This window comes from Paenibacillus sp. FSL K6-2524 (assembly GCF_038005525.1).
GTDB lineage: Bacteria > Bacillota > Bacilli > Paenibacillales > Paenibacillaceae > Fontibacillus > Fontibacillus anaericanus.
Genome location: NZ_JBBOSP010000001.1, coordinates 869,556 through 915,000, shown reverse-complemented (window position 1 = coordinate 915,000; position 45,445 = coordinate 869,556). Strand labels below are relative to the sequence as shown.

Annotated in this window: 35 protein-coding genes, 1 pseudogene and 1 riboswitch (1 of these 37 running past the window's edge); of the genes and pseudogenes, 10 read left to right on the top strand and 26 right to left on the bottom strand. The window is 39.8% G+C overall.

Annotated elements, in window-relative coordinates; genetic code table 11:
- Positions 1–310 precede the first annotated feature (310 nt).
- The 3 genes from NST85_RS03950 to NST85_RS29255 all read right to left on the bottom strand — a co-directional run bounded on the left by NST85_RS03950 (position 311) and on the right by NST85_RS29255 (position 1,182).
- On the bottom strand, positions 311–532 hold the full coding sequence (locus tag NST85_RS03950; RefSeq protein WP_341188595.1) for a sortase: 222 nt from the start codon (positions 530–532) through the stop codon (positions 311–313).
- A complete protein-coding gene (locus NST85_RS03945; RefSeq protein ID WP_341188594.1) occupies positions 525–1,004 on the bottom strand; it encodes a sortase domain-containing protein in 480 nt (159 codons plus the stop codon). The genes NST85_RS03950 and NST85_RS03945 overlap by 8 nt, the downstream gene beginning before the upstream one ends.
- Positions 1,005–1,071: 67 nt before the next feature.
- Complete coding sequence (locus tag NST85_RS29255) at positions 1,072–1,182, bottom strand: LPXTG cell wall anchor domain-containing protein (protein WP_170220259.1); 111 nt, start codon at positions 1,180–1,182, stop codon at positions 1,072–1,074.
- On the opposite strand from NST85_RS29255, the gene NST85_RS03940 reads away from it, so the two are divergent.
- Entirely contained in the window at positions 1,175–2,182 is a 1,008-nt protein-coding gene (locus NST85_RS03940; RefSeq protein WP_341188593.1) for a hypothetical protein, read from the top strand. The two genes, NST85_RS29255 and NST85_RS03940, sit on opposite strands and share 8 nt — an antisense overlap.
- A gap of 368 nt (positions 2,183–2,550) precedes the next feature.
- Here the strand turns inward: NST85_RS03940 and NST85_RS03935 are convergent, their stop codons facing one another.
- The 3 genes from NST85_RS03935 to NST85_RS03925 all read right to left on the bottom strand — a co-directional run bounded on the left by NST85_RS03935 (position 2,551) and on the right by NST85_RS03925 (position 8,563).
- Complete coding sequence (locus NST85_RS03935) at positions 2,551–2,988, bottom strand: GtrA family protein (RefSeq protein WP_127194007.1); 438 nt, start codon at positions 2,986–2,988, stop codon at positions 2,551–2,553.
- Between the two features lie 74 nt (positions 2,989–3,062).
- Positions 3,063–6,884, bottom strand: coding sequence for a phospholipid carrier-dependent glycosyltransferase (locus tag NST85_RS03930; protein ID WP_127194006.1), 3,822 nt, complete (start codon positions 6,882–6,884; stop codon positions 3,063–3,065).
- Between the two features lie 278 nt (positions 6,885–7,162).
- Positions 7,163–8,563 carry an NCS2 family permease gene (locus NST85_RS03925; RefSeq protein WP_127194005.1) on the bottom strand — a complete coding sequence of 467 codons (1,401 nt, stop codon included), beginning with the start codon at positions 8,561–8,563 and terminating at the stop codon, positions 7,163–7,165.
- A gap of 159 nt (positions 8,564–8,722) precedes the next feature.
- A riboswitch (purine riboswitch) is annotated at positions 8,723–8,823 on the bottom strand.
- 671 nt (positions 8,824–9,494) lie between these two features.
- Here NST85_RS03925 and NST85_RS03920 point away from each other — a divergent pair.
- Positions 9,495–10,928 carry a M14 family metallocarboxypeptidase gene (locus NST85_RS03920; RefSeq protein ID WP_341188592.1) on the top strand — a complete coding sequence of 478 codons (1,434 nt, stop codon included), beginning with the start codon at positions 9,495–9,497 and terminating at the stop codon, positions 10,926–10,928.
- Between the two features lie 145 nt (positions 10,929–11,073).
- On the opposite strand, the pseudogene NST85_RS03915 reads toward NST85_RS03920, so the two are convergent.
- The 5 genes and pseudogenes from NST85_RS03915 to NST85_RS03895 form a co-directional block, all read right to left on the bottom strand.
- Positions 11,074–11,277, bottom strand: a pseudogene (locus NST85_RS03915) (GMP synthase (glutamine-hydrolyzing)); the annotation flags it as partial.
- A 170-nt stretch (positions 11,278–11,447) separates the two neighbouring features.
- A complete protein-coding gene (locus NST85_RS03910) occupies positions 11,448–12,539 on the bottom strand; it encodes an RES domain-containing protein (RefSeq protein ID WP_341188591.1) in 1,092 nt (363 codons plus the stop codon).
- Entirely contained in the window at positions 12,536–13,483 is a 948-nt protein-coding gene (locus NST85_RS03905; RefSeq protein ID WP_341188590.1) for a sce7725 family protein, read from the bottom strand. Before NST85_RS03905 ends, NST85_RS03910 begins: the two co-directional genes overlap by 4 nt.
- Complete coding sequence (locus NST85_RS03900) at positions 13,458–14,321, bottom strand: sce7726 family protein (RefSeq protein WP_341188589.1); 864 nt, start codon at positions 14,319–14,321, stop codon at positions 13,458–13,460. The genes NST85_RS03905 and NST85_RS03900 overlap by 26 nt, the downstream gene beginning before the upstream one ends.
- Before the next feature lie 129 nt (positions 14,322–14,450).
- Positions 14,451–15,101, bottom strand: a complete 651-nt coding sequence (locus NST85_RS03895) for a recombinase family protein (protein WP_341188588.1) — start codon at positions 15,099–15,101, stop codon at positions 14,451–14,453.
- 783 nt (positions 15,102–15,884) lie between these two features.
- On the opposite strand from NST85_RS03895, the gene NST85_RS03890 reads away from it, so the two are divergent.
- The 4 genes from NST85_RS03890 (at position 15,885) to NST85_RS03875 (ending at position 18,278) form a co-directional block, all read left to right on the top strand.
- Positions 15,885–16,457: an NUMOD4 motif-containing HNH endonuclease gene (locus NST85_RS03890; protein WP_341188587.1), complete on the top strand. Its 573-nt coding sequence runs from the start codon at positions 15,885–15,887 to the stop codon at positions 16,455–16,457.
- A 126-nt stretch (positions 16,458–16,583) separates the two neighbouring features.
- Entirely contained in the window at positions 16,584–16,775 is a 192-nt protein-coding gene (locus NST85_RS03885; RefSeq protein WP_341188586.1) for a hypothetical protein, read from the top strand.
- Positions 16,776–16,861: 86 nt separating this feature from the next.
- Complete coding sequence (locus NST85_RS03880; protein WP_341188585.1) at positions 16,862–17,710, top strand: TOTE conflict system archaeo-eukaryotic primase domain-containing protein; 849 nt, start codon at positions 16,862–16,864, stop codon at positions 17,708–17,710.
- A 13-nt stretch (positions 17,711–17,723) separates the two neighbouring features.
- Positions 17,724–18,278 (top strand): hypothetical protein, encoded by a 555-nt coding sequence (locus NST85_RS03875; protein ID WP_341188584.1) that lies wholly within the window; start codon positions 17,724–17,726, stop codon positions 18,276–18,278.
- A 635-nt stretch (positions 18,279–18,913) separates the two neighbouring features.
- Here NST85_RS03875 and NST85_RS03870 read toward each other — a convergent pair.
- The gene (locus tag NST85_RS03870) at positions 18,914–19,525 is read right to left on the bottom strand and encodes a hypothetical protein (protein ID WP_341188583.1); all 612 of its coding nucleotides are present in this window, start codon (positions 19,523–19,525) and stop codon (positions 18,914–18,916) included.
- A gap of 296 nt (positions 19,526–19,821) precedes the next feature.
- On the opposite strand from NST85_RS03870, the gene NST85_RS03865 reads away from it, so the two are divergent.
- Positions 19,822–21,081, top strand: a complete 1,260-nt coding sequence (locus tag NST85_RS03865) for a hypothetical protein (RefSeq protein ID WP_341188582.1) — start codon at positions 19,822–19,824, stop codon at positions 21,079–21,081.
- A 283-nt stretch (positions 21,082–21,364) separates the two neighbouring features.
- Here the strand turns inward: NST85_RS03865 and NST85_RS03860 are convergent, their stop codons facing one another.
- The 6 genes from NST85_RS03860 to NST85_RS03835 form a co-directional block, all read right to left on the bottom strand.
- The gene (locus NST85_RS03860; RefSeq protein WP_341188581.1) at positions 21,365–22,294 is read right to left on the bottom strand and encodes a tyrosine-type recombinase/integrase; all 930 of its coding nucleotides are present in this window, start codon (positions 22,292–22,294) and stop codon (positions 21,365–21,367) included.
- Positions 22,295–22,451: 157 nt separating this feature from the next.
- Complete coding sequence (guaA, locus tag NST85_RS03855) at positions 22,452–23,990, bottom strand: glutamine-hydrolyzing GMP synthase (protein ID WP_127193983.1); 1,539 nt, start codon at positions 23,988–23,990, stop codon at positions 22,452–22,454.
- A gap of 78 nt (positions 23,991–24,068) precedes the next feature.
- A complete protein-coding gene (locus tag NST85_RS03850; RefSeq protein WP_341188580.1) occupies positions 24,069–26,381 on the bottom strand; it encodes a DUF4129 domain-containing transglutaminase family protein in 2,313 nt (770 codons plus the stop codon).
- Positions 26,368–27,654: a DUF58 domain-containing protein gene (locus NST85_RS03845; protein WP_341188579.1), complete on the bottom strand. Its 1,287-nt coding sequence runs from the start codon at positions 27,652–27,654 to the stop codon at positions 26,368–26,370. The genes NST85_RS03850 and NST85_RS03845 overlap by 14 nt, the downstream gene beginning before the upstream one ends.
- Entirely contained in the window at positions 27,651–28,619 is a 969-nt protein-coding gene (locus NST85_RS03840; RefSeq protein ID WP_127193980.1) for an AAA family ATPase, read from the bottom strand. The genes NST85_RS03845 and NST85_RS03840 overlap by 4 nt, the downstream gene beginning before the upstream one ends.
- A gap of 103 nt (positions 28,620–28,722) precedes the next feature.
- Entirely contained in the window at positions 28,723–30,033 is a 1,311-nt protein-coding gene (locus tag NST85_RS03835; RefSeq protein ID WP_341188578.1) for a polysaccharide deacetylase, read from the bottom strand.
- Between the two features lie 114 nt (positions 30,034–30,147).
- Here NST85_RS03835 and NST85_RS03830 point away from each other — a divergent pair, with 114 nt between their 5' ends.
- Positions 30,148–30,807: a DedA family protein gene (locus NST85_RS03830; RefSeq protein ID WP_341191065.1), complete on the top strand. Its 660-nt coding sequence runs from the start codon at positions 30,148–30,150 to the stop codon at positions 30,805–30,807.
- Between the two features lie 11 nt (positions 30,808–30,818).
- On the opposite strand, the gene bcp is transcribed toward NST85_RS03830, so the two are convergent.
- Positions 30,819–31,295 carry a thioredoxin-dependent thiol peroxidase gene (gene bcp, locus NST85_RS03825; protein WP_341188577.1) on the bottom strand — a complete coding sequence of 159 codons (477 nt, stop codon included), beginning with the start codon at positions 31,293–31,295 and terminating at the stop codon, positions 30,819–30,821.
- 132 nt (positions 31,296–31,427) lie between these two features.
- Here bcp and NST85_RS03820 point away from each other — a divergent pair, with 132 nt between their 5' ends.
- On the top strand, positions 31,428–32,483 hold the full coding sequence (locus NST85_RS03820; RefSeq protein ID WP_341188576.1) for an LCP family protein: 1,056 nt from the start codon (positions 31,428–31,430) through the stop codon (positions 32,481–32,483).
- A 71-nt stretch (positions 32,484–32,554) separates the two neighbouring features.
- On the top strand, positions 32,555–33,868 hold the full coding sequence (locus tag NST85_RS03815) for a glutamate-1-semialdehyde 2,1-aminomutase (protein WP_341188575.1): 1,314 nt from the start codon (positions 32,555–32,557) through the stop codon (positions 33,866–33,868).
- A gap of 113 nt (positions 33,869–33,981) precedes the next feature.
- On the opposite strand, the gene NST85_RS03810 is transcribed toward NST85_RS03815, so the two are convergent.
- The 7 genes from NST85_RS03810 to NST85_RS03780 all read right to left on the bottom strand — a co-directional run.
- Positions 33,982–34,881, bottom strand: coding sequence for a GNAT family N-acetyltransferase (locus NST85_RS03810; protein ID WP_341188574.1), 900 nt, complete (start codon positions 34,879–34,881; stop codon positions 33,982–33,984).
- A 125-nt stretch (positions 34,882–35,006) separates the two neighbouring features.
- Positions 35,007–39,935, bottom strand: coding sequence for an endo-beta-N-acetylglucosaminidase (locus tag NST85_RS03805; RefSeq protein ID WP_341188573.1), 4,929 nt, complete (start codon positions 39,933–39,935; stop codon positions 35,007–35,009).
- A gap of 406 nt (positions 39,936–40,341) precedes the next feature.
- Positions 40,342–41,799 carry an ABC transporter substrate-binding protein gene (locus NST85_RS03800; protein ID WP_341188572.1) on the bottom strand — a complete coding sequence of 486 codons (1,458 nt, stop codon included), beginning with the start codon at positions 41,797–41,799 and terminating at the stop codon, positions 40,342–40,344.
- A gap of 121 nt (positions 41,800–41,920) precedes the next feature.
- Entirely contained in the window at positions 41,921–42,787 is an 867-nt protein-coding gene (locus tag NST85_RS03795; RefSeq protein ID WP_341188571.1) for a carbohydrate ABC transporter permease, read from the bottom strand.
- 1 nt (position 42,788) lies between these two features.
- Positions 42,789–43,724, bottom strand: coding sequence for a carbohydrate ABC transporter permease (locus tag NST85_RS03790; protein WP_341188570.1), 936 nt, complete (start codon positions 43,722–43,724; stop codon positions 42,789–42,791).
- 94 nt (positions 43,725–43,818) lie between these two features.
- Entirely contained in the window at positions 43,819–45,150 is a 1,332-nt protein-coding gene (locus NST85_RS03785; protein ID WP_341188569.1) for a response regulator transcription factor, read from the bottom strand.
- Positions 45,151–45,170: 20 nt separating this feature from the next.
- Positions 45,171–45,445, bottom strand: the final stretch of a protein-coding gene (locus NST85_RS03780) for a sensor histidine kinase (RefSeq protein WP_341188568.1). The gene runs 1,534 nt beyond the window's last position; the window shows 275 of its 1,809 coding nt (coding positions 1,535–1,809); the start codon falls outside the window, past its right edge; its stop codon occupies positions 45,171–45,173.

Sequence of the window (45,445 nt, the reverse complement as noted above, 5' to 3'; positions counted from 1 at the left end):
TTATAATATAGCATCTTTTCTAGGCCTGTGCAAGCATAATCAGATCTTTTTTCATTGCCAAATATATACTGCCATCTTCCTTGTTGGTAAGTTAATAGGACTTCAAACCATGATTCTTGAATATGCAATCCTACTTTTTTATCAGCTCTAATGAAGGAAAAATTATCCCTATTACTACTTCTCCTTTAGATACCTCTCGCTAATTTCAGCAAATAAAGGTTTCTATTTCTTGTGCTCGTATGTCAACTACGATAAATTATATGAATCAAGATAGCAGAGTTCAAACAGTAGATTAGATAATACCCCGTAATCATTCCACTATCTTAGCTTGAACAATTAATCGATGCGTTGGATTCACAAGAGGATCGCAAGTAATTAAAGTGAGAATCTTGTCCTTTTTATTGCGATTTAACACAGATACATCTGTTGGTTTTACTCGGGATATTTTATATACAATATAATTAAATGATGTTTTCCCCATCTCAATTACAATTTCATCTCCAACCTCTACTTCATTTAAACGATTAAACAACCTCCTTCTTATGTGCTCTATGAGCGGAAATCGCCGCATTACCTATTTCACCAAGTTTCGTTGTCTCAACCATGTGCGTGGTTGCACGACTCATATTCTCTTTAGTAGCCCCCTCAAGCACGGGTAACTTCAGGTCTATTTTGGGTATCTTAATAATTGCGATAGGTGCGGATTCTTTTTTAGCGGCCGTCTTCACCTCACCTTGACTATCTATGTTCTCACTATTAACTTCTTCTGTCTCTACTTCTGCTTCTGGCTGCTGATCTAAAATTCTAGATACTCTTTCATAACTAATTTGAGTTTGCTCATTAATAGAATCATCCATATCATTAGTTTGGTTGATTTCGTAACTCAGTTCCGCGGTCTCCAACAGTTTTTGTCCCTGTGCTTCCAGGTACCACTCATTAGCCTTAGGAAATACCATTATAGAAACACCAATAAGAATGATTAAATATGATACTAACTTTTTCATAAAAAAATATCCCCCAACTAGATAAAAGAAGTAAAGAGGTGCCCCTCTTCACTTCTTTTTCACTAAATTAATTATGTTTGCGAGTTTTCTTGAGGATAAAACCAATTGCAATCGTAATAAGCCCTATCAAATAGAATGGAAGTGTACTGGACTCCCCTGTCTTAGGTAAGGTGCTCACACCCGGAGTTTCATCCGAGCTTACCACAACAGGCCCTTTTGGTTGCGGATCTTCATCCTTCACTATCACATCTGGTGTTGGTGTTGGTGTTGGTGTTGGTGTTGGTGTTGGTGTTGGTGTTGGTGTTGGTGTTGGTGTTGGTGTTGGTGTTGGTGTTGGTGTTGGTGTTGGTGTTGGTGTTGGTGTTGGTGTTGGTGTTGGTGTTGGTGTTGGTGTTGGTGTTGGGTTTGGTGTTGGATTCGGCGTTGGGTTCGGTGTTGGGTTTGGTGTTGGATTCGGCGTTGGATTCGGTGTTGGATTCGGTGTTGGATTTGGTGTTGGATTCGGTGTTGGGTTCGGACTTGGGTTCGGACTTGGGTTCGGTGACGGATCTGGACTTGGTGATGGATCCGGTGTTGGACTTGGTGACGGATCCGGCGTTGGACTTGGTGATGGATCCGGTGTTGGGCTTGGTGTTGGCTCCGGTGTTGGGCTTGGTGATGGATCCGGCGTTGGACTTGGTGTTGGATCCGGTGTTGGGCTTGGTGTTGGCTCCGGTGTTGGGCTTGGTGATGGCTCCGGCGTTGGGCTTGGTGTTGGCTCCGGTGTTGGACTTGGTGTTGGGCTTGGTGTTGGGCTTGGTGTTGGGCTTGGTGTTGGGCTTGGTGTTGGTGTCGGTGGGCAATCCGATGGTGTTGGTGTTGGTGTTGGTGTTGGTGTTGGTGTTGGTGTTGGTGTTGGTGTTGGTGTTGGTGTTGGTGTTGGTGTTGGTGTTGGTGTTGGTGTTGGTGGGCAATCCGACGGTGTTGGTGTTGGCGTCGGTGTTGGCGTCGGTGTCGGTGTCGGTGATGGTGATGGTTTCGTCGAAGGCCCATGTGATGGTTTTGTCGAGGGACCGTGTGATGGTTTCGTCGATGGACCATGCGACGGTTTCACTGATGGTGATGGCTTCACCGATGGTGATGGTTTCGGCCAACCTCCACCTCCAGTAGTTGTTAGAACTTCAGCCTCAACTGATTGATTCTCAGTTATAATTTCCGCCTCTGCTGCTTTGACTGAAACCGTGCTAATTCGGAATGTTGTACCCAGCATTAACACTCCGATCAACATAAATATTAATGCATTCCTTCGTTTATTCATCATAATAAATCCCTCCTAAAACTATAGTTATCTGACTATTCCGAAAAAAAGAACTTTGATAACCTAATTTAGGAATTAATATTATTTGATAAATAAAACTAAAGAGAGTTTCTAGAATTCATTCTCATGTTCCGCTAACTCAAAAAGACCACCACAATAAAACTCATGGCAGTCGAATGATTATTATACACACAGGGTGATTAGTGAACTCCAGATTTTGCTTCCTAAGTTATTACAATAAAATCTTTACTACATTTCCTTCACATGCTCATGCTTCTCGGATTTAAATACCCATCTTCTAGAAGCAAAAAAGTTAATACACACTGTAAAACAGGTAATAATCACTTTTGCCCAAATAGGGTGAAGACCCACTTGTTGAATGAGAAGATGCAGGATAGGTAGCGAGCATCCTAGCACTACCAAATTAATGACTATAAATTTCGTGAACTGCGCTAGGTCAAACCCACTTCGCCGCTGGCCTTCATCATGTTTAAAAGTTAGATGCTTATTCATAAAATAGCTATTTACAGTGCCTGCAACATACGAAATACTTTGAGCTCCCAGGGCAAAAAATCCGAGCGATAACAATAAAGTAAATATCAAAAAATCAATTCCGGTATTTACCAGTCCAACTAAGTTGAATCTTACAAATTGTTCAAACGGCTTTCTAAGCGATTTAACAGACATAAGTTTCTACTTTCCCCTTCAGTATGCCATCCGTAAAAAGGGACAACACCTTCTAATTCACCGCATTCTATAATCTAAAATACCCATGTTGAGAACCAGCGCAAAATGTGATCAACATAGCCTTGTTTAACAACCATTCCAGATAGCACAGGGTAGAACATGATAAATAGGAGTGCCGCTAAGGTAACATACACATACCGAATGTATTTTATTGGCCCAATTTTAGACTCAAGTAATTTCATCATGTATACAATACTTAAAATCATAAAAGGTACCATCGCAAAGTAATGATACAAAAATGTAGATCTCGGAACTAGCACCCAAGGTACATATTGCGAAAGAAATCCGATCCAAATAACATAAACGTGAGTATCCTTGCGCTTTATTGAGAACCAAATCGTCAGGATCATGGCGAAAATCCCAGTCCACCAGATCAGAGGGTTCCCCATCGTTACTATACTTGAGACTAGTCCTTGATCTACTTGATCACCAGCGCTATAGAACCATACAGGTCTTTTCATAAACGGCCATTCCCACCACGAAGAAGCGAAGGGATGTGTTGCTAAAAGCTGACTGTGATAATCAAACATATGCGTCTGGGCATCCACTAGACCTTTAAATATAAATCCATCTTGAGAAGCCCTTAATGAAGGAACAAACGACAAGCTATAAATTATTAACGGGATTATGATAAAGAACCCGATGCATGATGCCAATGTAATTATAGTGTTACGTCTAAACGAACGCGCTGCATAAGCATACACTCGCTCAGTCTCCTGATCTAGATCGCCTTGTGCTAGCGCATTTCGCGCAGCTACAGACTGACGGTAACGCTCATACAATGACATGCCTAACATTATTGCGAGCCCAACACCACCGTATAACACGATCCATTTCGATGCAACTCCGATTCCAAAGAATAAACCGGATAAGAACAAAGGAACAAGCGTTTTCCTGAGCGGGAGTAAGTAAAAGTTTTGGGATACATATCGATGCATGAAATAAAACATGAGCATAATGAAAAAGACGCCATACACATCAATTGTGGCAATTCTAGTTAACGTAAAATGCATGAAATCCAGAGCAAATAACAATGAAGCAGTGATCGCATACTCTCTTTTACCAAATATCCGTAATGATAAGGCATAAATAATCGGCAACATTCCTGCACCAAAAAGAGTACCAACAATTCTCCATCCAAAAGGATTTACTCCGAACAACTTAATTCCTAAAGCGATTAGAAGTTTACCAAGAGGAGGGTGTGTATTCTCATAGGGCTCCAACCCATTTAAGTGTTCGTAAGCGGTACGAGCATGATAAATTTCATCAAAATAAGTACTGTTTAAATAACTCCGTTTGTAAGAAACTGCTGCGGGTTCATCAAATAAGTTAGCCGGTGTCCCCTGAATAGACTCTACAGTGTTATCATCGTTTATCTCTTTAATCTCGACAGGTACTGATTTGCCCTTTTCAAAAAATGCCACCTCATGCACCATAAATCCAGGTGATTCCACTGTCAGTTTAGCATAACGTGCACTCACATCCACAGGAATGATGTCCCATTCGAATACTTTCCCCGATGGGTCTATCTCTTGTTCCTGAGACCATTGACCCTGAGAATCACCAAACTCAATCTTGTATTTACCCGACCCGACTCCACCAAAAATATTAACTTGGTCCAGTGTTTTCGTAGCGCCAAAATCAACATAAACGCTATCTCCAGCCGCACGTGGTTCCCATACCGTCTGAGGATCCTTTAATGACCCCAAATTATATAGGGCAAGAACCGTATACAAAATGGTTATTGCTCCTATCCAGATCCAATCTTTTCGGCGCAAGAACTTAGGACCACGATTCCTCCCAAGTTTAGTGCCGGCATTAACTACCAGCTTTGTTAAAAGCTTCTTCTGTTTCCCCTGCTGTTCATACTCTGTCACAGGTTGTAACGGTTTCCTTCCCCCACAATAGTAGATGTCATGTCCCACATAGAGCATGTAAGCCAATAAGCCCAAGTTCGCGATAGAGCATAACATAACGATACCGTCTGTAGGTGGGCTCTGAGTACTAGCCACATAAGCCAGGAATACATAAGCAACATTAACAAAATGAGTCAAACTAAGTCCAAAGTATATGAAGAGAAGTCGTCTATCTTTACTCTGAATAAAACTGAACAAACTAAGAATTAGTGCTGGAAACATATAACGCTCGTGCATTTTGGGGCCAAGTACGAACACGACTGAAATGAGTACTAGTCCGATAAAATAAGACGCTAGCCCCTTCTTTCCCTCTTTACTCATAAAGTAATATACAGCTAATGCGGTTGCTACCACGATAAAAATAGATCCCCAAGTCTGATAAGAAAGAAATAACCATTTCTGTTCAATGGGTAGCCAATTGCCACCACTTAGAGCAAATAAATTAAAAGCATTAATTGTAGCATAGGGGTACGAAGATAATGTCGTCTTGTAGAGATTCAGTATTCCTGCTAACCCCCCATTTCTCCAAAAGAAAGGAAGGGCGAGTAATCCAAACGCTGCAAGACCATAGCCTGCACTATACAAAACCCGTTTCCATTCACGCCGATATAAAAATGTTAGTAGAAGTATGGGTGTGAAAATCAGTGTTTGCGGTTTAATTAAAACAGAAATAGCAAACCATACAGCTGATCGTTCCATTCGTCCTTCCGTGTTGTTAATAATAGCTAGTAGTAAGAACAAAACGAAGAATCCATCCATCTGGCCCCAAGCGGCCGAATTAATCAGAGTACTCGGATTAAACACATACAGTAGCATCAATCCCAGAGCAATGCCCTTTCCGAATCTCTTCAGCCCCGCTTGATAGATAATAACTCCTACAGCTAAGTCAGCAAGTATAGCTGGTAGCTTAAAGAGAAGTCTTGTAGTTGCAGAAGTCGCTTCAAGATCAAAGACTGATTTAATAGCACCAAGCACATACAAGACAATCATATAACCAGGAGGATAATCAGCGAAAACACCATCCTGATAAAAGTTACCTAATCCTTGCTCGGTTAAACGATCAGACCAACTCATAAATGTATATAAATCTCCGGTATAACCCGGTATCGCCAATGCAAGCCAGATCCGAACGATCAGGGCAAACAATAGCGCTAGCAATAACCACTTCTTGTAATCTGGTTTCAATATTTCATTCCACTGTCTCCTGAGCACCTTGTTGTATAAGAGAGCAAACAACAAACTGAATAAAACGGAGATCCCTAGCACAGGAATCATTGAGATAGGCTTATTAATTAACTGTTCTTCTTCCGCTTGCTGTGGATTCTCAGGTATGATCATCGAAATCACAGCCACATCTTGCCCTGGCTTGTCTACTTCCTCCATCGTTATGTCATCGAACAGTGCTTTGCCGGTTACAAGTGTCCCATATGTACCAATTCCCGCGCCAATAGTCACTTCTTGCTGTTCCGGACCGGTTTGTCCGTAGAATGAAATTTCCTCCCAAACACCACTAGGGGTTATTAATTGGGGGTACTCTCCCATAACACCTAATACAAATAGATTGGCTCCCACTGTCGCAGTACTCTCCATCTGAACAACCTTAACCCAACCCGATATTTTATAATAAGTATTCTCTTTTACAGACATACTCTGAACCCATTTAGCATGATTAGGCTGCAGATTCTCGATGCTCGATGCTGTGTTACCCGAATGAACGTCGTCGTTCTCCAAAGACAGTAAACTGGCATTTTCATCACTTACCCATACATCCTGACTCCAAAATTCTGGCACTCCCGATTGGTTTTGTTCAAACCCACTATTTTGCATTAAGTTCGGCGCGGCCATAACACGGATTGGAATCAAAATAACTAGACATAGGATTACTACAATAGAAGCAACGTATTTTTTTGACTTTAACATGTATCCTCTTCACCCCAGACAATGATAAGTATCGGTCAAGTATTATGCTGATAGTTACTAAGATATGATGGATACGAAGTAAAGAGTATTCATTTACTATATTTATATGGAACAAAATAACTATAAATAGGAACATTACCATTAATCTAATGTAAGAAATGATATCGGTCAATCCTATATATACAAAAAAAACCTGCAAATCCGTATGACGGACCTACAGGCTTTCCTAGTAGACATTGATGTAATAAATTTATGATTTTACTGTTAGTCTCGAAATATTAACCTTCGCTACCAAAGAATACATAACGGAGAATAACCAGTACGAACAAGACCCACATTAACCAATGAATATCATATTTCTTTTTGCCAAAAATGTTAGCAACAAATGCTAGTACAACATAGAACACGATACCGAAGGAAATGCCGTTTGCGATGTTATAAGTGAAAGGCATCATAGCGATCGTCAAGAACGCTGGAATAGCTACAACCATGTCTTGGAAATCGATCTCTTTAACGGACTGCATCATCAACACGCCGACAATAATCAGTGCAGCAGCAGTAGCAGATCCTGGAATCAGAGCAGCTACTGGAGCTAGGAACAATGCTAACAAGAAACACGCACCGGTTGTTACAGCTGTGAGACCTGTACGTCCACCTTCAGCTACACCAGCAGCACTTTCTACATATGCTGTAGTAGTGGAAGTTCCCAACATAGCACCACCTGTAACAGCAATTGCATCAACAAACATAGCTTTACCAACGCGTTTTTTACCCTCTACAGGGTCTTTCATAATTCCGGCACGGGTTGCAGTACCAACTAATGTACCGAATGTATCAAATAACTCTACGAATGTAAAAGTGGCAATAGCAGATATGATACCTGTATGAAGAATTCCATCCCAGTCAAACGACATAAAGTTGATTTGTGTGAAATCAGGTACCCATGGAGTTTGCGCATTGGAGAGCGAATTAAAATCAACAACGCCCATCAACATAGCAACAACAGTCGTGCCCAAGATTCCGAACAAAATCGCTCCACGAACGTTAAGCACCATTAGGATACCAATCAACAATAGGCCGACAATCCCGAGTTGAACGTTTGTATCCGTCAAGCTCCCCAAATGGATAACTGTTTCGTAAGAAAGAACATTTGTAAATGTATGAGCAGCAATATCATTGCCCGATTCAACACCAATAGTCATCAATCCACTGTTCTTAAGACCAATAATCGAAATGAACATCCCGATCCCTACGGTGATTGCATGTTTAAGTGAGTCAGGAATAGCATCGAGTAACATTTGTCTTACCCGTGTAATTGTAAGTAGGATAAAAATTAAACCGGAAATAAATACAGCGGTCAGACCCATTTCCCAAGTAAAGGGAGTATCTGATGTCGCCGACGACAGAATAACGGAAGCAAAATAAGCATTCAGTCCCATACCCGGTGCAAGCGCTACTGGAAAGTTGATGAAAAGCCCCATAGCGATAGTGAAGATACCAGCAGAAAGAGCAGTAGCCAAGAATACAGAATACCAACCCATATCAATCGCACCAAATGCAGTTAGCGTATTCGGATTGACTGTTAGGATGTAAGCCATGGCCATAAACGTTGTAAGACCTGCCATAATCTCCGTGCGTACCGTCGTACCATTCTGTTTTAGTTTAAAGAAGCGATCCATGATTAAAATACTCCCCCTTATAATGAGTCGGAAACGACAAAAAGCCCGGGTATACTGAAACTCCCCCGGCTCACGATGAATAAAAAGATGCGTGATAAAATACGATGCATCTGGACCGGCACTAATTTCCGTTGCCTAAGAGCCCAACACATGATGCTTGTTCACGCTTCTTCCTTTCGTAGCCAGATCATTTACGGTGATCTCGTAGAGACATCCGGGCCTATTCCCGGAATTATACGAAAAGCATTAAGTTGTAATTTGTCGAATATTCCCGATATAAGCCTTACTGTGAAGACTTATTACATGGTTTATTCTAGGTGGGATTAATAGACTTGTCAACAGAAAAGCGAATGTTATTTTATAAAAAAACTAATAATGTTCGTGATTTGTCATTTAATTAGAGTTTGCTCCTCCTGATCTCCCCTGAAAAGCCCCAATTAATATTAAAACCCCGCTATTATGTTAACGTCTCTATTATTTTAATATTTAAAGTATCTAGAAAATCATTCCCTTTGTAAGAGGCTGTCCCATAAGTTAATGCACTGCTTCTTTTTTATTATCATTAAATCTCCACAATGTTTTTTTAGCGCAGGCAAAAATTAAGCCAATATATAAATGGAGGCAGCTCCCTGTCTCATCTCTACTCGCAATAGCTTAAAATCTCATTCTACTTTTACTGAAGGGGATGCCCAAAAACCATCATGATGGTAACCGGGTATCTGTTACGCAATAAGCATCCAATTCTAGTAAATTAGACTCATGTAATTACCAGTAAATGGATTGACTGTATAGGTATATTATCTTATACTCGCAACAAATCACTAGACTTTTAACTTAATAACAGATGAATGGGAGATGTGTACTATTGATTAAGTCACCAGTTCCAAAGACTACTACATTTAAAAGTGTTCTATTCCTCTTATGTTTGTTTATGGTAGTCTCTTTTTTTAAAGTACCACAATCCGCTAAGGCGTCTACATCTACATCTATAGTAAATTCTAACCAAATCTATTCTTATTCAATCATGCAGAGAGACATTATGAAACTCGCAGCTGCCTATCCTGATCTAATATCTTATGAAACAATAGGACAGACGAAATATGACCGGGAGTTATGGGCTATCAAATTAGGCCGAGGTGAATCCGTGCTATTTCTTAATGGATCACATCACGCCAGAGAATGGATAACTACGCCTCTTTTAATGAAAATGATCGATACATATACTGCTGCCTATTATAACAACACAGAAATCTCGAAATATAACATACGCGAATTACTAGATCACGTAAGCATTTGGTTCGTTCCAATGGTTAATCCGGATGGTGTAACCCTATCACAGCAAGGAACTGCCGGTCTATCAGCAAGTCTGGCGAACACCTTAAAAAAATATAATGGTAATAGCACTAACTTTAATCGCTGGAAAGCCAATATGCAGGGAATCGATCTAAATCGCCAATACCCAGCCCAATGGAACACTATTAAAAATGCCCAAGCGTATCCTTGGTATCAAAATTATAAAGGTACTCAGGCGGCTCAAGCTCTAGAAGTACAAAGTATGATGGACTTTACATACAAGATCGACCCTGAACTTACGATTTCTTATCATAGCTCGGGAGAAATACTGTTCTGGCACTTCAACACGCTAAGTAAAAACCTATCTAGAGATAAAGCTATAGCTACGGAGCTAAGCAAGCTTACAGGATATTCTCTTGTAAATCCGGAGAAAAACCCTTCTGGTGGGGGCTATAAAGACTGGTTCATCCAGGAATTTGACCGCCCTGGCTTTACCATCGAGGTTGCAAAATACGCCGGAGAACGAAGCGTACCATTAAGTGCTTTTAATGGAATCTGGTCCGAAAATAAAGAGGTTCCGTTATTTACAGCGCAAAAATCCTATACTCTTTGGCTGGAAAAACAAAAGGTTCAATATCTCCAGCAATCTATGAGTCTATTAGCAGAAACCAAATTGTATAGCAAAATTGGAGCTGCAGACAGCATTTCCAATCTGAGCCCACAACAGGTTGAAGTTACAGCTCAGAAGGGCGACTGGTATCAGGTGGCTAGCGGCCAAGGAACTGGTTGGATTCAACCGTCACCAGGAAAGCTAGCCGTTGTTGAGAATATGAATGCAACCGCTGATCTTAAGGATGAAGCTTATACCTATAAATATCCGGATGTTTTTTCCCCTAAGTTATCCACTCTGAATCCACAAACCGTTCAGGTAATTGGGCGTTGGTCCGACTGGCTCCTTATCTCTACTGACAATGGCAACTGGTGGATTGACGGTCGTCACATAGAGCTAAATTCGACTTCTGAGGAAGCCGCTCCTGAAGTAGCGCCTGAAGCAGCAGCGGAAGCTGCCTGATCTAAGGTCCAAATAGTCGCTCATAAAAAAACAAAAGCTATCGCATGATTAGAATATCTATTCATGTGATAGCTTATTTATTTTCGATTCATATCTTGTCCCCTACAAGGATTAACAAGCGTAGAACATCGTCAATATTTAAAGTCTATTCCCACTCAATCGTTGCAGGTGGTTTCGAAGTAACGTCGTAGACGATACGGTTTACGTTTTCTACTTCGTTTACGATACGAACAGAAATTTTCTCAAGCACATCCCATGGGATACGTGCCCAGTCAGCTGTCATACCGTCGATGGAAGTTACTGCGCGGATACCTACTGTGTACGAATACGTACGAGCATCACCCATTACCTGCTTCAATTTACGGTCATTACATGTCTGTTATTGTGCTATCTTTATGTATCAATTGTAGCGGGTTAGAACAACGATTTCAAGCTGAAAAATGTAAAAAACCTCTGAATACAATTGGATTTTTCCCGATTGTATTCAGAGGTTTTTTATTTGAAGCATCAGTCTATTTTTCATATATGTATTGGAACAGTTGCATAATTGAGTGATTCTACTCTGTGCTTTTCAATACGTACACAATTAACAATAGTAGGATTAAATATCATTAAATTATACCCACTTGTACTTAACGTGCTTTCAAAAATAATACCTTCATATCCTGCCCCTTCAGTTTCATTAAGACTCTTGATGAAATCTACAATAAATTGAGTAGGCAAATAATCCAACTTACTATCGCCACTTCTAACTGGTTTAGAAATTGCCTTATTTATTTCGTCGAAGGTTTCTAAATTTATAGCATACCTAACAGGGTCTTGAAAGATAAACACATCCAAGTTTTTCAATAACTTAAAATCAATTACCTTGATACTTGATGTTAGTGGAAATCTACCCACATAAATAGAATCACTTTTACTTGGTCTTATTTCACTTACCGCGGTTGATGTGTCACTAGCTAAATATAAATGACTGATGCCTTCAGAATTTGCCCGCCCAGCAGTTGCTAGTTCTTTTGGTGGTGCCCCCATTTTTTCATGAGTTAATTCTTCACTATTTGAAATCCTAGCACGAAAGAAAGTTTCCGCTTCTAAAGTTATTGTAATACTCGATAAATAACCTTTTAACACTTCATAATTCACATGATTTGTATGAAATCTATTCTCATGTTTTATGTAATCAACAAATTCACTCCATGTTTTTCCCTTTAAAACTGAATTTCCGTTTAGGTATTTATCATTCATCCACTCCAAAATACCGACTTGATTATCTAGTAATGGAATTTTATCAGGAAATTTATTGTTTAATAGTTCAACTAAAAACCTATGTATTTTATGGCTATTAAATCCATTAAAAATATTCCACTTCTTCTCGAATTCATCTTTTATACTAACCAACTGATAGCGTGAGTATCCATATGGTAATAATTCTGATGCTGGTTTAAAGATACTTAAAATTCCATTAAATAATTCATCAATCCCAGAATCACTATGCAAATCATAGACATGTACTTGAGTACTTCCACAAAAGTTACAATTATCAATCCTATTCAAACTTTTAATGATACTTTTTAGCTCTTGAGAAGTAAAACATTTTTCACAGCAATTCATCTCAAACGCCCCTCCAAGATATTACCCACTAATTCCAAATGATGCATTATCGATAATTTTTTTAAAGTAGGTAAACCTGGGTAAGTACCTTCGTTATGATGTCTCTTAAATATCTGCATAGCTAAAGTATTCATGAAATCATTATCTGAATAATCCACGTACCATTCTATTAACTTATCCAGCGCTTCAGAAAATTTACCCGCGGGGTCGCTAGTATCCCTATTGGAATCTGAAACAAAATGCATTATTTCTAATGCGCTTTCTTCGTTTGGGTACGCAATATGAATTGCCACAGCATAAGGAGCAAATCCACCTTCATTAAATTCTGCTCCTACTACAGAATAATCAGAAAATCCAATATACCCTTCCTCTGCAAAGAACAGATGTTCTTCTGAAAAAAACTCATTTTCATTATCTAAATAATCCACATTCCTTAATAATTTGTTGAACTTGTCATCTAATCCAACTAGATTTTTCCCGTTTAATTGTCTCCTGAAAGCATTATCTAATGGAATCAAATTTAGTTTTGGAATTTCTTCCTCGAATATATCATTGTACAAATTAACTAATTTCTTTTCACTATGTACAACTACAATATCATTTAATTCAACTTCATAGGATTCAATTATGTCACGTATTTGTTCCACAGAATTTTTATTGAAGTGGTGTGCAATAGTAACATTATTCTCTTTTGTGAGCTCTATGAACTTATGTTTAATATCCTCAATCTCTAACTCTCCCATAAATGAACCCACTTTAGGGTTTGAAATAACTATGGCACTGTTTTGAGCATTTCTAATCTCACTTAAAGTAGAGATAAGCGTAGAATTTAGTTTAATTGGTTCAATAATTGGAGTTATATGTCGACTCAATCTATAATTAACCGCCAATTCTCTAATAGCAAGTAAATCATACTGTCTACCTCTTATTATTGGGTAGTACATTCATATCACCCCTTAGATTAAGTTTCTCGCAAATAAAGTGCAATGTTTGTTCATTATATTTTCCTGAATACACCAACCACCTTATTGATTCTGGTAAATACTTAATTATCTCAATTGTACCAGATTTTTCTCTTTTATTTAACTCTTTAAAAACTAATGTTTGCGCTTCTATAATGTTAATTTGTTTAAATAGTTCTAATAATGTTCTAAAAAAATGTACTGGTTTTACATCAGGAATAAAACCAAACTTATACAAGATGATTTTTTCATATTCGTTTTTTCGCAGCAATTTAAATAAGGCTTCATGGTTCAGTGCCATATCATCTCTTATAGGTGTTTTCCTCACACTTAATCTTTTGTTCTTAGTCAAAACAATTATTCCGACATTAGGATTCGTTTCCTTTAGTAATTTGTAGACTGGGTAGTAGTTTTTTTCTGAAGCCACAACGTTTACCATGCTAAAAACTTTATAGTAGTCATTCAACTGATATATCAACCTATCAAAATTGTCCAACTCAGTTTTTATTTCAAATACAATACCGTTTGAACGATTTAACACAATAAAATCAGCCTTTGAGTTATCAATAACAATTTCACTAAGTGCAGTGGAAGTTTTTAAACTATATTTTCCTATAATGTATTTATTAAACAGTATGCTTTTATAGAAAAACTCGTTACGATATTCCGAATTTAATAATTTATAATTTTTTTCCAACTCTTGTAAGAATAAATCGGATACGAATTCTTCCGAATAAATTTTGTCAATTAGGTATTTTTTTGTAAAAAATCTATTTAAATAATTGTGATTCACATTTGCCTTACTCTCTTTTTCCATCATGTACACCCTATTATTCAGAATATATTTTTCAACTATTTTCTCATTTTCTCTTTTAACTTTACATAGCCTCATTTCCATCTACAATATAGCATGATAAAAGCGTGAAAACTTGGATTGATAAGCAATCAATTACTTTGATTGTTTTTTGGTTTGGCTGACTATTGTTGTGTACTCTTTAACTATCTTATAAAAAGTGTTCTTTTTTAACCCCAATAACTCAATAAATTGTACAGCAGTTATCTCTTTTCCTTGCCACTTTGGATAATTCAATTCTAATAATGCCTTTTGTTCTTTACTTAATGAGTCGAAATTCATTTGTGGTCGCCCTAGATGTCTTCCATGAGCCTTTGCAACAGCAATTCCTTCTGACTGACGTTGCTTAATGTTCTCACGCTCTCGTTCGGCAACAAATGAAAGCACCTGCAACACCAAATCACTCACAAATGTTCCCAGCGTGTCTTTGTGCTGTGTAGTGTCCAACAAAGGCATATCAAGCACTTTAATATCCGTTTTAATATCCTGTGTGATATGTTCCCATTCCTTCTTGATTTCCTTACTATTGCGTCCAAAGCGGTCAATAGACTTTATGTATAGCAAATCTCCTTGACGTAAACATTGCTTCAAGGCTTGATATTGAGGGCGGTCGAAGTCCTTTCCACTTTCTTTATCAATGAATATATCTCGTTCATTTACTCCAAGCTGCTTCATCTCATGTAACTGTCTATCGGGATTTTGGTCTTTTGCAGAAACTCTTATGTAAGCAAATATTTTAGCTGTCATTAGTAGAGCATCCCTCTTTTATTATGTGATGTTCTCATTATATCATATTCGTTTATAAACATATAAATAATTTATAAACGTTTTTATAATCATTTATACACCTTTACAATCATGAGAAGTCGAGATAGTTTTACGTTTACAAAGGTATACGTTTATAAACGCCACTCAACCCTCCATACTCACACGAGGTTGCCAAATGCCCTAACTATTTAAGCAGCAATTACTTAATCAGTTAAGCAGAATATGAAATTTGGTTTGACACAAAGATGCAATACCATTTGTGAGCTTAGGGGGAGGGTTTACAGTCTTCTCTTCGTTCAACTATATAGAAAAGCCCCCCACACACCCAGAAGGAAAGCCATATTAATTATTTCACGATACGAAAAGCACTACATTAATATTCAATACTTATAGATTCTCCTACAGATTACTTATATTTCTACTCTTTTATTACAACTTCTACTTATGCTTTTGATTCCACGAGAAAGAATGCAAATAGACAACAAACTTTAAAAGATTATCAATTCAAAGCAACATCAGTCATTAACCCTAGACCAGACAGAAGCTGCTTCCCCCAATGAAGCGGCTTTTGTTTGGTTATAATATTTTGTTTATTTTTGCCAAAACAAGCAAAAAAGTAATGTTCTCGACTCTTTAAGGAGTGAGGGAGAAAAACGGTATATACCTATTTCCCAAGAGTGAGGACAAAAACCTTTGCCAGAGATGGCAAGGGTTATTTGTCGTTCTCTCCTCAACAATTCGACAAATAGGAGATGATTTATAATGACAATTAAAGAAGTAAATGAGAATCAATTTGAGAAGGTAAATAAAGAATGTCGTGACGTTTTAGGTTATGAAGGACTGTATATTGTGTCTAACTACGGAGAGGTAAGGAGTTTAGGTAACGATAAAGGACGTAAAGAGAAACCTATGAAGACTCATGTTTGCCGTAATGGTTATGAAAAACTTGACTTATGTAAGAAGGGTCAACCTACAAAAAAAGTTTATGTTCATCGCTTAGTGGCAATGGCATTTATTCTCAATCCACACAATAAGCCACAAGTCAATCACATCAACTGTGACAAGCTAGATAATAAACTAGAGAACTTAGAATGGGTTACACGAAGTGAAAATATCGCTCATGCTTACGCAACTGGACTAATAAAGAAGAATAACAAACCAGTAGTTGCTACTCACAGAGACACAGGCGAGAAATTAGAATTTAAGTCACAGACAGAAGCATCTAGGGAACTTGGTGTTTATATGAAGATTATCTCTAACGTGCTCAAGGGAAGAATCACACAGGCAGGTAAATGGAGATTCGAGCGTAGTTTGCAAGACAAGAAATCATCATAAGAACAAGTCACAAGCAATCATTGGTCTGTCCAATATTGACATTGATTATCTTCTCATAAACCCCAAATACGAAAATTGTGTTTGGGGTTATTACTTTAATTTATGAAGTCAAAGGAGCGAAATCAGATGAAAGATAAGTATTTTTTCTGTTACTCAACAAACTTACAAATGTTTTTGAAAAATAAAGGGTTCAGTTATATCTGTTGCGCTTATCATGCAAAAACTATGAGAAAGTTCTGGCAGTTCAAACACAATCAAGCGTTGCAAGATGTGTTAGACGAATATCGAGAACAAGGAATTGAGTTAAAGATGGCTTAACAAGGAGACTTGTTGAGTCTTTTTTATGTGTAATTACATGCTGATAATTCAAAAAGACAATTGATAATTCAAAGGGGTGTTTATTAATGCAAAAAAAAGTAATCAAGAAATTAAGTGACTTATATCTCGTCCAGAGAGGAAAATATCTATCGCAAAGTAAGAAGGGTAAATGGCGACACGTAGTCGCAGGACAGGTAAACCAGTACACCAAGAAAAAAGACATAAGGCTTTCAGATTGGCATTTAGAGAACCATTTGAATGGAAATTTTACCATTGGAACATTCGCAGGTGATTTCGGTAGTATCTTCATGTCATTTGACATAGACTTTCATGATAATCAAATGGCTAAATGGATTACTTATAAGATTGCATATACACTTAATTCGTTTGGAATTGACCATCACATTAACTATAGCGGTTCAAAGGGTTATCACATTGACATATTCTTTGAAGATAAGATTACAGTAGAACATGCAAGGAAATTCTTTGACTATGTAATTGAAAAGTCAGATGTTAAACAACATACACAGGGACAAGTTGAATTTCGGGTCAGTGAGAAACAAGGAATTAAGCTTCCACTTGGAATCCATCAAGTGACAAAAAGTTACTGTGGCTTCTGTCTTGTCGAAACGGGATTAAACGTCATGAACAAAAAACTGAGTGAAGAGTACCTGTTGACGATTAACCAGATACCAAGTCGACAAGTATTAGATGTCATCGAGATTGCCGAATCGGAATTAGAACATATTAATACTAAACAATTTATTGAATCACAAGATGCGATTAGCTCATTTGTACCACTGGCAAATCATGAACAGTCAGAAGATTATTCGATTTCGCGAGCGCAGAAACTTCTAACCGAAGGATTACAAATACAGGGAAGCAGGCACAATTCAACATTATTAATTTGTATGTATCTCAAATACTGTGGATGAGTTATATGTTTGGATGGACACGCAAAACCCTGAGTCGTATACAACAAAGTTAAGCGAATGTTACAAAGACATTGATTTCATTGTTCGAGATGTCTATGAGAAGAATTATAATCTCGGAATCAGTAACAAGGAATTGACAGTTACTCTAATCGAATTGAAATGGATTATTGATAAATGTCCTGAGAAAAATCAGAAACTAATCACATATGCACTGTTGAAACACTCTAAACGCCATGCGAATATGCAAGGCGTTTTTTATATGCCATTTTCAATGATTGAATCCGCCACTGGTGTAGCTGAGAAAACAGCAAGAAACCAAGTAAACAAGTTAATTGATTTAGGTGTCATTGAAGCTGTTGCACGTAACAGGAAACCAGTAGGCGGACAAGGGTTGCAACGTAATCTACCTAACCTATATCGCTTAAATATTGTTGCAACTGTCGAAGAATCTAATGTGTTGACGATTAATGAATCCCATGATTTTAAGTCGTGCATGTTGTACTTCTTTGACAGAAAGGAATTGAGAAATATGTTGCCGAGGAGACAATACGAGAGTTTGGTTGTCTGATTTGATATATTGCTTGCACGTTGGTGCTGTTAATGTAATTGACGTGTAAGCTGGCTCGGTAATTACACATTGGTTGATACTTGCTGTAGAGTTTATAGTGCTTGTAGTGCTTATAGCCCGTTGAGTTTCAGAGAGTAAAGAGATAAATAATCTATTGTAGGTAATATCGTACAATGTCGATAAGACGCTTTAAACTCAATTGAATCGGAGTTTTATTGAGATGTATTCGGGGAGTCTACGCTTTGACTCCCCTTTTCTTCTAGACGACCTTTAGCGTCACATTCTGTGCCAGATACTTATCTCCTCCTACAATTTCATTGACTGTATCATCATAGTCTGCATTATTACTTCCTCTTCGAACTCTCCACATATCCATATGTCTACACGCTGTTGAAAATAGATACAGTTTTGCAGACCAGCATCAGTACGAATTACTTTTCCTTTCATCGTTCGTTCCTCCTTATATTGAATGTAAAAAAAAGTACAGCTAAATCAAGGACTAATAATAGCCCATGAAATAGCGGTTCCTACGCTTCAAGTTTCGAAAGAATACCGTCAATTGAAAAATAAATTTGTGAATGAGGATTTCCTTAAACTACTTCTATTTCTCTGAGTATCATTTACAAAGAGAATCATTAATAATCTGATGGCCCATCCTCTATAGTATACACACTATCTAAAATTAACGGTTTCAAAGATGCAACATTTTCATTTACTAGCCCTTTTGGGTTTCTGGGAGGTACATTCCCATCTGTATTCCACATTAATTGCCCTTCATGATTCTTGTATAAAATAAATGCACTTTGTCCAGTATTTTCTCTCATTGCCCTTGCAACTTTCTTACCTGGAGCATGCTTCATTATGATTTCTAATACTTCATATACTTTATATGTTTCTCTATTGTTTAAACTTTTTAGTCCAAATGTAAAAAGTAATATCGATAAAGAAGAAATTGTAAGAGAATCCGCCCAAACAATATCATGTTTATGCATAAATATTAATGTTTCCCTATCAATAGTGAACCAAATAATGGCAGAAACTAACGAAATAACTAATCCAATTGCCCTGATATGTAAAACTATTTTTATACATCTTTCTGAAAATAAATCATTAATCGAAAGAATAAATGCAATTATTGCGTACGATAGTATTGCTCCTTTAGATGGTGATTCGAATAGTGCTTGAAGAATCATTGCCACAGAGCCAATTAATGTACAGAAAAACATTCCTCTTTTGTAAACAATCACTTCGTATACGCTCTGCACTTACTATCAACCTCTCCGTATTTATTCATCAAACATCCATCTCCTAAAACTATCACCATTCGTAAATGACTTCTTCTCTTAATAGAAAGAAATAGTTATAATGACCTATGTTTATCCTAACATATTCCAGTTGAATTTTCTGGTTATATGTAAATTTTCATACAGTACTTTATTTGGCATTAATTCACAGAATTACTTTCCATTTACATCTGTTGTTTCAATATACTATACTCCTTTTTACAACAAGATTTGCAACTTAGAAGAGGAGCTAGGTAATATTGATGACATCGAAAAATTCAACTGACCGTCAGGCGTTTTTTAACACTACCACAAATAGTAAAGAATACTTTAAACAATATTATTCTTTATATATAAAGAAATGCTCTATTGAGGAATATATACGTGAATTTCTACGTATAACATCAAATTTAGGAAAGTACCTTACGAGAAAGGGTTTTGATGAGATTAGCAAAATCCCAAGTATGGGTATTATCAAAGGATTGAGAACATCATGGAGGGAGCTATTGACTTATTACAACAAATTAGAATCTCTTTATGATTATGCTTCGCAAGAATATCTTACACATGCAATGAAAAATGGTAAATCTGATTCTACAAAATTTATCAAGGAACACCCCTATCTGAAACAATATGTTTTTTCTGATGTTATAGACATTGCAATTGTTAGAAAACGATGCGGTTTCATTAATGAGCACTACAAAGGAAATTACAACGACTCAATATTAAGAAATCATTTTTATAAAATCAAGAACAAAATAGGAAAAATACCATCTGTCACTGAATTTTTAGAACATGCTAGCATTCTTCCATCTATTTATTGTGATTACTACGGCATTTCGAATCAATATTGGGACGAAATACTTGGGATAATGATAAATGATAAAACCGAGCTAGATGAGTACTTTGAACAAAGAAATATGTCATATATAGAAAAATCCGTAACTTCCCTAATAAACTATAAGAATGAAAATCTCATTCCCATATCAGAACTAGAAATTGATTTTAAAAAAGTCTTTGATTTATTTCATAAGAACTATGGTACATATCCAACAAGGAGGTTGTTTAATAGGCATTCTAAATATAGTTATAGAACAATATGTGAAAGACTAAATCTGAAATGGAGTGAAGTCGCAAAATATTATGGATATAAGATAAAAGAGAAAAATGTGTCAGAAAAAGTGTTCTTAGAAATGATTAAAGGAATTGTGAATTGTGATTATGAAAGAAACAAGACATGGTCTTGGCTTATAGGAATCAAAGGAAAACACTTATATTGTGACGGCTATTTCGAGAAAATAAATCTCATTGTTGAGTTTGATGGAAAACAACACCGTACTCCTGTCCCCAATTTCGGCGGTACTGAGAGATTCTTGAAAGATAAACAAAATGATGAAATTAAAGAAAGACTAGCGATAGAAAAAAAATACATTTTTTTACGTGTTTCATCTAAAGAGAAATGGTATGACATTGAATATTTAAAAAATAGGTTGCGTAATGCTGGAATTAATATCAAATAAAGCAAATGTTCAATTTACATTATAAAGGAGAAGAAAGATGGGGAAAATAAAACTTGTACTACATCTTGCTAAAGATGGTTTAGGGACCTATGACAAAATGAATTAATTTAATATTTATTCACAAAAAAAGGACGATGTGTATTCGCCCTTTTTTCTTCTTGTACAACTATTCTTTTATCTCGCTCAGATGCCCCGCACTTGCACATTCAAGATATCTTAGTACAAATATCTATAACATTCATAAAACGTCTTATAATTGAGTCCTGAGCCTTCTGCGGACACATCAAATCTTAACCTTGTTTAATGGACTGTACACTTTCCCTATCTCCAAAATATCATGCTGTTCCAGACCTCTCAAATACTTTGATGTGATTTGTGTATCAAAATGTCCCATAAGTCTGCTTAAACTGTAAATATCAATTCCATTCTTCAATTGCTTTTGCGCAAAATAATGACGACAATCATGTGGTGAACACCTTACTTCCTTCCGTACACTAGCGTTCTTACAATGCTCCTTCAATATCTTATTAATGCGGGAGCGGGATAACCTTTCCGCGCTTTGGTCTAGGAAATAGTAATCCTCTACCTCGTCTTCTAACCTGTGTTTAAACCGTCTCTGCTTCGCTTCCTCGTACTTCCTCATATACTTTCTCATTATCTTACTAATGTAGATTAGCCGCTCCTTAGAACCCTTTCCATGAATCAGAATATTCGTCCTTGACACATCGCATTTTTTTATATTACACAGTTCTGAAACACGAATTCCCGTATCAAATAACATGATTAGTATTAATTTATCTCTTAGGTTGGAATATGTCTCTTCTCGCACGTCATTAATGATACGCCTTACTTCTTCATCATTGAATGTAATAATAACCCGCTTGTCTTCCTTCAAGTTTTTAATTCTCCGCATAGGATTATCTTTCTCATCTATATATTCCTCATCAATAAGATTCTGAAAGAACACCTTGATTGTGGCAAGTTGATTATTGATTGTAATGTTGGCTTCTTTACCTCTACTTTGACAATGCTGAATATACTTCTTAATATGCATTGAAGTGACTTCTTCCGCTTCCTCAACTTCTAGCTGCTCCTTAGTGAACTCCATCCAACGGTGCAATCGATACATGCAACCTGAGATATACTCCTTTTTTCTGCCTTGGATTTCTTGATTCATCTTAAAATCATCAATCAATTCATTAATTTTCGACATAAAAAACTCCCTTTTATTTGTTAAATAACACAAATAAAAGAGAGTAATTTTTGAAGACCAATAGTTGCAGGTGAATGAAATAAGATTTTCAATCGTTGTCTAAGAACCCTTATACAGCAAGGCTTCTCAGTCAATAATCAATTGAAAAACACCCAAATCACTCCCACTCAATCGTTGCAGGTGGTTTCGAAGTAACGTCGTAGACGATACGGTTTACGTTTTCTACTTCGTTTACGATACGAACAGAAATTTTCTCAAGCACATCCCATGGGATACGTGCCCAGTCAGCTGTCATACCGTCGATGGAAGTTACTGCGCGGATACCTACTGTGTAAGAATAGGTTCTAGCATCACCCATAACGCCGACACTCTTCATGTTCGGCAATGCGGTGAAATACTGCCATATCTCACGATCTAGTCCTGCCTTAGCGATTTCTTCACGCAAAATGAAGTCTGAATCACGAACAATTGTAAGTTTCTCCTCTGTCACTTCGCCAAGTACACGAATCGCAAGTCCTGGACCTGGGAACGGTTGTCTCCAGACGATCGCATGTGGCATACCAAGCTCTTCGCCGACTTTACGTACTTCGTCTTTAAAGAGTGTGTTCAACGGCTCGATTAGACTGAATTTCATATCTTCAGGCAATCCGCCAACATTATGATGCGATTTGATCGTTTGTGCTGTCGCTGTTCCGCTCTCTACGATATCCGTATACAACGTACCTTGCGCTAGGAAATCAAAATCACCGATCTTAGCTGATTCTTCGTCGAAACAGTAAATGAATTCATTACCAATAATTTTACGTTTCTGCTCGGGATCATCCACACCTGCCAGCTTGCTGAGGAAACGCTCGCGTGCATCAATCTTCACGACATGGATATCAAACTTCCCAACAAATGTCTCCATGACACTCTCTGCTTCGCCTTTGCGTAGCAAACCATGATCAATAAACATACATGTCAACTGATCGCCAATCGCGCGGTGAATAAGCATCGCCACTACGGAGGAATCGACACCACCACTTAGTGCGCAAAGTACTTTTTTGTCGCCAACCTTATTACGAATATCTTGAATCGCATCCTCGATAAACGTCTCCATACTCCAGTCGCCTTTACAGCCACATACTTCAAACAGGAAATTAGAGATAATCTCATTACCATGCACTGAGTGCCGCACTTCAGGGTGGAACTGTAAACCAAACATCCGCCGTTCTTCATTAGCAAAACCTGCGATAGGTGCATGCTCAGTCGAAGCATCAATGCGAAATCCTGTCGGAAGTTCCACAACATGATCTCCGTGACTCATCCAGACAGTTTGTTTAGCATCCAGGCCTTTTGTCAGCACAGAATGATCTGCAAAATCCACATCAGCCTTTCCGTACTCACGCTTCGCTGCACGTTCTACCTTGCCGCCCAAATCCTGAGCCATTAGCTGCATACCGTAGCAAATCCCAAAGATAGGTACTCCAAGATCATAGATAGCTGGATCGATCTTCGGAGCATCCTCCGCATAAACGCTTGATGGTCCTCCAGAGAATACAATTCCTTTCGGAGCCAATTCACGCAGACGATCTGCTGTTGTGTTATATGGCAATAATTCGCTGTAAACCCCTAAATCCCGAATTCTTCTTGCAATTAGTTGATTGTATTGTCCACCAAAATCTAGGACAACAATAATTTCACTTGGCTTTTTCATTACCGAGCCTCCCTTAATTCATGACACTAATTATACGAAACGACAAAAGAGATCGTCAAGGAAGATCCATTTGAGATGTTATTCCTGCTGAATTGCCAAATTCCAACACTCTTTCAGGAAGGTCCTACTCCCCTTCCGATCTAGTCCATTTCCGCCATAATAAAGGGATTCCCAGACGGTTACAAAGCGTTCCAATGCTTCTCCTCTTTCACTATTTTCCCGAATGATGGATTGGGCATATTCCCTTGCAGTTATCATAAGTGGCTTTGGTCCATGGATCAAATACACTTCTCGCCATACTCGTTCCGCTGCGTATAGCAGCTCCATTCGATTGGGAAAGCGACGATAAGGCTTGATTACCAGCAACCATAAGAACACGATATTTTTGCGGAACATCATCTCCCTACGCATGAGTGAAACAAACCCAACTCCTAATACTATTGTAATCCCAGTTACCCCATATTTATGTAGCCACATCTGAAGTTTTGGGACAAACTCACTTATCCCATGATATATAGTCAATCCAATGTTTCTTATAAACGGAACCAGAGTCGATAACCAGGTGGTCTTTCCGTCATTATACGATGTATCAGACTCAGTAGGATCGTTATTATACCCAGGTGTAGGATCAAATGGCACCCACCCTTTCTCGGGAAAATACACCTCAACCCATGCATGCGCATCCGCATAACTTACATTGTATTGATGGTTATTCTGCTCACTCGGTTCGCCTGGAGAGAATCCTTTTACCCACCGGCTCGGGATGCCTGCACTCCTCAGTAGTACAGCCATGGCAGTGGAGAAATGATCACAGTATCCAATACGATCTTCGAAGAGAAATTGATCTACGAAGTCATTGCCCTGCGGCGGTACCTGGGAAGTGAGGTTGTAGGTATAATGAGTCTTCAAATAGTCCATTACCGCTAGGACAGATTCATAACGGCCCTCTTTATCCTTGACCAAGCTGATACCAAGACTCCGTACCCGTTCTGGTAAAGTTGCAGGAATTTGAAAGTACCTCTGTGAAATTTCATCAGGATCCGCCCCTTGAATATTACGAAGTTCGTCACTTGGAACCGTCTGCAGCTCCACCGTCAGGTCATAACCATGAATGGGTTGTGTAGCTGGGACAGAATCAAGCAAAAAGGCATCCGCTCCATCGTCGAACTGAGGAATTATCTGGGATGATCCAGCCTGAACACTCCCCATATCAATCCCACTTACACTCACCGGGAGCCCGCCCCCCATAAGTACTACCTCACCGCTCATAGGTTCAGCAAATGTAATACTTTGTTGGATTAATTCATTCCCGGTAAGGGAAATACCCCCAGGTAAAGTTGAAGCGGTTCTCTCACCTGGGGCACTCCTCATTGAGGGTGGCTGTGTCCAACCACGTCCGTTGTACATACTCTTACTCTCTCCGCGCCAATAAGTTGAAACGGGAGAGATCGCTGTGAAAAAAGGCTCCTGTCGCAAAGTCAAAGGAGCACCTAATACAGTATCGTCACGACTATAGCCTGATACAGCAGAATTTGAACGTTGCTCCCCGCTTAAAGTCGTGCCACTCCACCCTTCAACAGCTTGGATTGCTTTGTACCACGGAATGTTCGCCATGGGACGAACGGGGATCACTGAACCGAGCAATACAGCACCGAGAACACAACCTATTGCAGTTGCACTCCCAACAATAATCCACGTCCTACGGGCACGAGATGCGGTAGCTGTAAGTTTATTCTCCCCCTCCAGAAAAGGGGTCTCTGCAGGAATCATAAAGACTAAAACTTGTAGAACCAACCCCCAACAGGTCGCGCGGATTAATCCTTCATATACGGGCAACTCCAAAGCCAGATCAAGAGCTAACAAGTATAATAAGGTGGCTGAAAAGAATAACAGAATACTTCCCTTACTTATAGCTAACATCTGCACAGAGACAACCAGCAACGTCCAACCGATCAGTAATAGGAGCGCACGTGATTCCATACTAATTCCATACAATCTTCCTGACTGAAATATCTCAGCTACATCGTTAATCCCAACCTTTAAATAACCAGTAAACCAGGACAACCCCTTCTCTTGCCCGTAGAGGTAAAACATCGTTGCTATAATGAGCAGCGGTGGAAATGATACATGTACAACTACAGGGAGTCGTAAACAACCAATACACAATAAGACCCCCGTTAATACGAAGAAGGTGTTAATAATTATAGTTTCACCTTCTTCTATAAATGAATACAGCGGATAAAGCCATTCACTGAATAACCCAAATAGCAGTAGTGATACTACCATCCGTAGCCCCCACTTCTTCAGGGCACCATATTTATCTCTGCTAGTCTGGACATTTATAAGCGAGCGATCAGGGAATCCTTGCATCTTAGGCTTAGGCGCTAACATAACTTGTCCCTCCTGCCGTCCTAGAATGAGTCCCTCTACTTGGCGAAAGGTACCGAATGACTACGCCTGACTCCCGAAGCCGAGTACTCCACTCATTTACCTCCGTGCTGGCTGCTGCACTATAGACACACCATACTTCAGGTTGAACTCCGCTATACGTAAGCTTCAAAAGGCATTCAGCCAGTTCAGTGGTCATGATCCCAGTGACGACTGTCAGTAATGGATACCCTCCTGATCGATGTAGATTAACCCTCTGAAACATTTCAGAGATTGGTCTTAAGCCTTTACTATCCTGCAGAACGTCAGCTAGCATGTCCAATCCTTCGCTCAGTCCCCGGTTACCTGACAGCTGTAATGGATCTTCCATACCTCCGTGGCAGAAATAAATGTCTCCCTTCTCGGAAGCAACTTCCCTCTTAAGCCAGGCGGCCGCTGCTGATACAGCTAATTCAAACATCCGGTTTGTCCCTTGCAGATTTGACATTTCAGGAGTTCCATTCTCATTCGGAGGCTGGGTGTAAGATCGACTTCTTGTATCGAGAAGTAAGTAGTGCGGTGCTCTTCCTGTTTCATCTGGAATACGGGTCATTAATGTCCCCCGCTTGGCGGAACTCTTCCAATTTATGCGACGTAATGGATCTCCTGCTTCATACTCCCTTAAGCCTCCCCCCACCTGGGAAGAAGCTTTAGGTAAGGATGATATTTCTGCGTCATCATTTCCCTCTTCCATCCCCTCTACCAAGGAGGAGACAAACTTCAAAGAAGAAGGGTGGACAATAAGTACGTCTTGCCCTTCTATGTACAGACTTCTTTTAAACCAACCGAATGCATCTCCCCACGTTACTAATATAGGACCATCCACATAAATTCCACGAGGCAATTCCTTTAGGGAGTATGTACCGGTATATTCCCTTCTAAATCCAGCAAACCATAATAATCCTCTTTGCCCTTCTGAAATGCTCTTGCCACTACGCGAAGAGGATACAGCAAAGTTATCCCTAACTTCTAGCCATAAAGGTGGAAAACCACCTGAGACAGTAATAGATAAAGTAACTTCAACATCATCACCCACCGAGGGGGTGACTGGAGACCATGATCTCGTCACAACAGCTGCTTTGGGTCCACCAAGCTGGACTACTGCTCCTTGAAGAACAACAAAGAACAATGACAGCACTAAGAACAGCGAGGAATTTCCTCCCCGCCATCCATACAATGCCACTAGAAATCCCAAGCAAGCTCCAGCAATTATCCATATCCGAATACTACTTCTCATGAGGTCAATCCTTTGGCTCGACTGAACATCGGAACGGAAGTCTGGTTCAGTAGATCCATAACAACTTTATCCCCACTGGCACCCGACATTCTGGCTTCCGTTCTTGGCACAATCCGATGCGACAGAACAGCTTCCGCTACCGCCTTTACATCATCAGGAATCACATACATGCGTCCTTTGATATAAGCCATAGCCTGAGAGGCCCCCATCCATGCCAACGTTCCGCGCGGACTGATTCCAAGCAAAGTTTGTGGATGATTTCGCGAGACTTGCGCTACTTCAACCAAATACTTCTTGATAACCTCGTCCACAAATACCGACCTAACCTGGCGTTGCATCTGAACCATCTCTTCGGGTAGTAACACCGGTCTCAATTCCTCAACGGGCCGCGACTCTTGCAAACGTCCCAGCATTTCAACCTCCTGATCCGGCCCGGGATACCCAAGTGTAATCCGCATCAAGAAGCGGTCAAGCTGTGCTTCGGGCAATCGGTAGGTTCCCTCATACTCCAACGGATTCTGTGTCGCCAGTAATAGAAAAGGTTTAGGTAAAGTATGTGTTTCACCATCAACAGTGACTTTACGCTCTTCCATAGCTTCTAGTAGCGCCGACTGCGTTCGTGGAGCAGCACGGTTAATCTCGTCTGCTAGAACGATATTAGATATAATTGGTCCCGGTCGGAATTGAAATTGTCCATTATGATTATGGTACACCGTTACTCCTGTCACATCGGAAGGCATTAAGTCAGAAGTAAATTGAATCCGTCCAAACGTCCCCCCAAGACATGCAGCTAACGTGCGAACTAGTAGTGTTTTCCCCACACCAGGTACATCTTCCAATAATATATGACCACCATAAAGCATCGCTACGACGGCGAGCTCTATTTCTTTCCTCTTTCCTACGATCACAGTATCCACTCTATTTACGAGTCGCTCTAGTAAATCACAAGCTTGATCGTGATTCATTTCATTTCCCCTCCATCTCCGCGTACTAATCTATTAATAGTTTCGCCAGAAGCTATCGAAAATAGACGTACAAGAGAGAGGATTTTTTCGGGAAACATTTCTCTTACAATGCTTGAACTCGGTTCTCCTCCACACCAGAAATCACGGAGATTACATCATGACCCGTCGTCTCCAGTAGGGTCCGTAGTGGTAACCATAACGAGCCATTCTTCACTTCAATCGTAACCCCATTCTGTTCCAGAGGTTGTCCTTGGACTTCTACGGCGAGTGTGTTCTTCTCTGTATCGAGAGTTACTGTGGCCTTCCCCCAGCTTATTACAGCACTTCGTCCCTTGTGATTCCAGCTTACTTTAGCACCCAGTCGCTCCATCGTCGCACGTAGGGGAACTAGATACTGTCCATTACGAAGTTCATATTCTCCAGACTTAAGTTTCATTTCTACACCACCCGCTTCGACATATAGAGCTTTTGGTGGACCAAATAGAGCTGAATTCGGAACAATATGACTCTCCACCCATGCAACAGAAGGGTTGGTACGTCCTTTAGATTTCACCTTTGAATCAATCGTAAATTGCACAGGTTTCACTTCATCCGTTAAAGCACGAAACTCATACCCCTTATCTTTATAGAAGGCAATAATTTCGGGGAGAGCCTTCACCGTCTCACCATGCCCTGCACCATCATGCATAAGTACGATGACTTTATCTTTCTGTTTAGCTGAAGTAATATTTCGGACAATCTCTGCAGCCGGAACTCCTTTTCGTTTAGAATCTCCCGTATCGAGATCCCAATCGAACACTTTGTAGCCTCCCTGCTCCAAAAGCTTGAAGTATGTGTCATCAAAATGACCATAAGTTCCACCCGGTGCACGCACCAATTGTGGGCGGAAACCCGTAATCTCATTTACTACTTCCTCGGTCTGCTTGATTTGTCTCCAAAATTCAGTAAAATTGTGGTATAACTTATCGTATTCATGGTTGTATGTATGATTACCAAGGGCATGTCCTGCCTCTACAATCCTATTAATAATTTCAGGGGAGCGTTTGGCTTGTGCTCCTAGTACAAAGAAGGTCGATGGAGCTTTCGCTTCTTTCAGAATATCCAGCACCTGATCAGTTAAATCACTAGGTCCATCGTCAAAAGTGAGATATACTACCTTTTTCTTATCCTCTACTTTGGCTAATTCTTGTTTTATTGGCAAAGCTGTTAAAGAGACTCCAACAGAATCCCTTGTACCTGCTGTGTCTACTTTCTTTACTTTGTTCAACACTGCTTGAGACCCTATCCCAGAACGGGCGGTAGCTTCCGGCAAGATCACCTTCTCACTGTGAAACTGGGTAATCACGATCATTACCGCGATCAAGACCGCAGTGATCCGAAGTATCATTAAACCGGAAATCCCTTTTCTGCTCATATCACTTCTACCTCCACCGTTTATACGATTCATTTGGCTTTCTGGTAGATTGTATGAAGATATAGAATGAAATAGACTAGCGTTACGAAGATGATTTGGAGCGTGATTGGATTAATGGAAGTTCTTGAGAGAATAGAAGCATTATTTAATGATTACGGATATTGGGTTGTTTTCGTAGGTTTATTACTTGAATTCATTGCACTCCCTTTTCCAGGCGAGACATCAATGGCTTACGCGGGGTTTCTATCCTATAAAGGGGTATTGGACATACAATGGCTCATTCCGCTGTCCTTTTTGGGTACTACACTTGGTATGACCATCACCTATTGGATTGGACGGAAGGTAGGTCTTCCCTTCATCACTAAATACGGCAAATGGGTATTCCTCTCCCCTCAGAAGCTAGATAAAACGAAGTTTTGGTTTGAAAAATACGGCTACTCACTGATCTCCCTCGGTTATTTCATTCCGGGTATTCGTCACTTTACTGGCTATTTCTCCGGTATTATCGTTGTCCCTTTTCGTAAATTTGCGGCATATGCATACAGTGGTGCTTTAATATGGACGATTCTATTCCTTAGTATCGGCAAGGTATTTGGACCAGCATGGACTAAAGTATTCGAACTAGCAATCAAGTATTTATTATTAACATCACTTGCCATTGTAGCGCTTCTCCTTGGCTATATTTTGCTACGCTATCGTAAGGGTATTTATAGCTTCTACCTTAAACGCTTTAAGAAGCCACAAGCTGAACCTTCAAAATCACGGCGAAACTAAAAAAGAAGGAATCAGATTCCTCCTTTTACTGCCTCCAGCACTTCATCTGTATGCCCCTTAACTCTCACACCTCGCCACTCTCTGAGCAGCCTTCCTTCCTCATCAATCAGAAAAGTGGAACGAACAATTCCTTCATATTCTCGTCCATATAACTTCTTGATCTGCCAGACACCGAACATGCGACATACCTCATGATCTACATCAGATAGTAGTGGAAAAGTTAACTCTTTCTTCATAATGAATTTATCATGCGAGGTTACTGTGTCACCGCTAATTCCCAATACCACGGTATTGTGCTCGGCAAATACACTACTCAGATCACGAAAGTCACAAGCTTCCTGCGTACAAGCCGGGGTCATATTTTTGGGATAAAAATAAATGACGACCTTTTGCCCACGGAATTGACTCAGCGAAATCTCTCCCCCTCCACTAGCGGGTAACTTAAATTCTGGTACAGGTTGTCCTATTTGAACTTGAATTTCTGACATGTCATATTCCTCCTCTTGGTTTGTGTAAAATAGAAAATTGATTGTATTTACAAAAGAAATTATAATGTAATGATATAATGCACTACATACTAAAACAAAACTTATCGTTTTTTGGTGAAAGGAACGAACATAATGACGAAACGCACAAAGCGAGCGATCATCTGGTCCGTTGTTGGGGTCTTGATCGCTATAGCCGGGCTCGCGGCTTATTATTTTATCGCCGTTTACAACCAGGTGGATAATTTCCAAAAGGAAGGTGAAAATTCTCCCTTTTATAATGTCCAGCCTCCTGAAGCCCAAATACCAGAGCCCCCTAAATGGGAAGGTACGGAGCGGGTTAACATCCTGCTAATGGGCGTTGATGCCCGTGGTTTGAAGAAAGGTGAGGTCCCTCGTTCGGATACAATGCTAGTTGCTTCTATTGATCCAGTATCCAAAAAAGGATATCTCTTCTCCATTATGCGTGATACTTATACTAAGATACCAGAGTACGGTAAAGATCGCATTAATACAGCGATAACACACGGTCCAAATACAGCGATGCAAGCTGTATCCGACTTACTCGGAATCCCCATCCAGTATTACGTGTACACTGATTTCCAAGGTTTCATCGCTTTGGTTGATGCTGTAGGTGGTGTTGATTTCTACGTTGAGAAAGACATGAAGTATAGTAGTAAAGCAGATAACCATGAATATGATATCGATTTGAAAGAGGGACAACAGCATTTGGATGGAACTACGGCTCTTCAATATGTAAGGTTCCGCCATGATGCCATGTCCGACTTTACACGAACAGAACGACAACGTAATTTCCTTAAAGCTTTTGCTTCAAAAATGAAGTCTACTACAGCTATCATGAGTTTGCCTTCTATACTAGAAAAAGTTAATCCTTACATCGACACCAATCTTTCCGTCAATGACATGTGGAAGCTTGCCACAGTGGGCTATGACAGCCAAATTATCGCCAGTGAGCAAATCCCACCCATGTCACTGCTAATTGAGCAGAATATTGGAGGATCCGATGTGCTTGGCGTCCGTAGTGAAGAGGAATTGAAGACTTATGTACAGGAAGTACTTAATAAGACAACAGAAGTTCCAGAAGATAGCAGCACAAATACAACCAATACCGACACTGGGAATGGTTCAGAAAAGACGATTACTGACACTCCTTCCTCCTCAGAGCCTTAAGCTCTGGGGAGCTTGTTTTGTCCCTCACCCTCATCTCTTTTGAACCTACTATCGAAAGGAAGTTTTAATTCATGAACCGTACCAAATCTGAATATTTATATGAAGAAGCACTCAAACATATTGTCGGTGGTGTCAATAGCCCCTCTCGCTCATTTAAAGCGGTCGGTGGCGGGGCACCTGTTTTTATGAGTAAAGGTCAAGGCGCACATTTCTGGGACGTTGATGGCAATAAATATGTCGACTACTTAGCTGCCTATGGGCCAATCATTACTGGACATGCACATCCGCATATTACACAAGCTATAACTGAAGCGGCTGCAAACGGTACTCTATACGGAACACCTACGGAGCTTGAAATCAAGCTTGCCAAGATGCTGAAGGAAGCTATTCCTTCCATGGACAAGGTGCGTTTCGTCAATTCAGGAACCGAAGCTGTTATGACGACGATTCGTGTGGCCCGTGCTTATACGAAACGTAATAAAATCATCAAATTTGCGGGTTGTTATCATGGTCATTCGGACCTGGTTTTAGTCGCTGCAGGTTCAGGTCCCTCAACACTTGGGATTCCAGATAGCGCCGGAATTCCAGCAAGTCTAGCGCAGGAGGTTATCACCGTACCATTTAACAATGCGGAAGCACTCCATGCAGCACTTGAGAAATGGGGAAATGACGTGGCAGCCGTCATGGTTGAACCGATCGTTGGTAACTTTGGTATGGTTATGCCCAAAGCAGGATTCCTCGAGGATCTCTGCCGTCTGGCTCGCCAATACGGAGCACTCGTCATTTATGATGAGGTCATCACCGCTTTCCGTTTCCATTATGGTTCAGCACAAACCTATGAAGGTCTTACTAACCATGAGGCAATCAAACCTGACCTTACTGCACTTGGCAAAATCATTGGTGGCGGCCTGCCGATTGGCGCTTATGGTGGTAGCAAAGAAGTTATGGAGCAGGTTGCTCCACTCGGCCCAACTTATCAAGCGGGTACGATGGCAGGTAATCCGGCTTCCATCTCCGCTGGTATCGCTTGCTTAGAAGTACTGCAGGGCGAAGGCGTATATGAAGAGATGGAACGCCTTACTATAAGATTGACTGATGGTATCGCTGATTCAGCCAGCCGCCATGGGATCCCACTTACGATCAATCGCATCCGCGGCTCTTTCTCCACTCATTTCTGTGATCATCCTGTCACCGATTATGACGAGGCACAAGACACAGACGGTGAAGTGTTTGGCGCATTCTTCCGCAACATGCTGAACCGAGGAGTCAACCTAGCACCATCAAAATATGAAGCCTGGTTCTTAACTACAGCCCATACGGATGAAGATATTGACTTCACGTTGGAAGCTGTTGAGGCATCGTTTAAAGAAATGGCATCTAAATAAGACATTTCAGAATAATATGATATGTACTATAACGAACAAGCCTTACAAGCGGGCGACCACTTGTAAGGCTTGTTTTTCGTATCCATTGATATCACTACATATTCGGATCTCAATTACTTTACGCTATAGGATTGGTTTTCAACCTCAAGCTCAAACCCATAAGAGAAGTACAAATTTTTAGCAACTGAGTTCGGATCATCCACAATTAAATACACAGATTTAATAGACTCATCACTAAATGCTTGCTTTAATGAATTGCTTAACAGCGCTTTACCGTAACCTTTACCACGGAATTGTTTATCAACAGCAAGAATCTCTACGCAGAGGTTGGAACTCCCCTCATCGATTCTTAGCACACCATATCCAACCATAACACCCTGTTCAAAGATGCAGTATGCTTGCCTATTTCTCCCTAGGGAATTAATAATATCCGTACCCGAGACATATGTGCCAGGGAATATGTTATCGTGCAGTTTTATTAATTCATCGCTATTCTCAGCAGAGATTAATTCAATATTCACTTCGATACTTTTAGGTATGTAATTTATACGTTCTAACTTAAGAGAGCACTCATTACCATTGTAATTTGTATTCAATAATTTCATTAGTTCTAAACAATCCGTGTTCCTTTGATCAAAATAAAAATTAAAGCGAGTGGATTCATTTAGGAGTGTTTTTGCAAAATCTAGTATATCTTTTGCTATATCAAGAAAACTAGCATCATCAATAAACGGTCCAACACAATCTGCCGTATGTTTGTCTACATCTACAAAAAAGCCCATAACACCAACTAGCTTATCTGCTTCATAATAACCTACAACAGCATGTTCTTCATCACTTATCATATGTTCGAAATCTTTACAAATAGAATCATATTTCTTACTGCAATACGCTGAGCTACTTTCCGGTTTGCTGTTAAGCTTAAATGCTAAATCGGCACAAGACTTAATTTCTCCTATCTTACATTCTTTTATCATTTGTTTACTCTTCTCCTTCCCTTTAGTTCTCTTCATCAACTGATCTAGATTTCCATAAATATACTACATGCCTACTAGCATAGGTATGACATACATCCCACAACAAAAAGACTGCCGATTCCTTAACAGGATCGGCAGTCTTCCTCACTACGGCTTTATTATTACTTTAAATAGTTCAGGATAAATTGAGCCGCTTCCGCTCTTGTTGCCAAATCATTTGGAGCAAATTGATTTCCAATACGTCCTTTTACCAACCCTAGAGCTACTGCTCTTTGAACGCTATCTTTTGCCCATGAAGCTATTTGCGCCTCATCGCTAAACTCAGTTGAACTATTATGAGGTTCATTACCATGTTCCATTGCATAAGCACGCATTAGAATCATAACGATCTCTTGTCGACTAATGTTAGCATTGGGTTCAAAATGATCAGATGTCCGTCCGCTTACAAGCCCGTATTTGACCATTTTGGCTAAATCCTCTTCGTACCAAGCACCCACAGCTACATCGCTAAACGCTAGTGTTGCTTTGTCTTTCAAGTTCAGTGCATTTGCTACAATCTTGATAAATTCTGCTCTCGTTATAGTACGGTTTGGTTGATATTGTCCCTCTGAAGCACCTTGAATCAAATGCTTCGCAGCCAATATCCGAATGCTATTCGCTGCCCAATGGCTCTCAGGAACATCTTCAAAATTCATTGTGTATTCAAGTAGAACATAAGTACCTAAGGTATCAACCTCTACTTCCATTGAATTAGCAACACGACTACCACCAAGATAAATTAATGAACCATTGTCTGCAATTTTATAAATGCCTAGTAAATCAGCATTCATGGTAGCATCAATTGGCAAACTCAATTTTACAGGCTTCACTAAGTTTGAAATACGGTGTACTGTACCATCTGTCGCTACAATGCTGATATCAAGCTCAACAGCGTTACCTTGAAGTGAAGTATGCGGTCCGCCATTTATAACATCTTCTTCTATCGATTTTTTAGGAGTCACTTTGACCTGAATCTTACCCCCAGCAAGTTGCTCCGTAGTTAATGTATCTCTCAATTGCTGTAACAATTCAGGTGCAATCCCTAGAGTTGCCCCCTCGAATTGAATCGTTAGTTGATTCTCTCCCAGTAGGTTTCCAGTATCAGCTGGAAGTTCCACTTCTATAACTTCAGAACCAATAGAAATAACTACGACTCCGTTATCTGACAATTTTCTTAACTCTCCAGCCGATACCACCACTTTATTCGGGTTAGATGGAACCGGAACTGGTGTTGGTGCAGGTGTCTCAACCGAAGCAGAGCCAGAGCCAGAACCTGTGTCTGTGTCTGAACCAGAGTCAGGAGGTGTTACAGGAACGAATACAACTAGAATCTCCTGTTTGGCATTAACCAAGTTAACATAAGCTTGTTTAATCAGTTCGATCGAAGAGTCTGGTGTTAATGATTTAGCCTCTGTATACGCATTGTGGGCTTTCAAGTCTGCGATAGATTTTGCGGTATACTGGTCATTATTCACCAAAGCATCGATACCGGTTAGAAGCCCTGATAAACGATTCCATTCCGATAAATCAGCTTTTGGGGTTACCGTAAGAGTCATTTCCGTACTCGTTCTTGTAGCAGGTTCGACTCCCTCTTTTCCTTGCAGTACCACACGGAACCCTTTACCGTTATCTTCAGATGTAGCCGTAAATGTATATACTGCTGAAGTCACTGTTTGTGCATTCCACGTTTCCTCATCCTGGGATTTCACTTCCCAAGTGATAGATTCTACATCTCCACTAGTAACAATAAACAGATTTGCCTCTTCACCTTCATTAACGATTTTACTAGCTTCGAGATCAGTCACGAAATCAGGTGCCACCCACTCTGTATCCGCAGGGAGTATGTTCAATGAAATCTCCGACTCACCTGTTAATCCTGTTTCATTAGTGACGACCACTTTGTATTTATAACCATTCATGTTTTCATCAACTACAGGTATTGTATAGCTGGACTCAGTTCCAAGCGAATCACCATAACCGCTACCATCATCCAAGTACCAAGCATAAGTTAATTCTCCTGTACCTGTAACTACAGTTGTAAGATTGGCAGTCGTTCCTGCTCGAAAAGTCCCATCTTCTAATATACTGACTGTTGGGGCATCAGTTGCCTTCTCAACCCACTGCGCTTTAAGTGTCATTCCACCTGTTACTGTATCTTCAGCGAAATTCCACTTTACATTATTGTTATACCAGCCCTCAAGCTCGTATCCATCCTTAACCACACCGGTTGGCTCTTCAATTTTTGCTCCAGCAATTGCCTTGATTACTGCTGGTACTGGCGTCCCTCCATCAGAATCAAATGAAATATTATAACTCTTCACTAGATCTACTTGTTCAGATAAATTTCCTGCATAGTCTTCCATTACAACATGTACATTGCTAGCAGTCGATTTGAAACTCAAGCTCGCTTTTGTTGTGCGTCCACGAAAAATTTTCTCGAAGTTTCCAGAACTATACGTAGTCGCAAATGATCTAGGTTTGCCGTCTTCATAGACATATAGATATCGCCAGTCTCTCGTATTAGGCATAGGCAAATTAAGTGTGTCGCCGTCCCATGACCATGCTTCAGCATAGGGTTCAACGATCTTGTCAATAAAGTTGCCGCTCATGCTTACCGAATTCGTATTGCCTGACGAGATCGTCACGATATAATCATCACCGTTTGCAGGCATTCCTGTGAATGTAGCTGTTCCTGAACCCGCAGGGACCACAACTTCCTCTGATACCGGTACTGGAGTTGTTATTTTGTTCACAGAGCGAACTTGTACTTTGATATCACCGGATGCAGCTTGACCATTACTCCAAGACACAGTGAAATCTCCGTTTTCTTCGGAATTAACACTAATATTTGATACAGCAGCAGTCAGATCAAAGTTTAGCGTTGCTGCATCACCCTCAAGACCGTCAGCACCTACAGGAACTACCTTCAATACTCCTGATTGTGCAGGAAGATTTTTGATATAAAATACTTCGTCATATTTGCCACCAACAAAGATGTCATTTACATATACATTGTATTGCTTCACTTTGGAATAATCCGTATCCATATTCCATTTAATGTTCATCTCATTTGTATCCGTAAAGGCTTCTGTAATACCTAAGCCTGTTGGAGCAGATGGTTTGACAGCAGAACCGTCATATACTCTGATCTGTCCAATATTCATTTGATAGTTTGCAACTTTGTCTTGTCCCGGGTCAAATACTAAGCCAAAAGCAGCTATGGATTTGCCGTCATATTGTCCTAATTCCACTTCTTTTGTTAACCAGCCTGCCGTTTTGTTTCCACTATCTGAGATAGGAAGTTTAACAACCTCAGTCGGATTATCTTCGAAAACTAATCCGATAGACATATTGGATTGATCATCTACAGAAGGTTTATTATAGGAAATCGACAATTTAGAATTTCCGTTAACTTGTAGATCAGTCTTGTACAAACGCAGGAAGTTTTCCGCATCCAATTCTCCATTCACTACAAGTGAGCTACCACCATTAAATCCACCGATTTGCTCATAGTTATAACGGGCAGTGTCCGCAATACTATATTTTGAACCATAATCAAAATCAACGGTAAGCTGTTTACCTGCTGTCTCCTGCCACCACTGCCAAGTTACAGGTATATCTTGTAAACTCATATTTGACCATTCGCTAGTACTAGATTCAGTACCGTTCACATAGTAAGACAAACCATGACCAGTGTTGAAGTTCGTATAAAAGTTTGAGTCTCCCACTACTGATCGTTCCGTAATAACCGAGGCAATCCCTGGCCAGTATCTGTTATCAGCGTATACGTCACTAACCGTGTTTGTAGCGCTCACTGATACATTTGCAGGGTTTACATTCGGTCCAGACCACCACAATTGATCACGCAAGTTAGTCATCCATTGATAATCATTGTCTGATCTGTTACTAATAGGCCAAGATTTATTCATATCCTCATCAAGACCAGCATGAACAAAATCTGCCCCTAATGTAGCAACGCTTAATTGTGGTACTCCATTACTAAGTAATTTGTTGATAGCAGTTCCATTTGCTTGTTTAAATCTGTCTCGCCCCCCTTCAAGTCCTGCGAAACCGATATCATAAATGTTATAGTTTGTTCCATAAGTACTATTCAAATTATTAATGTAGGTTTTTGCGCTGTTAATTTGAGTACTCCCCACACCATAATCAAAGAAAAAGGATTGCGATACTTTCTCACCGGTATTCTTGTCATACAAGAATGAAATATTATTATCATTAAAGGTTCTGGCAAATGTATTGGCGCCATTCGCGATACTTAGTGAATCGTACCATTGTACATATAACCCTGACTTTTGTAGCGCTTTCATAAATGCGATGTAATCTGGGATATCCCCTACCGCAACGTTAGGACTAACTTCCTCTTGGTTGATGAAATATCCATCGTAGCCAAAGTAGTTGGCCATCTCGGCCATTTTTTCCGCTACAGGAAAGTTACCATTCTCATCCTTAACGATCATTTGTTTATACGTTTGTTGTCCACGGTCATTGTTAGAGAAGAAAATTCCCGCTAAAGACAATACACCATTTTTATGAGCTGCGTCCGTATAGGTCGGGTTCGGGATATTCAACATACCGAATTCGAACCATTTCTGCTGCCAATTACTTTGAGCCAAGTCGTCGTAATATTCTGCTGGTGTATAAGCCGTAGCTGTACCATGCCAAGGAGAATAATAATCAACATATTGCCAGAAATTGAAATGATACTGTGCAAATTTATTTGTATAGGCTGCATTCTCGATAAAAGCGTTTCCATAATCGCCCGAGACATTAGTCATTTTCACATCTGGAGATAAATTAGGATTTGCTTGTGTCGCTGTAAATGCATCAATTCGATTTTGTAGAGGTACGTGGGCTCTTAACTTTTCAGCATCCGGATCAGTTTCTGGACTCCATTCCATAATTTGTCCACTGGTGTATCCATGTACATTTGGCTGGTTCTGCCCATGCGCACTTTCTTCCTTAAATGGCCATGTATCACCTGCATACACAGTAAGTGGCAAACCCGAAACCACCAATGTAACTACCAACACTATAGCTGTAAGCCTTGGATATGATTTTCTCATAGTGTGAATATTCAAGTTAAATTCTCCCCTTTAAGTTATAGAATGAATTGCAAATCACCATGAACTTGTACAGGCGTAAGTCCGTCTTCAGATCACCCGTTAACTTGATCCTCCCCTCATACTAAATTCTTCCACTATAACTCAATTTACCTGATGAAAGCCCTTACTTATAGTGGTGAAAATAAAGATTAACTAGACTAACTAAAGATACAAATTTTCAATAAATACATAACTAAATGTTTTTGTTTCAAGAACATTCCATTATCTAACTCATATATCCTAGTGTTAACAAGCAAAAAAACACCCCCTAGAATGAGCATGATCGAGAAGTAGATTCTCAATATGCATTCCAAGGGATGCTTTTCAAATAATATTATTTCTGTGTAACTTTATCAAAGTAAGTCTCTTGTACGTATTTCGCTGCTACGTCCAGTTGAGATTTTGAATCTGTTCCTTTTTTGGAGAACGATTCTTGTACCACGTTGGACATTGTTGCATAGTAATCTTGAGTATTATATTGTGCTTCAATTTTACCCTCTAACAGTGTGAAAAGTTGTGGATCATATTTGTATACATTATCGTATTTAGCTTGAATGGCTTCAACTTTCTTACCGTATTCGGAATCCCAGCTGAAGTATTCCATTGGGTTAGGAATATAGTATTTGTTATCGGCTTTTCGAGCAGCAATTGTATCCTCAACCGCTTTCAGTGCATCATCGCTGAAGTAATCAAAAGTGATGTAACGGAATGCCATTTCTTGCTCATCTTTTGTTGCGTTAGGATTGATAACCAAGTAGTTACCTCCAAGGATACCGTAGTGTTTGCCGCCTTTTTCTGCAGCAGGCATCGGATATGCAACTACGTCCTCAGGCTTCATTCCGCCTTCGTTCAATGCAGCGTTAATTACGTCAAATGCTCCTGCAATAACCATTGCTGTACGTCCTTGTTGGAATGAACCAACCGCGTCCGTCCATCCCAATGCCCAGTCTTGCGGAATTGCATTTGCTTCCCATCTTAATTTCTTGTAGAAATCCAGCGCCTTTACACCAGCATCAGAGTTAAACACTGCTGTAACTTTTCCGTCTTCGTTAGATTGGATTTCACCGCCAGCTTCGAACAAGAAGTTCGTCCAGTTCCATCCTGATTCATTGCCTTTACCCATTGGAGCGATCCCCGAAATACCTTTCTTCGCATCCGCAGCTGCTTTAGCCGTATTCAGCATATCATCCCAAGTCCAATCAAGAGATGGTGCTTCTACCCCTTTGTCAGCCAACAACTTCTTGTTCACAACAGTTGAAGTAATGTAACCGTTCTGAGTTACCCCATAAACTTTACCGTCCACAATAAATTGCTGTTGAATTACTGGATTGATTTCATCTTTGTATTCCCAATTGTTCCACAGATCCGTAATGTCTGCTACCCATCCGCGTGAAATCAAAAGGCTGGCTTCAGTAGCCCAAGTGTTATAGAAAGTAGGAGCTTCGTTGGAAGCCATTTTGACTCCGATTTCATCAACTGAATATCTCCAGTCGTCTTTCACGATGGTTACATTCGGATATTTCTTTTGGAAACGAGCGATTTTATCATCTTCTGTTGCCTTAAGTGTTGTTTCGTCTGGAAGTGGATAGTGAATTTTGAGTGTAATTTTCTTGTCGGCGATATCCTCTACTTTGCCTTCATCCGTGGAAGTATTTCCTCCAGCGCTAGCATTATTTGTTGCTTTGTTTCCTTCATTCTTTGTGTTGTCTGCTGCTTTTTCCTTACCACCACATGCTGCAAGCAGCGAACCGAACAGCAAGATACACATCATTACTGCTGAGAACTTACGCATTGAAACTCCCCTTTTCCATAAATGTTGTTTTTGCTTACATTTCCATCTTAAAAGAGGAACCGCCAAGAGACGAGGTGCATTCTTATGGCGATCATGTGCAAGGCTACGATAAATGAAAACGCTATCCTTTGACTGCCGATAAGTTAACACTGCGCATAATAAATTTCTGGAAGCCCAAGAATACGAAAATTGGTGGAATCATGACCATAAACAAAATACTGAATTTAACGCTGCTATCCAGATAGCGTGCTTGAATTACATATTTGTAGATGGCTGTAGCCAAGGTGAACTTATCCTCTGTATGCATAACCAGAGAAGGCCAAAACCAGTCATTCCAGGCTGTTGAGAAAATAAAGATCGACAGGGTCGCAAAAATCGGAACCGACAATGGTATCGCAATTCGAATATAGCTGGTTAATTCGGAAGCCCCGTCAATTCTGGCAGCTTCGAATATTTCTGGATGAATACCATCAAAGAAGTTTTTCATTAATAGGAAATAGTAAGCATTAGCCCCCGCTGGAAGCCAGAAAGCCCAGTATGAATTTAACAATCCCAATTCCTTCAGATTCACAAAGTTTGGAATCATGTAGCTTGAAGCCGGAATAAACAATGTCATCAGAATGAAGAAATAAACCACCTTGCTGTAAGGAACTCGAATACGCGATATACTGAACGAAGCTAGTCCCAGTACTAAAATAGTTACAACAAGATTACCTGCAAAAATAAGCAGTGTATTCTTTAAAAACATAGGCAAGTTAATGTAATTCCAACCTTCCTTGAAATTCTCCCAATGTAATACCGTAGGAAAAAAGGTTGGTGGGAATGTATTTACTTCTTGATTGCTCTTGAATCCGTTAAACATGGTCATCAGAATCGGATATAACATAGTACAGGCCATAACTGCAAGACATAAAACCATAACACCATAAACAACTTTATTTAGCGGTTTATTCAAATCAGAATCCGACAATATACCTCTTTCTTTCATATCAGTATTCCTCCCTGTTCATCTTGAATTGAAGTATTCCCAGTACACTCAGCACAATGAACATGAGCACCCCGAGTGCCGTACCGGCTCCATAATTCAATTGAGTAAACGCATACTTTACAGTGAGGAGAGCATAGGTCATAGTGGCTTTGTTCGGACCACCATCAAGCATGGCTAGTTGCGATTGATAAGCTTGGGAAGTTCCGATAATTTGGAGTATCAACATTAATATAATCAAGCTTTTTAATGAAGGAATGGTTATATACCGAATACGATTCCATACACCCGCACCATCGATTTCAGCAGCTTCATACCAATCCTTTGGAATACTTAATACACCCGCCAGATAAATTAGCATCGCCGAACCGAACTGCTGCCACGTCTCCATAGTAACCAAGGAAATCATAGAGAACCTCATGTCTGAAATAAAGGACACTGACTCCACTCCAAACAATCCCAAAAAAGCATTGATCGGACCCACGGGATCGTACATCCATCTCCACAATCCATACAAAACTACGCCCGGAACTACATAAGGCAAGTAGGCGGCAATCCGGACAAAGCCTTGGAAAAATCGCAGCTCTGAAATGGCAATAGAAGCAGCAATCGGCACCCAGAACCCAATGATTAACGCTAATAACATGTAGTACAATGTGTTCTTTATGGAAAGCATCAAATCCGGATTGCTAAGAATGGTTTTATAGTTTTCTAATCCGACAAACGTGTTACCCTTTACAAAATCAATGTTATAAAAGCTGTATACGATCCCTTTGAAGATAGGAACCCACAAAAATATGATAAAAATAACGACCACCGGAACTAGAAAAAGATAACCCCACATATACTTTTTAAAGTTTGATGTTCTCTTGAGATTCTTACCTGCTTTCCTTTTGGGTTCTTTTGGTATCTTCCCCACTGAAACCATCGTTTCTTCCATACAGTTTCCCTCATTCCTCTTAGTGTCTATATTACATTTTAAGAAAGTAAAGGATCTGCGAACATGTCTAAAACTATTTGAAGTATAGCCGTTCTTACTTCTTCAGTTCACTAGGGCTGACACCGAAGTATTTCTTGAAAATTTTACTAAAATGCTCTGGCGATTCGTATCCTACTCTTTCAGCTATTTCATATCTGCGCATATCTGTATTCAGAATCAAAGTTTTGCTCTCCTCCATGCGGAGTTTAATCACATATTCCCATAAGTTGTACCCTGTGTTTTTCTTAAATAAATAACTTAAATAATTAGGGCTGACATGATTCTTCTTGGCAACATCATGAATCGTGAGCCCTTTCTGGTTATAATTCGTATCGATGTATTGTCTCGTGTTCTCGACAATCTGGTTGCTTTGCTTCGTCAACTCTTCTGGAGAAGGATCTTGCGAATAGTTATGCCAATTGAAATCCCCATAATAGAACACATGATAATCCCCTTGCTCTTCGCCCCACTGCATGGCTTTGTCCGCTTGCCGGCTTAAAACGTTCAGAAATTCTACACCCTTCAAAATCTGACTAAATCCGATGATAGTAGAAATACCTAAGTATTTGGAGACATGATAATGCAGACTTCGTCCAATCATTTCTAGTTGGTTAATCTTGTTCATGTCCAGTTCCGCATACTCCTCCTCATTCCACTGAATTAGAATGTTAATCTCACCTTTTGCAGAATAGAAGGCAAGAGCGTTCCAATCCTCATGTAACAGTTCTTTAGCCACGTTCAGTGCAGCATAACGAAGCAACCGGTTATCTCGGTCAGTAATGACCTTATTTCTATCTTCAAATTGAGTTCCAAGTTTCATTCTCATCAAGGAGAAGTAGCAGCCCGTGATCCCCAACTCTTCAAGCAATCCCACGAGATCGTCTTCACTCATAGTTGGGGTAAAGGGATCTTCCAACAAACGGTTTAACCGTTCATTCTTCTCAGGATGGAGCTCTTCCATATGGAAATGTTCTGGACTTCGGGTCAAAAAATCATCCATTTGTGTTACTGGCTTATCCATTTTCAACAATGCATTACGTACCGAATCAAGGAACTGCTCGCTGTTCAGCGGCTTGATTAAATAATCCTTAGCACCCAACCTTATGGCCATCTGGGCATATTGAAACGTCTCATGCGCCGAAATAATAATCGTCTGCACCCACGGTTTGATCATTTTGGCTTGTTGCATCAATTCCATTCCATTCATCTCACCCATCTGGATGTCCGTAACGAGTAGGTCAATGTCCTCTATCCGAACATAATCCAAGGCTTCATGTCCACTATAAGCCGTATAAATCTGTCCAATTCCTAGCCCAGAAGATGTCAACAGACCTGCCAAACCTTTACATATCAACGGCTCATCATCAACAACCAATATATTGTACATAGAAAACTCCCCCTGCCTTCTTATTCGTATGTCTGTACAGATTTAGGAAGATTAATGATTACCTTGGTCCCGCCTTCCGGACGCTCTGCATAAACAAGACCATATTCATGTCCAAAATGAAGCCGGATTCGCTGTTGAATATTTCTTATTCCATATCCAAACTGCGGATTATGCTTCTCATCGTTCAGTAGTTTGTCGATCGCTTCATAATCCACTGGTTTGTATCCGTTATCCTCGATCTGAATATATATCCGTTCTTCATCCTGGGTTGCGCTAATACAGATTTCACCGTCTT

Bases quoted from the DNA above. Each gene is read 5' to 3' on its own strand.
- NST85_RS03790 (WP_341188570.1), bottom strand. From the start codon at position 43,724: ATGGAAGAAACGATGGTTTCAGTGGGGAAGATACCAAAAGAACCCAAA.
- NST85_RS03830 (WP_341191065.1), top strand. From the start codon at position 30,148: ATGGAAGTTCTTGAGAGAATAGAAGCATTATTTAATGATTACGGATAT.
- guaA (WP_127193983.1), bottom strand. From the start codon at position 23,990: ATGAAAAAGCCAAGTGAAATTATTGTTGTCCTAGATTTTGGTGGACAA.
- NST85_RS03895 (WP_341188588.1), bottom strand. From the start codon at position 15,101: ATGACAGCTAAAATATTTGCTTACATAAGAGTTTCTGCAAAAGACCAA.
- NST85_RS03930 (WP_127194006.1), bottom strand. From the start codon at position 6,884: ATGTTAAAGTCAAAAAAATACGTTGCTTCTATTGTAGTAATCCTATGT.
- NST85_RS03910 (WP_341188591.1), bottom strand. From the start codon at position 12,539: ATGAATTGCTGTGAAAAATGTTTTACTTCTCAAGAGCTAAAAAGTATC.
- NST85_RS03800 (WP_341188572.1), bottom strand. From the start codon at position 41,799: ATGCGTAAGTTCTCAGCAGTAATGATGTGTATCTTGCTGTTCGGTTCG.
- bcp (WP_341188577.1), bottom strand. From the start codon at position 31,295: ATGTCAGAAATTCAAGTTCAAATAGGACAACCTGTACCAGAATTTAAG.
- NST85_RS03885 (WP_341188586.1), top strand. From the start codon at position 16,584: ATGAAAGATAAGTATTTTTTCTGTTACTCAACAAACTTACAAATGTTT.
- NST85_RS03920 (WP_341188592.1), top strand. From the start codon at position 9,495: ATGGTAGTCTCTTTTTTTAAAGTACCACAATCCGCTAAGGCGTCTACA.
- NST85_RS03935 (WP_127194007.1), bottom strand. From the start codon at position 2,988: ATGTCTGTTAAATCGCTTAGAAAGCCGTTTGAACAATTTGTAAGATTC.
- NST85_RS03880 (WP_341188585.1), top strand. From the start codon at position 16,862: ATGCAAAAAAAAGTAATCAAGAAATTAAGTGACTTATATCTCGTCCAG.
- NST85_RS03945 (WP_341188594.1), bottom strand. From the start codon at position 1,004: ATGAAAAAGTTAGTATCATATTTAATCATTCTTATTGGTGTTTCTATA.
- NST85_RS03900 (WP_341188589.1), bottom strand. From the start codon at position 14,321: ATGATGGAAAAAGAGAGTAAGGCAAATGTGAATCACAATTATTTAAAT.
- NST85_RS03905 (WP_341188590.1), bottom strand. From the start codon at position 13,483: ATGTACTACCCAATAATAAGAGGTAGACAGTATGATTTACTTGCTATT.
- NST85_RS03820 (WP_341188576.1), top strand. From the start codon at position 31,428: ATGACGAAACGCACAAAGCGAGCGATCATCTGGTCCGTTGTTGGGGTC.
- NST85_RS03875 (WP_341188584.1), top strand. From the start codon at position 17,724: ATGGACACGCAAAACCCTGAGTCGTATACAACAAAGTTAAGCGAATGT.
- NST85_RS03925 (WP_127194005.1), bottom strand. From the start codon at position 8,563: ATGGATCGCTTCTTTAAACTAAAACAGAATGGTACGACGGTACGCACG.
- NST85_RS03835 (WP_341188578.1), bottom strand. From the start codon at position 30,033: ATGAGCAGAAAAGGGATTTCCGGTTTAATGATACTTCGGATCACTGCG.
- NST85_RS03840 (WP_127193980.1), bottom strand. From the start codon at position 28,619: ATGAATCACGATCAAGCTTGTGATTTACTAGAGCGACTCGTAAATAGA.
- NST85_RS03845 (WP_341188579.1), bottom strand. From the start codon at position 27,654: ATGAGAAGTAGTATTCGGATATGGATAATTGCTGGAGCTTGCTTGGGA.
- NST85_RS03860 (WP_341188581.1), bottom strand. From the start codon at position 22,294: ATGTCGAAAATTAATGAATTGATTGATGATTTTAAGATGAATCAAGAA.
- NST85_RS03815 (WP_341188575.1), top strand. From the start codon at position 32,555: ATGAACCGTACCAAATCTGAATATTTATATGAAGAAGCACTCAAACAT.
- NST85_RS03890 (WP_341188587.1), top strand. From the start codon at position 15,885: ATGACAATTAAAGAAGTAAATGAGAATCAATTTGAGAAGGTAAATAAA.
- NST85_RS03795 (WP_341188571.1), bottom strand. From the start codon at position 42,787: ATGAAAGAAAGAGGTATATTGTCGGATTCTGATTTGAATAAACCGCTA.
- NST85_RS03785 (WP_341188569.1), bottom strand. From the start codon at position 45,150: ATGTACAATATATTGGTTGTTGATGATGAGCCGTTGATATGTAAAGGT.
- NST85_RS03850 (WP_341188580.1), bottom strand. From the start codon at position 26,381: ATGTTAGCGCCTAAGCCTAAGATGCAAGGATTCCCTGATCGCTCGCTT.
- NST85_RS03810 (WP_341188574.1), bottom strand. From the start codon at position 34,881: ATGAAGAGAACTAAAGGGAAGGAGAAGAGTAAACAAATGATAAAAGAA.